Below are 56,899 nucleotides of genomic sequence, written 5' to 3' on the forward strand. Positions count from 1 at the left end.
CCGCACCCGGACAGGCCGTTCATGACGCCCGCCGGAAGCTTGTGGACTCCATCAGGAACGCGGCCAGGTGACCGTTCGGCTGAGACTCGGTGGTCGGCGACGGACCCCGGTGAACGGAACGGATCGTGGGCTCGTCCAGGCACGCGCTGACCAGCGACGTGTCACCGGTCAGGAGGGTGACCACGAGCGAGTCGTTCAGTGAGCCCGGCGTCCACGGAGCGACCCACGCGCAGGGGAACGGCATCTCGGGCCGGGGTCCGTCGCCGACCTCGCGGACGAGCGGGCGCAGGACGGCGCTTCCGTCCCCCAGGTCGGTGCAGGTCCCGCCGACCGCCTCGGTGATCCGTCTCGCCTCCTTGACCGGCTGGACGGGCAGCGCGGCTGCGTGGTCGCACGGCGGCAGGTCTGGCAGCGCGCGCAGCCGTTCGTCCAGGGCCGCCGCGACCGGGCCGGTGTCGCCGTCGACGAGGACGGTCGTGGTGTTGAGGCACTGCACGCCGCCGTCGGCGGCGACGGCCTCGACGAGCAGGTCGAGGTGGTCCCGCCACGCGACGTCGCGGCCGATGAACGTCTTGGCGCGGCCGGGACCCCGCACGGCGACGCGCGGATCACCGGCGTGGGCGCGTACGACCTCGTCGCCGCCGTAGACCAGCGCCAGATCGGCCTCCGCCGCCAGCACGCCCGCTCCGGCGTGGTCGGCCGGGAGCAGGGCGAGGTGACCGGGGTCGATACCGGCCGCGCGCAGGGCGCGGACCAGCCGCCGGGGCGTGAACGGGTCGCGGCGCGAGGGCCGCACCGCCACCCGGTAGCCCAGCGCGACGGCGACGAGCCACTCGTAGTGCGGCAGCGGATGGTTGCCCGGCGCGAGCACGGCCAGCAGCCGCCCGCGCCGCGTCCAGATCGCCGACACCCCCGGCGGCGCCTCCGCCATGGTCGTCTTGACGCCCCGCGGCACCTGCGCCCGCAGGATCGAGGGCATGGCGGCCGCCGCCGACGCGATGAACCCCAGACCGCGATGGGCCGCCCGGATCGGGACGCCGCTGACCCGGGACTGAGCCGTGCAGTAGGCCTCGGGCGTCTCGCCGTCCAGCGTGGCGGTGGCGAACAGCCGCCCGCCCTCGGCCAGCGCCGCCAGCCGTTCGGCGAGCGGCTGGTCGGGCGACTCGCGCATCTCCTGCAGAACGCGCCGGATCAGCAGGGGAGGGGCCAGTCCGAGCGCGCCGACCAGGGACCCGGTGACGTCGGTCAGAGGCTCGCGTTCCAGCGACCGGTAGTCGCCCGCGGGCCGGATCACTTCGACGCTCGGGACCTGGGCGTCACCCACGTCAGTACACCCCTTCGACGACCTGGCGGCCCGCGACGGCCGCGGGGCGAACGTCGGCCAGCCCATCGCCGCGGAATGCGGGCGGCGGGGCGACGCGGACCGCCAGGTCGCGCTCTGCGATGTTCGGCAGGAACAGATCCTTGGACAGGTGATGGAGCCGGACCTGCCCCCTGGCCCCGTACGGAACGGGCGAGCCGCTCCGCGGGTCCACCAGCTCGATCAGCGTGTGCGGATGGAACGGCTGGAAAACACAGGCGTGCTCGTCCCCGGGGACCGGCGGACGCTGCGGCGCGACGCCCATCAGCGTGTTGCCGTAGACACCGATCAGGGCGATGTCCGGGAAGATCTCCTCGCGCAGCAGCCGCAGTGTTTCCGGGGACGCTGCGACGCCCGACCAGATGATGGTCTGGACTCGCATCCGCACCAGATCGGCGAGCCTGGGACGGGCCGCGATCGCCTCCAGAACGGGAGGCGTCGCCCACAAGACCGCGACCTGCTGGGTCGCCAGCGTCCATCCGGCCTGGTCGAGGACATGGTGGATATAGGTCGTCAGGGCCCTGGAGCCGCCGTCCAGCTCGCATAGGCGCGCCCAGCGCGGATCGAAGTCGACGGTGAAGCAGGTCCCGCCGCGATGCGCGGCCGTCGTGGTGAACAGGTAGCCCGCCACGTGCGGGCCCGTCGGCCCCAGGTAGAGCCAGTTGCCCGCGCCCGGGACGCCGTGGTCGTCCAGCCGGTCCGACAGCCAGCGCATCGACCGCTCCCAGAAGCCGAGTTCGACGATGCGCTTGGGCGGACCGGTCGTGCCGCCGCTCTCGAAGACCAGCGGGGGCGGCGCGTCCTTGGCGCGGCCGGCCGGGACCAGGTCCTCGACCGGCACCGTCCGCCACTCGGCGCTGACGTCGGGGAAGCGAACGAGGTCGGCCGCCGTACGGACGTCGTGGCGCGGATCGAACGGCAGACCACCGGCCCGCCGCAGCCAGAACGGCGAGCCGGTGGCCGGGTCGAAATGCCATTCGACCGCGGCGCGGACGAGGTCGTCGGCGGCCGGGAGGTCGGCGAACGGCGCTTCGAGGAGCGGCTGAGGCGCGGCCATCAGACGCGCCATGGGTTCTACTCCTCACGCGAAGGCACCCCGAAAGAAGTGCGTGGAATTCTTCTTACGTGGCCTTGACTGGCCCTGCAAGAATCTGTCGGGGTCCGTATGCGGACGCCGGATTCACCCGCGGCGGGTGAGGCGCGCGAGAGCGGCCAGGTAGGCCGCGGCGGCGGCGACGGGCGCGATCACCAGGAGCCACAGGGCCCAGTCGCCGAGCGAGCCGCCGTCCGCGTACGTCATGAGGGCGACCGCGACGGTCGCCGGCACCGCGCACAGGACGAGCGGCGCCTGCAGCCGGAACCAACCGCGCCGCGTCCCGGTGGATCGCGCGTCCAGGTAGTCGATGGCCGGCAGTCCGGCGGTGATGGCCAGCGCGATGATGACGATCATGAGTGCCTCGGCAGCAGGGCTCGGCGGTCCAGGGCGGTGAGGGCGGAGTCCAGCGGCGCCTGCCCGTCCCAGGCGATGACGAAGCGGCTCTTGTCCCTGACCGCATCCGGTACCACTGCGGCGACAACCCGCCCGACCGGGAAGAGCGTGTGTTATCCGGGGGTTCCTACGTGCGCCGACCCCCGCCAAAACTAAGATCAATGGCGGGGGCAACGAAGGTCCGGGAGGCGCCGGCGCGTGCCGATCGGTATATGCGGGGAGAAGATGTGGTCATGACTGATATCACCGAGTCGCCCGAGTGGTCCGCCCTGGCGGAGCACCACACGGCGCTGGCCGGACGGCACCTGCGCGAGCTGTTCGCCGAGGACCCGGAGCGCGCCGAGCGGATGGCGGTGAGCGCCGCCGACCTCTACCTGGACTACTCCAAGCATCGGGCGACCGGCGAGACGCTGCGGCTGCTGCTCGCCCTCGCCGAGCGCGCCGGGCTGCGCGAGCGGATCGACGCGATGTTCCGCGGTGACCACATCAACGTCAGCGAGGACCGCGCCGTCCTGCACGAGGCGCTGCGCCTGCCGCGCGACGCCCGCCTGACCGTGGACGGTCAGGACGTCGTCTCCGACGTGCACGCCGTGCTGGACAAGATGAGCGGCTTCTCCGACCGGGTGCGGTCGGGGGAGTGGACCGGCTTCACCGGCAAGCCCATCACGACCGTCGTCAACATCGGCATCGGCGGCTCCGACCTCGGGCCCGCGATGGCCTACGAGGCGCTCGCCGACTACGCCGACGCCGGGATCACCGCGCGGTTCGTGTCCAACATCGACCCGGCCGACATCTCCGGCAAGCTGAAGGGGCTCGACCCCGAGCAGACGCTGTTCATCGTGGCGTCCAAGACGTTCGGCACCCTGGAGACGCTGACCAACGCCAAGGTCGCGCGCCAGTGGCTGGTGGACGCGCTCGGTGACGAGAAGGCCGTGTCCCGGCACTTCGTGGCGGTCTCCACCAACGCCCAGCGGGTCGCCGACTTCGGCATCGACACCGACAACATGTTCGGCTTCTGGGACTGGGTCGGCGGGCGCTACTCCTACGACGGCGCGATCGGCCTGTCGCTGATGCTGGCCGTCGGGCCCGAGCGCTTCCGCGAGATGCTGTCGGGGTTCCACGCCATGGACGAGCACTTCAGGACCGCCCCGTTCGAGCAGAACATGCCGGTCCTCATGGGCCTGCTCGGGATCTGGTACAACGACTTCTTCGGCGCCCAGACCCGCGCCGTGCTCCCGTACAGCCAGCGCCTGCACCGCTTCCCCGCCTACCTCCAGCAGCTGACGATGGAGTCCAACGGCAAGTCGGTACGGGCCGACGGCGCCCCCGTCGTCGCGCAGACCGGCGAGATCTTCTGGGGCGAGCCGGGCACCAACGGGCAGCACGCCTTCTACCAGCTGCTCCACCAGGGCACCCGGCTGGTCCCCGCCGACTTCATCGGCTTCGCCCAGCCCTTCGAGGACCACGACTCCGACGAGGGCGGCATGCATGACCTGCTGACCGCCAACCTGCTCGCGCAGACCTCGGCGCTGGCGTTCGGCAAGACCGCCGAGGAGATCGCCGCCGAGGGCACGCCCGCCGAGGTCGTCTCCCACAAGGTCATGCCGGGCAACCGCCCGACCAACACGATCCTGGTGCCCAAGCTCACGCCCGCGACCCTGGGCGCCCTCGTCGCGCTCTACGAGCACATCGTGTTCGTCGAGGGCACGATCTGGGGGATCGACTCCTTCGACCAGTGGGGCGTCGAGCTGGGCAAGGTCATGGCCAAGGACCTGGCGCCCGCCCTCACCTCGGCCGAGCCGCCGGCCGACGCCCCGGACGCCTCCACCAAGGAGCTCGTCCGCCGCTACCGGGAGCTGCGCGGCCGCTCGGTCTGAACGTGAAAGGCCCGCCGGAGCGATCCGGCGGGCCTCGACGCAAGGTCAGAGACGCTCGAGCAGTCCCTGCAACTCCTCGTAGGAGATGAAACCGTCCCGGTTGGTGTCGGCCTGCTCGAACCGGTCCTGGGTGTCGGCCCGGTTCCACGAGAGCCCCAGGCTCTCCAGGACCAGCGTGAACTCCATCAGATCGAGCCGGTCGTCCCCGCCGAGGTCCGCCCGCCGGAAGACGGTGAGCAGATCATCCTCGGGTTTGGTCGTCATCGCGCCCCTCATTTCGAATCAAACTTCTCGCATCATGACATAGTCGAGCAGCCTGACCGACGCGGAAACGCCGCCATGCCCGGACATGGACTCCGGGCATGCGGCGCGCGAACGGGGCTTCCGGCTAGCCGTTGGTGGTCAGCTCGGGGATGCGGGCCGCGTAGCGGGTGAGGAGGCGGGCGTTCACCTCGTCGCCGCCGGGGACGTTGGCGCTGGTCCAGCGGGGGAGCTCGATGCCCTGGGTCCTGGCCTGCTCGTCCAGCTCGGACAGCAGGAGCGACCAGACATAGGCGGCCAGGATCGTGGAGACCGCGGCCGTACGGGGGTGCTCGGTCGGCTGGACGACGTCGCCAGGGGGGACGCAGGTGTCCAGGACGATCGTGCCGTGGTCGGCCAGCACCGAGTCGGTGCGGGAGGCGGCTCCGCGGGAGGCGCGTTCTGAGGTCACGGCGATGACGGGGACGCCGCGGGACTCGCACTCCTGGGCCGCCTCGACCGGGTAGGGGTTGCTGCCGCTGGTGGAGAAGACCACGGCGATGTCCGGCGGGGTGGGGTCGGCGGCCGCCATGACGGAACGGCCGATCCCCTCGCGGCGTTCCACGCGGGTGCTCTGGAGCGCCCCGGACAGCGGCATGATGTCGGGCTCCCAGATGGGGCGGACGGGGGCCAGGCCGCCCGCCCGGTAGAACGTCTCCAGGACCATCGCCAGGGAGTGCCCGGCGCCGGCCACGAACACGATGCCGTCGTCCTTGAGAGCGGTCAGGAGCAGTGCGGCGGCATCGGCTACCCGGGTGGCGTTCTGGCGGTCGATGTCGTCGAGCAGGGCCCGGACCCGGCGGGGCTGGTCAGGCATCCGGAAGGGCCTCCTTGAGGGCTGCGCGCAGCGCTTCGGTGTCCGGCGCCGCCCTGAGGCGGTCGGCCAGGCCGGCCATGAGCGCGCGGGCGAGGGTGGACAGGGTCCCGACGTGCGCGTCGGGGTCGGGAGTGCAGAACGCGAGGAGAAGGTCGACAGGGTCGTTGTCAGGATGCCCGAACTCCACCGGGGTGGACAGGCGGACCGCCGCGACGCCCACCGCGAGGCCTCCCTCCTCGGGGCGGGCGTGGACGAGGGCCAGGCCCTTGGACAGGACGATGTACGGCCCGTTCTCCTCCACGACCTTGACGCAGGCCTCGGGGTAGCCGGCGGCGGCCGCGCCCGCGTCGACCAGGACGGCGGCCGTGTTCAGCACGGCCTCCCTCCAGTCGGCGGCGGGCACGGCGTCGCGGGCGGCGATCACGGTCACCGGAGCCAGCCCTTGGCGGTCAGGCGCTCGCGGAGCTGCGCCTGGAGGCCGTCCTTGTCGAGGAAGTCGCTGACCGTGATCACGACCGGGGCCAGGTCCTCGATCTCACTGGTGTGCATGCCCTGGCCGATGATGACGTCCGGGGTCATCCCGCGTGCGCTGGAGATGTCGGTGTTCTCCACGCGGGCCTCCACGCCGAGGTCGCGCAGCGCGTCCTCGGCCGTCATCTTCAGCATCAGGCTGGACCCCATGCCCACGCCGCAGACGGCGAGGATCTCCAGTGGCCTGTCCATGTGTCACTCCTCGTGGTTCAGGTGGTTCAGGCCCGCTCGGCGGCCGGCTCCTCCGCCGCGGGCTCTTCCGCTTCGATACGTGCCTTCTCCTTGCGGCCCAGGACGAGCAGGGCCGCGACGGTCGCGCCGAGCGCGACCACCGGGACGGCCCACACTCCCGCACCGCCGATGACCGGGTCGGTCGCCTTCATCAGCCAGGCGATCGCGTACCAGTCGGGGTCGGCGAGGGTGGCCAGCTCGGGCGCGGTCTTCTCGTACAGGCCCCAGGTCACGGCCTGGCCGATGGCCAGGATCAGGCCGCTCAGCACGCCGCCGAGCAGCGCTCCCCGCCAGCCCGCGACCGCGTTGCCGAACACGGCCGCCGCGCCGCCGACGAAGAACAGCATGATCATGGGCGGGGCCAGCGTGAACCAGCCCGCCGCCGCGAAGATCCCCAGGCAGGCCAGGAACACCACGGTGGAGGAGACGAAGCCGACCATGACGGCCGTCGGCGCCACCGGGAAGATGGTCGGCGCGTCCAGCGCGGGCCGGGTGCCCGGGATGACCCGGTCGCTGAAGCCCTTGAACGCCGGGACGATCTCGCCGAGGAACATCCGGACCCCGTACAGCAGGATCGCGATGCCGCCCGCGAAGCGGAGCCCGACCATCAGTCCCCACACCCACGGGGACAGCTTGTCGTCCATCTCGGCGGCGAGCTTGTTCACCACGCCGTCGTCGGCGAACGCGATGCCCAGCAGCATGATCACCGAGATGACCAGCGCGGTGCTGACGTTGACGTCCTTGAAGAACGACAGCTGCCGGGGGAGCTTCAGCTTCTCGGTGTCGTGCTGCTCGCGGTCGCCGAGCGGCCGGGCCAGCACGCCGGTCGCCAGGGCCGCCAGGGAGCTGGTGTGCGCGAAGCCGAACCGGTCGTCGGGCATCACCCGGCGCATCAGCGGCCGCATCCAGATCGGCTGCAGGGTCCAGTACGCGGCGACGAATCCCGCGCCGCACAGCACGAGCGTGAGCTGGTCGGCGTCGGGAGCCAGCAGGACCAGCGAGGCGACGGTGACCGTGCTGACCCAGAACATCAGGTGGCCGGTCAGGTAGAGGTAGTGCGCCGCCGGGAACAGCCGGACGATCAGGACGTGCACCAGGAACGCGACGGTGATCACCAGTGCGATCGTGCCGCCCTGCTCCTGGAAGAAGTCGGTCAGGGTGTGCTCGGCCTTCGGCGGGTCGGTCCCCATGGCGCTGGCCAGCACGGTCTGGAAGCTGGTCAGGCCGCCGGTGAAGATCTCGACGCCGATGAACAGGATCACGACGCCGATGGTGGCGCGCAGGGCGCCCGCGAGGACGTCCTCGAAGCGCTTGCGCTGCAGGAGCAGCCCGGCGAGCGTGATGAGGCCGATGAGGATGGGCACCTGGCCGAACACGTTGTTCGCCAGGAAGGTCAGGATGTCCTTGATGATGTCCAAGGCGTCCCCTCAGGTGGTTCTTGCGGGGTGTCAGAGCGTGGGGGGCCGCAGGTCCAGCTCAAGCCGGTAGCGGTCCCCGCGGTAGATGGATCGGACGTACTCCAGGGGACGCCCCTGCTCGTCCCGGGTGATCCGTTCGAACAGGAACACCGGGGTGTGCACGGGGACGCCGAGGTCGTCGGCCTCCTCCTGGGTGGTGACGGTCGGCTCGATCGTCTCGGTGCCCGAGGCGATCACGACGCCCTGGTCGCGCAGCAGGTCGTAGAACGACCCGCCCTCCAGGTCCTCCTTGTGCAGGCCCGGAATGAGCGCGACCGGAACGTAGAGGGTCTCCACCGCCATCGAGGCGCCGTCGGCGAGCCGGAGCCGCCGAATGGTAAATACCTCTTCGAGCGGTGAGACGGCCAGCCTGCGGCCGATCCGCGCCCCCGCCGATTCGGTGCGGAACGACAGCACGCGGCCGCCCGGCCGCATCCCGCGCCGCTTCATGTCCTCGGTGAACGAGGACATGGTGAGCGGCACCGCGACACGGGGTTCGGCCACGTAGGTGCCGCTCCCGTGCCGCCGGTCCAGCAGCCCGTCGGCGACCAGCCCGTCGATCGCGGCGCGCAGCGTCGGCCGGGAGACCCCGAGCTCCTCGGCCAGCCGCCGCTCCGACGGGAGGGCGTCGCCGACGCCCAGCTCGGCCAGCATCGCCAGGAGTTCCCGGCGTACGACCCGCCGTTTGGTGTTCGCAGCGCCGTCGTCACCAGTGGAATGCACGCCGGTCACCTCCTGTCATGCCGATCCGTTGGTGGCCAGGCTATGTGCCGTCAGGACGACTGGTCAATACCACTTTGTGAACTTCTGCCGAAGATCGCCGGGCGCCGGCCTGGGTACCGTCATGATCGACTCGTCCGGATCTTCGCAGCGCCCGTGAGGAGACGACGGAATGAAGGCCCTGATCGCAGGCATGGCGGCCCTGGCCGTCCCGCTCGCCCTGGTGGCGCCCCCGGCGCACGCCGCGCACATCTCGCACGTCCCGCGCGCCACGACCGGCCCGCCCGGCGGCGGGAGTGGGAGCGCGAGCGCGAGCGCGGCGGGGGACTGGCGGCTGGTGGCGGCCGAGCCGTTCAACCGCCGCCTGGACGACGGCAGGACCGCCTGGAGCCGGGACGACGACGGCCCCGGTAGCCCCTACAACGTGGACATCTACGACAACGACGGCGCGTTCTTCGACACGATGGGCGGCCCGGCGTTCCGCAAGCAGCTCGCCACCTTCGACACCTACCGCAAGTCGTTCCCGTTCGGCTCCAACGGCTGGCTGACCGCCGAGCTGGCCGCGCGCGACAACGACCGCGACGGCAGGCCGGACGCGCCGCCCACCCTCACCACGGGCGGCGGCGTCGCGCGGATGAACGAGCCCAGCCACAAGGGCGGCGTGATCGTCCGCTCGACCCGCCCGCTCCCGTCGGAGTACCGGGTCGAGGTGACGCTCCGAGGCCTGGACTTCGGCGGCAAGCGAAACGGAACCTGGGACTACCCGGACGGACGAATCAACGGCTACTCGCCGGAGGGCTGCAAGACCAACTTCCCGTGGGCGGGCGGCGGGGACTTCTCCCGGCCCGAGTGCTCATGGGTGGACGTCCGCAAGGACTCCAACGGGTTCTACTTCATGTCGATCATGGACTACGCCCGCCCGGCCCCGCACAACAACACCTTCGTCCACACCCACCGCAAGGTCGCGATGGACGGCTACAACCGCTACAACTACACCGGCTCGGGCCTGCGCATGTGCAACCCGGCGGCCAGGCAGTACGAGAACTACGGCCAGAGCAGCGGCAACGGCGTCAACGCGATCTTCATGACCGACGACGACCGCTACACCGACCAGCCCGGCACCGAGTACCTGATGCAGAGCGAGTGCGGCTTCGCCAAGGGCGGCGCCATCGTCTCCCAGGTGGACCTGCGCCCCGAGCTCCTGCCCAAGGAGAGTTACCGCTTCGCCATCGAGCGCAGGAACGGCGCCTACACGATGGAGATGTCCGGCGTCTTCGCCCACGTGGGCAAGGCCACCTACCGCTACACCCGCGACTTCGTCCAGGACGGGGAGCCCATCTGGCACTACAACCAGAAGGCCGCCGAGTACGACGGGCGCTTCAACAGCGACCGCACCTGGAAGGGCCCGGGCGGCACGCTGGTGGAGAAGGACCGGTGGCCGGCGGGCTCGGCCTACCCGGACAGCTTCATGATCGGCGACCCGCACATGAACTTCTACGAGGGCAAGGCGGAGATCGACGACCTCCGCCTCTACGTCCCGACCGGCAAATAGTCAGGCGAAGACGCCCTCGCGTTCGCGGAACTCCTGCGGGCTGACGCCGCGGACGCGCTTGAAGGCCGTGCTCAGCGCGAACGCGTTGCTGTAGCCGACCTTCCTGGCCACCGCCTCCAGCGTGGAGTCCGTCTCGCGCAGCAGATCCGCCGCCTGCGCGAGGCGGACGCCGGTGAGGTAGGCCATCGGCGGCTCGCCGACCAGCTTGCCGAACCGCTGCGACAGCGCCGCCCGCGAGACACCGGTCTCCTCGGCCAGCGACGCCACGGTCCACGCGCGCGCCACGTTGTTGTGCAGCAGCTTCAGCGCCGGGCCGATCACCGGGTCGCCGTGCGCCTTGAACCAGCCGGGAGCCCGCCCGCCGGGCCGGTTGAACCACACCCGCAGCGAGGAGATCAGGACCAGGTCCAGCAGCCGGTCCAGCACGACCTCCTGGCCCGGGTCGTCCTTGACGATCTCCAGGCTCAGCAGGTCCACCAGCGAGCCGTCCCAGGACTCGCGCGGGAGCACCAGCAGCGGCGGCAGCGCCGACAGCAGCCGCTGGGTGAGGTCGCCGTTCATCGCGTACGTGCCGATCAGCATGACCGTGTCGCCGTCGACGCTGTTGCCCCAGGTCCGCACGCCCAGCGACATCTTGTCCTCGAGCGGCTCCCCGTAGAGCGTGGTGCACCGGTTGCCCGGATGGATGATCGTCTGCGGCGGGGTGTCGCGAGAGTCGGCCACCGTGTAGCGATCGGTGCCGCGCACGATCGCCAGGTCCCCGGGCCCGAGCCGTACGGCGTCCCCGCCGTCGGGGATGATCCAGGCCTCGCCGCGCACGAGCGCCAGCACGCAGAGCGGCGCCTGGTCCTCGATCCGCAGCGAGTACGGCGAGTCCAGCATCGCGCGGAGCAGGAAGGCGCCCCGCGCGCGGGGGCCGTCGAGCAGGTCGGTGAGCGCGTCCATGACCACACCATAAACGCTGAAATCGATCTGGACGCCCGCGTATGCCGTCAAGCCTCTCAGCCATGTCGTCGCAGGTGGCACGCCGGTTGACTGAGGACATCACGAAGAACGGCACACCGCCGGAGACGGCGACACGGAAATGAGGACCAGATGACGAACGCCAATGAACTGACCCTGGTGCTGGGCGCGACGGGCAAGACCGGCGGCCGGGTCGCCGACCGCCTGACCTACCTGGGCCTGCCGGTCCGCAAGGGCTCGCGCTCCGCCGAGATCCCGTTCGACTGGGCCGATCGATCGACCTACGGCCCGGCGCTGGAGGGCGTGACCAAGGTCTACCTCAGCTACCAGCCGGACCTGTGCGTCCCCGGCGCCCCCGCCGACGTCAAGGCGTTCGCCGAGGCCGCCAAGGAGGCCGGGGTGCGGCACCTGGTGATGCTGTCGGGACGCGGTGAGCCCGAGGCCGAGGAGTGCGAGCAGGCGGTCCGCGCGTCCGGGCTCGCCTGGACGATCGTGCGGGCCAGCTGGTTCTTCCAGAACTTCAGCGACACCTTCGGCCAGGACCTGAAGGGCGGCGAGCTGGTCCTGCCGGTCGGCGACGTCCGGGAGCCCTTCGTGGACGCCGACGACATCGCCGAGGTCGCGGTCGCCGCGCTCACCGAGGACGGGCACGCGAGCCAGCTGTACGAGGTCACCGGGCCCCGGATGCTGACCTTCGCGCAGGCGGTCGCCGAGATCGCCGAGGCGACCGGGCGGGAGATCGCCTACGTCGAGGTCCCGGGCGACGCCTGGGCCGCGGCGGCGCTCGAGCAGGGCCTGCCGCAGGAGGTCGTGAGCCTGCTGATGTATCTGTTCACCAGCGTGCTGGACGGCCGCAACGCCTACCAGACCGACGGCGTCAAGCGGGCGCTCGGCCGCGAGCCCGCCGACTTCGCCGACTTCGCCCGCCGTACCGCCGCCACCGGCGTGTGGGGCTAGCCCCGGTAGTCGCAGCCCAGCGTGGCGGCGGTGGCCAGCAGGTCGGACACGATGGCCGGGTCGCCTTCGGAACGGTGCGCGAACTCCTCCACCGGAAGGCGGCCCGCCACCAGCCTGCAGAACTCCTCGGCGCCCGCCGTGATCGTCACCGCGGGGGCGGCGGCGGACCCCGGGATCCCGCTCGCGCCTTCGGGTGCGAGCGGGATCAGCCATTCGCCCGATCCCGGTCCGGTGAGGACCAGGCGGGCGGCCTGGCCGGGGCGCTGGCGGCCGAGCGAGTGCAGCGCCTGGGGCAGCGCGCCGGTGCCGAGCCCGACGATCTGGCGCAGCGAGTCGCCGGGCGGCGGAACGGGCGGACGCCCCGCCACCGCGCGGATGTCGTCGGCGTGGATCCAGGTCTCGAACGTGCGCTGGACGATGGCGCTGCGCGCGGGCGCCAGCACCGGGCGCGGCCCGGCGAGGGTGGCCTCGCGTTCGAGCAGCGCGGTGTTGCCCGACACGCCCTGCACGACGGCGTCGGCCTGGGTGCGCCAGGCCAGCCGGGTGTCCATGCCCGTGGTCGGGGAGGCCAGGCCGAGGTCGGCGGCGAACGTGGCGTCGTTGTGGCTGAGATGGACCATCAGCCCGCGCACCGAGTCGTAGTCCAGCAGCGGCGTCCCCCACAGCTCGGGGGTCAGCGAGGCGAGCAGCTCGTCGAGCACCTCGACCTCGGTGGCGTACGCACGGGCCAGGTCCGCGAACTCCTCGATCCGGATGCCGGCGGGCACGCCCGGCGCGCGGCGGCGCCGCGCCTCGGCCAGGACCGAGCCGCGCAGCGCGGGCGGCGGCGCGGTCTGCACGGCGACGGCCAGCAGCGTGGCGGTGGCGTGCAGCCTGTCGGCCTCAGCGGAACAGGTGGTGCACGAAGCGACGTGTTCGGCGATGCGCGAGGCCTCGTCCGGGGGGCACGCGTCCAGTGCCCAAGCCGCCAGAGACCCGTTCACGTCAGGATGTCCTTCCTCGTTCATCCCGACCTCCTGCCTCGACGGTACGCCTGCGGGGTCATGAGAAGAAACCCTCCTTCTCCAGTCCCTGGCCCAGCCGTGCGAGGGCGTTGCGGATGCGGGACTTGGCCGTTCCCTCGGGGATGCTCAGCGCGTCGGCTACCTCACGGTAGGTGAGACCGCGGTAATAGGCCAGTTCGATCGTGTGGCGCAGGGTGTCCGGAAGGCCGTCCATGGCGCGCTTCACACTGCGGGCCAGCTCGCCCGCCAGGACGTTCTCTTCTACACCGGGGCCGGCATCACCCTCCCGTTCGGTCACCGGGGGAGGCCTTCGGTGCCGGCTCTCCTTGCGGACCCAGTCGACGGCCCGGCGATGGGCGAGCGTCACCAGCCAGGTGCGCAGCGAGCCCCGGCCCGGGTCGAAGGCCAGCGGCCGCTCCCACAGTCCGACGAAGACCTCCTGGGTGACGTCCCAGGCCGCCTCGGCGTCGGCCGTCACCCGCTTGGCCACTCCGTACACCAGCGCCGAATGCAGGTTGTAGACCTCACCCAGCGCGTGCTCGTCACCGGCCGCGAGGCGGAGCCGCAGCTCCCCGTCGTCTCGCATGACCGCCGATCCACCAGCTGCGCTCACCGGTGTCACCACCCGTCCTGGCCGGCGCACTGGTGGCGTGCCGGCCCGCGCCCGCCCGTCCCCGTACCGGGCGGGTTGGGGGCCAGTGTCTCATCTGTCCGTGCGGTCTGCCATGAGTGGCCGCCCGTCCGGGACGCTGTCCAGGAGAAGTCGCGTGTAATCGTGTTCCGGTCGGGCGAAAAGGCGCTCTCGGGACGCGTTCTCAACGATCTCGCCGCGGTACAGGACCGCGACCTGATCGCAGACGTGCCGGACGACGGCCAGATCGTGCGAGATGAACAGCATCGTGAGGCTCAGCTCCGCGCGCAGCGCCCGCAGCACGTTGAGCACCTCGGCCTGCACCGAGGTGTCCAGGGCCGAGGTGACCTCGTCGGCGATGATCAGATCGGGCTCGACCGCGAGCGCTCTGGCGATCGCGACGCGCTGCCGCTGCCCGCCGGAGAACTCGCTCGGGTAGCGGCCGGCGGCCGAGGCGTCGAGCGCCACCGTGCCGAGGAGTTCCTCGATGCGGTGCCGGTGCTCGCGGACGCTGCCGCGCCGCGGGTCGATGGCCTCGGCGAGCGCCTGCCCGACCGTCATCCGTGGATTCAGCGAGGCGTACGGGTCCTGCGGGATCATCTGGACGCGGCGGCGAGCCTTGGGGGAGACGTCGTGGCCGTCCAGCAGGATCCGCCCCGACGCCGGGCGCACCAGCCCGACGACCGCCTTGGCCAGCGTCGACTTGCCCGAGCCGGACTCGCCGACCAGGCCCAGCGTCCGCCCGGCGGGCACGTCCACGCTGACGTCGCGGAGCACGTGCTGGCGGCCGAAGACGACGTTCAGCCCCTGGACGGACAGGATCGGACCGGTCATGGGGCCTCCTGGTCTGGACTGAGGAGCGGAGGGAGCGCAGCGACTGGAGTGACGAGGGAAGGGCAGGAGATGACGCCCCATGATCCGCCGCGCCGGAGGCGCGGCATTGAACAGGTCATGGGGCCTCCTGGTCTGGACTGAGGAGCGGAGGGAGCGCAGCGACTGGAGTGACGAGGGACGGGCAGGAGATGACGCCCCATGATCCGCCGTGCCGGAGGCGCGGCATTGAACAGGTCATGACGTGCTCCCTGCCGTCTCGGCGGACCACTCCAGCGCATGGCAGGCCGCGGCGCCTCCCGGACCGGCCTTCAGCAGTACGGGCCGTTCCTCCCGGCACTGCTCGCGGGCCAGCGGGCAGCGCGGCGCGTAGGCGCACCCGGCCGGACGTTCGGCGGGCAGCGGGGGACGGCCGTGGATGGCGGGCAGCGGCTCGTCCACCGGCCCGTGAAGAGTGGGCGTCGCCGCGAGCAGCGCGCGCGTGTACGGGTGACGCGCGTTCCCGGCCCGCAGATCGGCGACCGGCAGCTCCTCGACCAGGCGCCCCGCGTACATCACCAGCACCCGGTCGCACATCGAGGAGATGACCGCGACGTCGTGCGAGATCAGCAGGATCGCGGCGCCGTCGGCGCGGTTGGCGGCCTGCAGCGAGCGGAGCACCTCGGCCTGGACGGTCACGTCGAGCGCGGTGGTCGGCTCGTCGGCGATGATCAGGCGCGGCCCGGTGAGCAGCGCGGACGCGATCATGGCGCGCTGCCGCATGCCGCCCGACAGCTCATGCGGATGCTGGCGCATCCGGCGCTCGGGCAGCGACACGCGCGCGGCGGTGAGCCGTTCGATCGCGCGCCGGCTCGCCTCGCCGCGGCCGATGCCCTTGTGCACCCGCAGCGCCTCGGTGAGCTGGCCGCCCAGGCGCAGCGTCGGGTTGAACGACGCGGACGGGTCCTGGTAGACGATCCCGATCTCGGTGGCCAGTCGCGCCCGGTCGGGCGCGCCGGTCAGGTCGAGATCGTCCACGCGCAGCGTGGCGGCCTCCGGCTCCAGGCCTTCGGGGAGCAGCCGCGCGAGTGCCATCGCCGTGAGGCTCTTGCCCGATCCGGACTCGCCCACGAGCCCGACGATCTCGCCGGGCCGGATCTGGAACGAGACGTCCTCGACCAGGCGGGTGCCATCGCTGCGCCGCACGTTCAGGCCGCCGACCTCCACCAGCGCCTCCGGCTGCGAAGCCGGGGCGGACAGGGCGGCGTCGAGCGTGGCGCGGCGGCCGTGCGGATGCGGCGCGGCCGGGTTGGCGGCGGCCGCGAGCCCGTCGCCGATCAGGCCTCCGGCCAGACCGGCCAGGACGATCGCGGCGGCGGGGCCGAGCGCGGGCGCCGGGTTGGTGTAGAGCCCCTCCAGACCCGTCGACAGCAGCCGTCCCCAGTCGTACGACGGCGGCTGCGCGCCCAACCCCAGGAACGACAGTCCCGACAGCGCCTTGAGCGACACCGTGAACGCCACCGATACCAGGACCAGCAGCGGTTCGGCGATGTTGGGGAGGATGTGGCGCCGCAGCAGCCGCAGCGGCGAGACACCGAGCAGCCGCGCGGTGGAGACGAAGTCGCGGCCCGCGATCGAGGCGGCCAGGTTGGTGGTGAGACGCGCGAACGCCGGGCAGCTCGCCAGCCCGATGGCCGCCACCGACGTGCCCGGACCGGGGCCGAGCACCGCGACGACCACCAGCGCGAAGATGACGCTCGGGTAGGAGATCAGCACATCGATCAGCCGCTGCCCGAGCTCGCGGACGCGTGGCCCGCTCACCCAGATCACGGCGCCGAGCGCGATGCCGCCGATGGCGGCGACGGCGGTCGCGCCCAGCGAGGTCATCAGCGTCAGCCGCGTGGCGACCATCGTGCGGGCGAACACGTCCCGGCCCAGCGCGTCGGTGCCGAACCAGTGGTCACCGGACGCGGACCGGTGCACCTGCTGGGACAGCCGATCGGCCTCGTCGCCCCAGATCCAGGGCGCGGCCACGGCCAGAACGATCAGGACGGCCATCCCGGCCAGCCCGACGATCAGCGTCGGAGTCCAGAGGCGGCGTGCGGTCGGCCGTGTCATGCGGAACCGGCCTTTCCGTTGAGCGTCCTCGGGTCGAGCAGGCCCAGGACGACGTCGACGAGCAGGTTGAGGAGGGTCGCCAGCAGTCCGAGCACCAGCACGACGCCCTGGATGACCGGATAGTCGCGGCTGGTGATGGCGTTGACGACCGCGGTGCCCAGGCCCGGCCAGGCGAAGACGATCTCGACCACGACCGTGCCGCCGAGAAGCCCGGACAGGATCAGCCCGCCGAGCGTGAGCGTGCTGGTCATCAGGTTGGGCAGCGCGTGCCGCGCGTACAGGCGCACCGCCCGCAGCCGCCGCCCGCGCGCGGTGCGCAGGTAGTCCTGCTCCAGCACGGCGGCGGTCTCGCGCCGGACGATCCGCGCCATCGTGCAGATCGGCCCGACGCTGATCGCCAGCACCGGCAGCACCAGCGCGCCGACCGACGCGGCCCCGGCGGCGGGCAGCATCGTGAACGTGATGGCGAAGACCAGCACGAGCACCGTGCCGAGCACGTACTCCGGCACCGCGCCCGCCAGCGCGGTGACCGCGCTGAAGCCGGTGTCGAGCGGACGCCGCCGCCCGCCCCGGCACGCCACCGCGACCGCCATGCCGAACGGGACGCTGACCAGCAGCACCAGCACGATGGCGATGAGCGCGAGCTCGGCCGTGAACGGCAACCGGTCACCGATGATCTGCGTGACCGGCTGCCCGTTGGCGAACGAGGTGCCGAGGTCGCCGCGCAGCACGCCGCCCGCGTAGTCGGTGAACTGCGTCCAGAGCGGCTGGTCGAGGCCGAGCTGCGTGCGCAGCTGCTCGATCCGTTCGGGCGTGGCGTTGGACCCGGCGATGGTGCGCGCCGGATCGCCCGGGATCAGCTGGACGATCAGGAACGTTCCGACGACCAGCGTGACCAGCACCGCGACCAGGCCGACCAGGCGGCGCAGCAGGAACGGGACCCATGGGGACCGGGCCGCCGGCCGTGAGGCCGGCGGCTTCACGGTCTCCATGACGGGTGTCGGCGCCGTCACTTGATCCGCAGCATGTCGGGCTGGAACAGGCCGTCCGGCGAGATCCCCGAGACCCGCTTGGCGCTGATGTAGAAGACGTTGGCCGCGGCGAGCGGAACGACGTCGTTCGCCGACAGCAGGGCCTTCTGCGCGTCCGCCCACGCACCGCATTTGACGGCCTCGTCGGTGGTGGCCATCGCCTTGCCCATCCCCTTCACGAACCCGGGGTTGTTCACGCCGCCGAAGTTGCGGCCCTTGGGCGGCTCGGCGCCCGCGAGCTGGCTGGCGGGCGTCGTCAGCAGGTTGGTGAGGTTGAGGTTGGGCAGCACGGTCAGGTCCCAGTCGCCCTTGTTGCCGAGCACGTCGGTGCCCCATGTGGCGCTGTCGATGTTGCGGAGCTGAACGCTGGCCCCTGCCGCCTTGAGCGTGGCCTGCACGTACTCGTTACCGGCGCCCGCGGCGACGGCGTTGGTGCCGACGACCTTCACCTTCACGCCCTTGAGCACGCCCTTGGCGGCGGCCGGGTCGGACGTGGTCAGCAGGGACTCGTCGGTGCTGACGCAGGGCACCTTGGAGTCGGCGATGCTGGTCAGCAGCACGCCCGAGCCGCGCGTCACCGCCTGGTTGAACGCCTTGCGGTCCAGGGCCTGCGCGATGGCCTTGCGGACCTTGGGGTCGGCGCCCGGGTGTCCGGAACGCTCGTTGAACACGATCATCATGCGGACGATGGGGGAGGGGGTGAGGGTGAAGTCGGGCTTCCCGGCGAAGCGCGCCGAGTCGGCTCCGGTGATGCCCGCGTAGTCCAGTCCGCCGGTCTGCAGCTCGTTGGCCATCGTCGCCTCGGACTGCACCACCCGCATGTCCACGTTCTCGGGCGGCTTGCCCGCCGGCATCTTGGCGAACGTCGGCGCCCAGCCGTAGCCGTCGCGGGCGGCGAGCGCGTAGTTGCTGCCGGGCGTGGCCGTGGCGACGTAGTACGGGCCGGTGCCCGCGCCCTTGGCGCCCTTCTTCAGCAGGTCGGGGTTGTCGAGCGCCGTGCCGCAGACGATGCCGGCCTGCGGCAGCGTCAGGCCCATGAGCAGGTCCGACCACGGGTTGGCCAGGGACACCGTCACCGTGCGCCCGGCATCGTCGCCGGTCGCGGTCACCTTGTTGGCGGGTCCGAAGACCTGCGCGGCACTGACGGCGCCCGTCGCCGGGTCGGCGAAACGCGAGATCGACGTGGCCACCTGCGTGGCGGTGAGCGGCTTGCCGTCCGAGCAGGTCAGGCCGGACCGCAGTGTGAACTCGGCCTTGGTCGCCGTCGCCTTCCACGACGTCGCCAGGCCCGCGACGACCTTGCCGCCGTCGTCGCGCCGCACCAGCGAGTCGTACAGCATCCGCGCCATCAGGAAGTCGGCCGCGACGGTGCCCTTCTGCGGGTCGAGCGTCGTCGGGTCGGACGCCATCGCGATCGAGGCCTTGGCGCCGCCGCCCGAGCCGCCCGAGGACGAGCCGTTCGACTGGGTGGTGCACCCGCTGACGGCGAGGCCCGCGGTGAGGGCGGCCACGCCGAGCGTGAGAAGGGGACGGTTCATCGATTCTCCAGAAGGTGGTCAGAAGGAAGGTCGGCGGGACGCCCACGGACGGGCGGCCTCGAGCTGGGCGCAGAGGGCGAGGAGCGGGCCTTCGCCGTGCGGGCGGCCGGCGAGCATGACGCCGATCGGAAGGCCGTCCCCGGTCCAGTGCAGGGGGAGGCTCGCCGCCGGCTGGCCGGTGATGTTGCAGCCCGCGGAGTACGGGCTGAACCGGGTCTGGCGCTGGGTCTCCACTCGCAGGTCGCCGGTCTCGGTGAAGAACCGCGGCGGCTGTGGCGGCAACGCCAGCGTCGGCGTGAGGACGGCGTCGTAGGGGGCGGTCGCCTCGACGACGCGGCGCCCGAGCCGTTCGAGCGTGTTGAGCGCGCCGAGGAACTGCTCGGCCGTGGTCTGCCGCCCGCGCGCCCGCCACCAGCGGGTCACCGGGCGCAGCAGCTCCTCGCGTCCGGGCGGCACGGGCGCCTGGAGCGCCCTGGTCGCCCAGCAGATCTCGAACGGCTCGACGAACTCCTCGCCGTAGGGCGTCTCGATCTCCTCGACGTGGTGGCCGAGGTCCTCCAGCAGCCGGGTCGTCTCCTCGTAGGCGGCCAGGCAGCCGGGATCGACGGGGACGCCGAGCGTTCCGGTGTCGGCGAACCGCGCGATGCGCAGCGTGCCGGGCTCGCGCCGCGCCCAGTCGAGGAAGGTCTCGCCGTCCGGCAGCGGCGGCGCCCAGTACGGGTCGCCGGTCATCGGCCCGGCCATCGCGTCGAGCAGGGCGGCGGCGTCGGCGACGGTCCGGGCGAGCGGCCCGTGGCAGGCCAGGCCCACCGGGTCGTGCGCCATCGGGCCGTTGCTGATCCGGCCTCGCGACGGCTTGAGTCCGAAGATCCCGCAGACGCTCGCAGGCATCCTGACCGAGCCGCCGCCGTCGGTGCCGTGGGCGAACGGGACCAGCCCGCCCGCGACCGAGGCCGCCGCGCCGCCGCTCGATCCGCCCGCCGAACGGGTGAGGTCCCAGGGCGTGCGGGCCGACCCGCCGACGTCGGTGTCGGAGTAGGCCGAGTGGCCGAACTCGGCGGTGTTGGTCTTGCCCAGGCTGATCAGTCCCGCAGCCCGCATCTTGCTCACCACGTGCGCGTCCACCGGCGGCACGAAGTCGCGGAAGGCCAGCGACCCGAACGTGGTGGGCGCGTCCGCGGTCCCGGCCAGGTCCTTGATCGAGGTCGGCACTCCGAACAGCGGCGGCAGCCCGGCGGGCTCCGGCTCCTCGCGGAGCCGCTCGTCGGCGGCCCGCGCCTGCTCGCGCGCTGCGTCGCCGGTGACGGTGATGAACGCGCCGAGGCGCTCGTTCAGCTCGGCGATCCGTTCCAGGTGATGGTCGACGAGCTCGACCGCGCCGATCTCGCCGGACCGCAGCGCGGCGGCCTGGTCGAGGGCGCTGAGGCGATGCGGCTCGGTCATCGGCCCTCAAGGCGGTCGGCGGGGTAGTCCGGGTAGGACTCCTTGAACACACCCTGGTGCAGGAGCACTTCGGCGACCGGAGTGCCGGTGGCCTCGGCGGTGACCGTGGTGCGGATCCAGGCGGACTCGGTGCGGCGGCTTTCGCTCAGCGCGACGACCTCGCGTTCGAGCACGTACGGCTCGTCCACGAAGACCGGCCCGGCGAGCATCTTGATCTCCAGGTCGAGGAAGAGCCCGACCGACGGCTCGGCCTTGGTGAGCCCGGCCTCGCCGAACGTCGCCATCGCCAGCACGCTGATCATCTCGGTCGGCACGATCGGACGGCCCCAGGGCGTGTCCGCGCTCTCGTACCAGGGACTCGGCTCGGTGATCGCGGTGAGCTTCTGGGCGAGCGTGAACGGATACAGGTCGCCCATATGGGTGTCGGCGGCCATCCGGACCCGTTCGGGCGCCCTGCCCTTGCGGCCCGGCGCCCAGCCCGCGTAGATGACCGGGTCGGCGGCCGGTGGACGGGCCTTGGCCAGCCGTTCCTCCAGCGCGGTCGCGCCGCCCTCGGGGCCGAGCGTGGCCGTGCCCGACAGGACCACGGTGCCGTCGGGCTTCTCGGTGCGCAGATGGCCGCGCACCGGGGCGGGCCCGTCGGCATTGACGATCGCGCGGGTCTCCTCGCCCTCCACGCAGATCGCCTGGAAATGGGCGCTGAGACGGCCGGTCTCGAACCAGCGATGCCCCCACAGCGCCACGAGCAGGGGATCGAACTGGCTGAAGTGGGTCGGCCCCTCGATCGCCGCGCCGGCGACGCCGAGCCGCTGCGCGGTGGTCTCGTCGTGGATGCTCGCGTGGTCCCCGTAGGTCTGCGCACTGAGCATGTTGCGCGGTGCGCGCAGGGGCCCGGACAGCTCCAGCGGCGTCCTGAACATTGACACCTCCGTGTGATCGAGGTCATGCTAAGCGAGCGCTTAGTAACCAGACAAGAGCCGATTTTCCGAGGGGCGTCCGTGGGGCACTACCGCAGCAACCTGCGCGATCTTGAGTTCAACCTGTTCGAGGTGCTGGGAACGGGCCGCAGGCTCGGCCACGGGCGCTACGCCGACCTCGACCGCGAGACCGCGGCGGACCTGCTGGGCGAGGTCGGGCGGCTGGCCTCCGGACCGGTCGCCGAGTCCTACGCGGGCGTCGACCGCGACCCGCCCGTCTACGACCCCGCGACCTGCTCGGTGACGATGCCCGAGTCGTTCAAGCGGTCCTACCGGGCCTACGCCGACGCCGAGTGGTGGCGCCTGGACCTGCCGGTCGAGATGGGCGGGACCGCGGCGCCCCGGCCCCTGTGGTGGTCGGTGATCGAGCTGATCCAGGGCGCCCAGGCGCCGGTCTACATGTTCGGCAGCGGGCCCGGGTTCGCCGGGCTGCTGCACCGGATCGGCACCCCCGGGCAGCGCCGGATCGCCGAGATCATGCTGGAACGCCGGTGGGCCGCGTCGATGGTGCTGACCGAGCCGGACGCCGGGTCCGACGTCGGCGCGGGCACGACCAAGGCGACCCCGCAGCCCGACGGCACCTGGCACATCGAGGGCGTCAAGCGCTTCATCACCTCGGGCGAGCACGACCTGGAGGAGAACATCGTCCACTTCGTGCTGGCGCGGCCCGAGGGCGCGGGCCCGGGCACCAAGGGGCTGTCGATGTTCATCGTGCCCAAGTTCGCCTTCGACGCCGAGACCGGCGAGATCACCGGGCGCAACGGCGCCTACGCCACCAACGTCGAGAAGAAGATGGGCCTGAAGGTCTCCACCACGTGCGAAATGACCTTCGGCCAGCACGAGCCGGCCGTCGGCTGGCTGGTCGGCGGCGTTCACGACGGCATCGCGCAGATGTTCAACGTGATCGAGTCCGCGCGGATGCAGGTGGGCGTGAAGGCGATCGCCACGCTCTCGACGGGCTACCTCAACGCGCTGGAGTACGCCCGGACCCGCGTCCAGGGCGCCGACCTCGCCCGCGCCGCCGACAAGACCGCGCCCCGCGTGACCATCGACCGGCACCCCGACGTGCGCCGCATGCTGATGATGCAGAAGGCCTACGCCGAGGGGCTGCGCGCCACCTACCTCCACACCGCCGAATGGCTGGAGGAGGCCGCCGACGCCCGGGAGGCCGGGGACACCGAGGCGGCGGCGCTGGCCGAGAGCATCAACGACCTGCTGCTGCCGATCGTCAAGGGCGTCGGCTCGGAGCGCTCGTACGAGATGCTCACCCTCGCGCTGCAGACCTTCGGCGGCTCGGGCTATCTCCAGGACTACCCGCTGGAGCAGTACGTCCGCGACACCAAGATCGACTCGCTGTACGAGGGCACCACCGGGATCCAGGGCCAGGACTTCTTCTTCCGCAAGATCGCACGGGACCGCGGCACCGCGTTCGGCGTGCTGACCGGCCGGATCGAGGCGTTCCTCAGCGAGACCGAGGGCGTCGGGCGGCTCAAGACCGAACGCGCCGCGCTGGCAGCCGCGCTCGTCGACGTCCGCGCGATGGCCGACCACATGCTCGGCTGGCAGCGGGCGGCGGCGAACGACCCCGCCGAGATCTACAAGATCGGGCAGAACACGACCCGGCTGCTGCTCAGCGTCGGCGACCTGGTCGTCGGCTGGCTGCTGACCCGGCAGGCGGCGGTCGCGCTGAACGCCCTCGACGGCGGAACCGCGGGCACCGACATCGGCTTCTACGAGGGCAAGACGGCGGTCGCCCGCTTCTTCGCCGCCGTGGTGCTCCCCGAGATCGCCGCGCGCCGCGTCGTCCTGGAGAACACCGACAACGCGCTCATGACCATCACCGAGGGGGCGTTCTGATGAGCTTCAACCTCGCCACGATCCTGCGCGAGACCGCCACCGCGACCCCCGGCCACGCCGCCTGCCGCACGGCCGACGCCGACGTCACGTTCGCCGAGCTCGACGCGCTGTCGGACCGCTACGCGGCAGGGCTCGCCGCCGCCGGGCTGCGGCCGGGCGACAAGGTCGCGGTCCAGCTGCCGAATGGCGTGGAGTTCCTCACCGCCTACTTCGGGATCCTCAAGGCCGGGATGGTCATGGTCCCGATGAACCCGCTGCTCACCGAGCGGGAGGTCGAGCATCAGATGACCGACTCCGGCGCCCGGCTGATGGTGACGCCGGAGACGTTCGGCGACGCGGGCGGCGACGTCGACGGCGAGCCGACCGTTGAGATCGCGCCGGTGGACCCCGACGACACCGCCGTGCTCATCTACACCAGCGGCACGACCGGCAGGCCCAAGGGCGCCGAGCTCACCCACTTCCAGCTCTACATGAACTGCACGATCTCCGGCGACGCGTTCGGCGTGCGCGAGGGCGACGTCACGCTCATGGCGCTGCCGATGTTCCACGTCTTCGGCCTGTCGGGCGTCGTCAACGTCGCAGTCCGCTACGGCTCGACGATGTCGGTCGTGCCGCGCTTCGAGACCCAGGCCGTGCTGAACGCGATGCACGACCACCGCGTGAGCGTCTTCGTCGGCGTGCCCGCGATGTACCACGCCGTGGTCAACGCCGACCTGGGCGACCGTGACCTGTCGGCGCTGCGCATCGGCAGCTCGGGCGGCGCAGCGATGCCCGAGGCGCTCATGCGGCGCTTCGAGGAACGGTTCGGCGTGGTGATCCTGGAGGGGTACGGGATGACCGAGACCGCCAGCACCGCGACGCTGAACCACGGGCCCGAGGCCCGCCGCCCGCTGTCGATCGGCACGCCGGTCTGGGGCGTGGAGGCCAAGGTCGTGGGCCCGTCCGGCGCGTCGCTGCCGCCCGGCCCGGAGAACGTCGGCGAGCTGCTCATCAAGGGCCACAACGTGACCAAGGGCTACCACGGCGACCCGGCCGCGACCGCGACCGCCGAGGCCATCCGCGACGGATGGCTGCACACCGGGGATCTGGCCTACAAGGACGCCGACGGCTACCTCTACATCGTCGACCGCATCAAGGACCTCATCATCCGCGGCGGCTACAACGTCTACCCGCGCGAGGTCGAGGAGGTGCTGCACGCGCACCCGGCCGTCGCCGAGGCGGCGGTCGTCGGCCGTCCCGACGAGCGGCTGGGGGAGGAGGTCGTGGCGGCGGTGTCGCCGCGGCCGGGCACGACGGTCGAGCCCGACGAGATCATCGCGTTCTGCCGGGAACGGCTGGCCGCCTACAAGTACCCGCGCGAGGTCCGCGTCCTGCCCGAGCTGCCCAAGAACGCCTCCGGCAAGATCCTCAAGCGCGAGCTGCGAACCCCCTAGATCACCGGATCACGGGACCTTGCGGACCAGGCGCCAGGCGAGGTCGGCGTACAGGTCGCCGATCTCCTCCGGCGCGCGGCGCCCGGACGTGCGGTACCAGCGGGCGACGTCGACGGCGAGCGAGAGCACCGCGACCGTGGTGCCCTCGACGTCGGGGACGTCGAACACGCCCTGCCGCCGCCCGTCCTCCAGGATCTCCCGGACGATGGCGGCGATCTCCCGGCGCAGCGCCGCGACCTCGGCGCGGTGCCCCTCGTCCAGCGAGCCCAGCTCGTACTCGATCACCCGGCCGGTGGTGTGGTAGCGGGCGCCGCGCACGGCCAGCGACTCGATCACCGCGCGCAGCCGCGCCTGCGGCGTGTTGTCGGCGGCCATCGCGGCCTTGCGCACGTGCTCCAGGCTCTCCCGGGTGCCGGCCAGGCTGATCCGGTAGAGCAGTTCCTCCTTGGAGGCGAAGTGCACGTACAGGCCGCCGGGGCTGAGGCCGGCGCGCTCGGCGATGTCGCGGGTCGTCGTCGCGTGGTAGCCCTTGGCCGCGAACGCCATCACCCCCGCCACCAGGAGGCGGCGCGCGGTGGCGGGCTCGATCTCGCGCCAGCCGTCTTCGAGGGCGCGCATCTCGAGCTCTTCCTCCGGCGAGAGGCGGAGCACGGTGTTTCGGCGTGGCATGACGACCATTCTAAGTGAGCGCTTAGTAAGGCGCGAATTCTCCCCGGGACCCCTGACCCATTGTGGACGGTGACGGCTTGGTCACAGCGCATTGCCGTTTGCTGTGCAGTGCATTGAAATGTGTGCCGCCCATCCGTAATCCTCGCGGCGCTCCCCGTAGTCCCTGCCGGCGCCGCGGCCCCAGATCACAGTGAGCCCGCAGGGAGCACATATGAAGGTTATGAGAGTCGGCGTCACCTCGGCGGCGTTGCTCGCCATCGGCGCCTTCCCGGCGAACGCGGCCCCCGCGGACGGATACGTGCGGCTCGCGCACCTGTCCCCGGACACCCCGGCCGTCGACGTCTATCTCTACTCCGGGAAGGCGTCCCTGGACCAGAAGCATCAGAAACTGGTCCTGAAGCATGTGGGCTACGGGGCCCTCTCCCCGTACCAACGTCTCGGCGGCGGCACCTACACCGTCGCGATGCGCCCGGCGAACGCCGCGGCCACCAGCAAACCGGTTCTGTCGGCGGTCGTGCGCGTGCAGGGCGGCGCGGCCTACACCGTCGCCGGGATGGGCCCCTACAAGGGCATCAAGCTCCAGGTGGTCGACGACTCGGTCACGCTCCCGGCGGGTCGTGCCGCCGTACGGGTGATCGCGGCGTCGCTGAAGGAACCGACCGTGGACGTCGGGCTCGGCAAGCGCCAGATCGCGACCGACCAGGCGTTCGGCACGGTGTCCTCCTACCGTGTCGTGCCCGCCGAGTCGGCCAGCGTCAAGGTCGCGGGCAAGTCCGGGAAGAAGACCTCCGCCAAGGTCGCGCTGCCCGCCGGGACGGTGCACACCGTCGTCGTGCTGGACGGCTCGTCCGGGCTGAAGGTGCTGACGCTCAGCGACTCGGCTCAGGGCGGCCGGACGCCGAGCGGCGGGGTGAACGCCGGGTACGGCGGCCTCGCCGGACGCCTCCCCGGGCAGGCTCCGGCCGGTGCGCCTCGGGTCGGCTCGCCCGCCACCTCGGCGGACTCGGGCAACGACCAGGCCGTCTGGATCGCGGTCGGTCTCGGCCTGGGGCTCGTGCTTCTCACGGGGGCGGGCGGCGTGGTCGTGGTCCGGTCGCGCCGCCGTGCCTGATCCCGACGAAGTCGGCTCGGGAGGCGTGGGGGGCCGTCCCCCCTCGGGAAGGGCTGACCAACGTCGTGCCTGGGTGACCGTCATGTTCGTGCCAGTGTGCTTGGCCGGCGTCGCCGGGTGCGGGGGAGACGGGACCGGTCCGGTCACGTCCGGCCCCGTGCCCGGCTGGTCGGCGGCGCCCGGGCAGGTCGCCCAGGCGTCGCGGCAGCCGGTCTACGCGCGGCGCGGCGATCCGGTGAGGGTCGAGATCCCTTCGATCGGAGTCAGCAGCACGCTGGAACGGCTCCGGATGGGCCAGGGCGGAGTGCTGACGCCGCCGCGCCTTCCGGGCCGGGCGGGGTGGTTCGCCGACGGCGTGCGGCCGGGGCAACCCGGCCCGGCGGTCATCGTCGGGCACGTCGACTCCCGGACCGGCCCCGCCGTCTTCACCCGGCTGGGCGAGCTGCGGCCGGGCGCGGTGGTGACGGTGCGGGACTCCCATGGGGCGCGCGTCGCGTTCAAGGTCGAGTCGGTGCGCGCCTACCCGAAGGTGCGCTTCCCCACGAAGGAGGTCTACGGCGCCACACCCGACCCGCAGCTCCGTCTGATCACCTGCGGGGGCGGCTTCGACAGGGCAACGCGGCACTACACCACTAATGTCGTCGTTTATGCCGGTCTGGTTCATTGAGCCGGTCCACCCGATGAGTGATTCTTGATGCGCACGCACTCGGTGGGAGGCGGGGAGCCATGAGCGAGGCCCCTGGTCAGCTGGTCGCCGGGCAGTACCAGCTCATCGAAGAGATCGGCCGCGGCGGCTTCGGCGTGGTCTGGCGTGCCCGGCACGAGCGGCTCGGCCGCGACGTGGCGGCCAAGAAGCTGTTCCTACCTGCGGAGTCGGCCGCGCTGGCCGCCGACCAGTGGCGCGAACGCAGCCACCGGACGTTCCGCGAGGCGCGCTCGGCCGCGCGGATCGACCACCCCGCCGCGGTCAAGATCTACGACGTCGTCGAGCACCGCGGCGACCCGTGGATCATCATGGAGCTGATCGAGGGCCGTTCGCTGAACGCCGTCGTGCGGAGCGAGGGACCGCTGCCGCCCAGCCGCGTGGCCGAGATCGGCCTGGAGATCGTCGGCGCGCTGACGGCCGCGCACGCCGCGGGCGTGGTGCACCGGGACGTCAACCCGGCCAACGTCCTCATCAGCGACCGGCGGGCCGTGCTCACCGACTTCGGCATCGCGGTCATCCAGGGCGACCCGTCGCTCACCCACACCGGCGTCATCATGGGCGCGCCCGCCTACACCGCGCCCGAACGCGCGCGAGGCGAGGACGCGGTCCCCGCGTCGGACCTGTGGTCGCTCGGCGCAACGCTCTTCTACGCCGTGGAGGGCCGCCGTCCCTTCCCGGGCGCCAACCCGAACGCCGTGCTCTACTCCATCCTGACCGAGGATCCGCCGCCCGCCGAGCGGGCCGGGCCGCTCACCCCGGTCATCCAGGGCCTCCTGCACAGAGAGGTCGCCGGCAGGCTCACCGCCGCCCAGACGGCCGGGATGCTCAAGCTGCTCCTCAAGGACGACGCGGGCTGGCTGGACCCCGCACCGGTCACGACCGTGACGCCCACCTCGACCGAGGACGACAAGGAGACCGATCCGCTGGCCGCGGACCGCCGCAACTCCTCGTCCACCAAGTGGCGGCTCGCCAGCGCCGTCCGCGAGCTGCCACGCCGCCGGGCGCTCATCGCGGCGGCGGCGCCGGTCGCCGCGCTCGCCCTCGTCGGCGTGCTGCTGCGCAACGGAGACCCGCCCCCGAAGAACAACAGCGCCGTGGTGACGCCCTCGGCCCCACCCGCCGCAGTCCGCCTCATCACCTCGTTCCCCGGCGAACGTGCCTTCACGCTGGCCTTCAGCCACGACGGGCGCACGCTCGCGGTCGGCGGAGACGACAGGGTCGTGCACCTGTGGGACGTGGCGCGGCGCAAGAGCGCGGGCGCGCTGCGCGGCCACAAGTACACGATCTTCAGCCTGGCGTTCAGCCCCGACGACCGCACGATCGCCTCCGGCAGCTACGACGGCCGGGTCATCCTCTGGAACGCCGCCGACCACAAGAGCAAGGGCGAGTTCGAGACCGACGGCAACGGCGTCGGCAGCATGGCGTTCAGCCCCGACGGCACGCTGCTGGCGTGCGCGGGCAGCGACGCGGTCCGGCTCTGGAACACCGCCGCCAAGACCTGGAAGACGACCCTGCGCGCACCCTCGGAGAGCACGTTCACGACCGCCTACAGCAGGCAGGGACGGCTGGCCGTCGGCGGCAGCGCGACCATCCGGCTGTGGGACACCAAGGCGACGCCCGCCACGTCGGTCACGCTGACCAAGGTGTCGTCGGTGGTGTCGAGCCTGGCGTTCAGCACCGACGGCAGGACGCTCGCCGCGGGCGGCTACGACGGCCGGGTGCGGCTCTGGAACACCGCCACGCGCGCGTCCGAGGGCACCCTGACCGGCCACGACAAGAGCATCAGCGCCGTCGCGTTCGACCCGCGCGGGCGCGTGCTGGCCTCGGCGGGCGGCTCGTCGGTGCTGCTGTGGAACGCCGCCACCGGCAAGCGCCTCCCGGCGAGCATCAAGGCGGGTGACTCGGTGGTCAACGCGATCGCCTTCAGCCCGGACGGCCGCGTCCTGGCGACCGGCGGCGACGACGGAACGGTCAGGCTGTGGTCGATCCCCGCCCCGTGAGCGGCTCCAGGCCGGATGCGGCCACGCCGGAGGGACCGCACCGGGCCCCGGCCGGAGCCGGGGCCCGGCGCCGGATCAGGCGTCGGTGGGGGTGACCGGGAGGTAGACGCGGTTGCCGGAGGCCTGGAACTCGGCGGCCTTCTCCCGCATTCCGGCGGTGAGGGCCTGGTCGTCGTTCAGGTGGTTGGCTTCCGCGTACCGGCGCACATCCTGCGTGATCTTCATGGAGCAGAAGTGCGGACCGCACATCGAACAGAAATGCGCGGTCTTGGCGGGCGCGGCCGGGAGCGTCTCGTCATGGAAAGAACGCGCTGTGTCAGGGTCGAGGGAGAGATTGAACTGGTCCTCCCAGCGGAACTCGAACCGCGCGTCGGACAGGGCGTCGTCCCAGGCCTGGGCGCCGGGGTGGCCCTTGGCGAGATCGGCCGCGTGCGCGGCGATCTTGTAGGCGATGACGCCGGCCTTCACGTCGTCCTTGTCCGGCAGGCCGAGATGCTCCTTCGGCGTGACGTAGCAGAGCATCGCGGTGCCGAACCAGCCGATCATCGCAGCGCCGATGGCCGAGGTGATGTGGTCGTAGCCGGGCGCGATGTCGGTGGTCAGCGGGCCGAGGGTGTAGAACGGCGCCTCGTCGCACCACTCCTGCTGGAGCTCGACGTTCTCCTTGATCTTGTGCATCGGGATGTGGCCCGGGCCCTCGTTCATCACCTGGTTGTCGTACTCCGCCGCGATCTTGGTGAGCTCGCCCTGCGTGCGCAGCTCGGCGAACTGGGCCTCGTCGTTGGCGTCGGCGATCGAACCGGGGCGCAGGCCGTCGCCGAGCGACCAGGTGATGTCGTAGGCGGCGAAGATCTCGCACAGCTCGCGGAAGCGGGTGTAGAGGAAGTTCTCCTGGTGGTGCGCCAGGCACCAGGCCGCCATGATCGAGCCGCCCCGGGAGACGATGCCGGTCTTGCGGCGGGCGGTGAGCGGCACGTACGGCAGCAGCACGCCCGCGTGGATCGTCATGTAGTCGACGCCCTGCTCGGCCTGCTCGATCACGGTGTCGCGGAAGATCTCGAACGTGAGCTCGGCCGGGTCGCCGCCGACCTTCTCGACCGCCTGGTAGAGCGGGACCGTGCCGACCGGGACGGGGGAGTTGCGCAGGATCCACTCGCGCGTGGTGTGGATGTCGCGGCCCGTCGACAGGTCCATGATGGTGTCGGCGCCCCACCGGGTCGCCCAGGTCATCTTCTCCACCTCGTCCTCGATCGAGGAGGCCACGGCCGAGTTGCCGATGTTGGCGTTGACCTTCACCAGGAAGTTCTTACCGATGATCATCGGCTCGATCTCCGGGTGGTTGACGTTGGCGGGCAGCACGGCCCGGCCGGCCGCGAGCTCGGCCCGCACGAACTCCGGCTCCACGCCCTCGCGCAGCGCCACGTACTCCATCTCGGGGGTGATCTCCCCGCGCCGCGCGTAGGCGCGCTGGGTCACCGCGCGGCCGGTCGCCCTCAGCGGCAGCCGGGCCGGGAACGAGGCCCGATCGCGCAACGGGTCGGTGGACTTCCTTCCGTCGTCCTCGGGGCGGGTGGCTCGACCCTCGTACCCCGCGGTGTCGCCGCGTTCGGCGATCCACCCGGCGCGCAGCGCGGGCAGGCCGCGGCGCACGTCCGGCTCGTACGTGGGATCGGTGTACGGCCCGCTCGTGTCGTACAGCACCACGGCGCCGCCATCGGTCAGCGGCACCTCGCGCATCGGCACCCGGAGGTCGGCACGCGAGCCGTGGAGGTAGGTCTTGCGGGCATGTGAAACGGCAGTGTCGTTCATGACGACTCGATCTCTCCCTACGCCGGCATTACCCGGTCAGGTTCCAGCGGTCAGCGGCCGTCTCAGCCGCTATCTCAGCCCGGTTCGCCGGGCCCCCGCGATCTGTCCCATCGACCGTAACGCCCTTCACCCCCGTTGCCGCAACTCGGGCTCCTGATGTATGGAACGCCCTCACCTGCGGGTATGAGCACCGGACCCCCCAAAACGCCGGAGACCGAGGCGGGGGGACATGACGAAGAACGACCGGCTCTTCGCCGGTGCGTGCCTCGGCGTCTGCACGTACTGGGTCTCCGGTGGAGCCCTTCTGGCGGCGGCCCCGGGGACGATAGAGGACCTCGGGCTGAGGGAATGGGCGGGGAACATCGCGGTGAGCGTACTGCCGCTGGCGTTCGGGATCGCCTACCTGCTCCGCGACCGGATCGCCGGACGGCTCGGACGGCCGACGATGACCCGGGTCGGCCTCGTGCTCACGGTCGTCGGGGCGCTGCTGTGCGCGGGCGCGACGGGCGCGCTGCTGATGACGGTCGGGCGGATCGTCTTGGGCGCCGCGGGCGCCATGGTCGTGTCCGGAACGGCCGCGCTCACCCGGACGACGCGCCTGGTCGCATGGGTCGGCGGGAGCCTTTCGATCGTCGCCGGGGGAGCGGTGTCGTCGCTGCTCGGCTGGCGATGGGTCTTCTGGCTGACGATTCCGGCAGCCCTCGCCGCGCTGGTCCTGATGAACGAGGCGAACGACGTACCGCAGAAGCGTGGGCCGCAGCCGATCCTGGACCGTTCGCTCTTCGCACGGCATGCGTTCAGCGGTGCTGTTATGTCCGTCTTCCTGCTGGCCTTCACCGCCGTGGGAAGTCTCTATGTCGTGATCCTGTATTTGCAGCAGGGCCGGGGCATGCCCGCGTTCGGCGCCGCCCTGCTGACGCTCCCCATGGCCGCCGGGCTGCTGGCGCATCTCCGCGTGAACGGGCTGACCGACAGGTGGGACGGGGCGCGGTTGCCGATGGTGGCGTGCTGCGCACTCGCCATCGCGGGAGTGCTCGCCGTGTCGTTCACCGGACTCGGCAAGGTCGCCTACTGCTTCGCCGTGGCGATCGGCCTCGGCGCCGTCGGCCTGGGAGCCGGAACGCTGGCCGCCCTGTCCCGCGACGCGGCGATCGACGCCGTCCCCGGCGGCCGGGCGGCCGACGCCTCGGCGTACCACCTGGTGGCGGGCTCGCTCGGCGCCGCGTTCGGCCTGGCCGTCGCGTCCTCCGTCTTCGCCGCCATCGTCACCTCGTCCACCTGGACCGACACGATCGCCGCCGCCTCGTACGGCGTCCTGGCCGCTGGTGTCGCGGCGGTCCTCGCCCTGCTCGCGGTGCTGGCACTGGTTCCGGCACCCGGCTTCGAAACCGAGAAGGAGACCCGTCGATGACCGACGACCTGACCGCCCGCCTGGAGCACATCCGGCCGGGGCTGACCGAGCTCTACAAGGACCTGCACGCCAACCCCGAGCTGTCCTTCCAGGAGCATCGGACCGCCGGGGAGATCGCGCGGCGCCTGAAGGCGCTCGGCCTCGACGTGGCGACCGGCGTCGGCCGGACCGGGGTGGTCGGGACGCTGCGCAACGGCGACGGCCCGACCGTTCTCCTGCGCGCGGACTTCGACGGGCTGCCGGTCGCCGAGGGCACCGGCCTCCCGTACGCCAGCACCGTCAAGGGCACCGACCCCGACGGCCGCGAGGTCCCGGTCATGCACGCCTGCGGCCACGACATGCACGTGACCTGCCTGCTCGGTGCCCTCGACCTGCTGAACGCCGCGCGCGCCGAGTGGAGCGGGACCGTGCTGGCGGTATTCCAGCCCGCCGAGGAGATCGGCGCCGGCGCCAGGGCGATGGTCGAGGACGGGATCTTCGACCGGTTCGGCAAGCCCGACGTCGTGCTCGGCCAGCACGTGATGCCGCTGCCCGCCGGGATGCTCGGCGTCCACGCGGGCCCCGCGTTCGCCGCCACCGACGCGATCGACGTCAGGCTGTTCGGCAAGGGCGGACACGGCTCCATGCCGGAGGCGGCGATCGACCCGGTGGTGATGGCCGCCTCGACCGTCATGCGGCTCCAGACGGTGGTGTCCCGGGAGATCGCGGGCGGCGACACCGCCGTGGTCACGGTCGGCTCGATGCGCGCGGGGACCAAGGACAACATCATCCCGGACGACGCGGAGCTGAAGCTCAACATCCGCACGTTCACCGAGCCGGTCCGCAAGAAGGTGCTGAACGCGGTCGAACGCATCATCAAGGCCGAGGCGGTCGCGTCCGGGGCTCTTCGCGAGCCCGAGATCACCCCGATCGGCACCTTCCCGCTCCTGTTCAACGACCCGGACGCGACCGCGCGCACCGCCCAGGCCCTGCGCGCGCGGTTCGGGAACGAGACGGTCGTCGACCCCGGCGCCGTGCCCGGCAGCGAGGACGTGGGCATCTTCGCGACCGCCGCGGGGGTGCCGATCTGCTACTGGCTGTTCGGCGGCACCGACCCGGAGAAGTTCGCGGCGGCGGCGAAGGCGGGCACGGTCGAACGCGAGATCCCGTTCAACCACTCGCCGCAGTTCGCGCCGGTCATCGAGCCGACCCTCACCACGGGCGTCACCGCGATGTACACCGCCGCCCGCGCCTGGCTCGGCGGCTGACCGGCCGACCGATCGCGCTCCCGGCCCGGACCGCCCCGGGAGCGCGGTCGCGGGAGGGTGCGGCAGGATGGATCCGTGTTGGTGATGGGGTCGCGGATCAACGGCACCGCGCTGGACGGGATGCTCGCGGCGGTGATCGCCGCCGGGGCGCTCGCGGCGGCGGTGGCCTGGCCCGGCGTGCGCCCGCTGGACACGGGCGGCGCGCTGCTGCTGGCCGCGGCGTGCCTGGTACTGACCTGGCGACGGCGCTGGCCTGGCCCGATCATGGTCGCGATGGTCGCGCTCGTGCTGCCGTACCACCTGCTGCAGTACCAGCACCACGCGGCCGTCCCGGCCGAGGTCCTGGGCCTGTTCACCTTCGCCGCGATGGGCCGCCGGGTCCGGGTGGTCCTGCTCGGGGCCGTGGGCGTGCTCGCCGTCTGCGCGATCGTCTTCGGGATGCGCGCGAACGGCCGCAGCGGTTTCGAGACCATCGGGACGCTGGAGGGCGTCGCGGCCGTCATCGTCGCCGTGCAGACCTGGCGGATCTACCGCGCCCGCATGGCCGCCGCCAACGAACGGGCCGAGCGCGCCGAACGCACCCGCGACCAGGAGGCCCGGCGCCGGGTCGCCGAGGAACGGCTCCGCATCGCCCGCGACCTGCACGACCTGCTCGCGCACAGCATCACCGTGATCGGCGTCCAGGCCGGGGCCGCCGCGCATCTGGTGGCGGGGGAACGGCCGCTGGACCGCACCGAGCTCGCCGAGGCGCTCGGCTCGATCGCCGCCACCTGCCGCGAGGCGCGAACGGAGCTGCGCGGCACGCTCCAGGTGCTCAGGGGCACCGACGTCGGCCAGCCGCCCGAGGAACTGCCGGGCGTGGCGGGAATCCCCGACCTGCTGCGGGCGGCCCGGATGACCGGGCTCACCGTGTCCCTGACCGAGGAGGGCGACGGGCCGGTCGATCCCGAGGTGGGCGTGGCGGCGTACCGGATCGTCCAGGAGGCGCTGACCAACGTCGTCAAGCACGCCGAGGCGACCGCCGTCCAGGTGCGGCTGGAGCGGGCCGAGGACGCGCTGACGGTGTCGGTCGTCGACGACGGTCAAGGACCCGTCGGCCACGACCCCCACGACCGCCAGGGCTTCGGGATCCTCGGCATGATCGAACGGGCCCGCAGCATCGGCGGCACGCTCGACGCGGGCCCGGGAGCGGGCTCAGGCGCGGGCGAGGTCGGCTTCGCTGTGACTGCCGTGCTTCCGTCGCTCAGCCGAACCGGTACGACTCGACCTCTTTGAGATGGGCGTCGCGTTCGGCCGGGGACAGGAACGACGCGCGGAACGAGTTGGCCGCCAGCCGCCGCAGCTGCTCGTCGGTCAGGCCCGTCTCGGCGCGCAGCCCCTGGAAGTTGTCCTCGGCGTAGCCGCCGAAGTAGGACGGGTCGTCGGAGTTGACCGTCACCAGCAGCCCCGCCTCCAGCATGCGCGGTAGCGGGTGGTCGGCGAGCCGGTCCACGCAGCGCAGCCGCACGTTCGAGAGTGGGCAGACGGTCAGCGGGATCTGATCCCGGACGAGCCGCTCCACCAGGCGCTCGTCCTCCAAGGACCGGATGCCATGGTCGATCCGCTCGACCTTGAGGACGTCCAGGGCCTCCCAGACGTACTCCGGCGGCCCCTCCTCGCCCGCGTGCGCGACCAGCCGGAGCCCCGCCTCCCGGGCGCGGTCGTAGACCTCGCGGAACTTCGACGGCGGGTGGCCGACCTCCGCCGAGTCCAGTCCGACCGCCGTGATCAGGCTCCCGAACCAGGGCCGGGCGGCCTCCAGCGTCTCCATCGCCGACTCGGCGGACTGGTCGCGCAGGAAGCACATGATCAGCCGCGTGCTGATCCCGTGGCGCTCGGGCGCGGCCTCCAGGGCGCGGCCGAGTCCGGCCAGAACGGTCTCCAGCGGCACGCCTCGGGCGGTGTGCGCCTGCGGGTCAAAGAAGATCTCCGCGTGCCGGACGCCCTGAGCGGCGGCCCGCTCCAGGTAGGCGTCGGCGAGATCGGCGAAGTCCTCGGCCGTCCGCAGCACCGACATCAGCTCGTAGTAGAGGTTCAGGAAGGACTGCAGATCCTCGAAGGCATAGGCCTTCCGGAGCTCCTCGGCCGAGGCGTGCGGCAGCGTGACCGCGTTCCGCTCGGCGAGGGCGAACGCGAGCTCTGGCTCGAGCGTTCCCTCAATGTGCAGATGCAGTTCCGCTTTGGGAAGCGGAGCGGTCATCGTGGCCCTCCGGAGGCGAGATACAACAGTGCGGCCATGGTAGAACCGGAACCGATGTGCCCCTGCGCGGCCAGCTCGGCCGCCGACGACAGCGGCACCCACTCGATCCGCTCGGCCTCCACGTCGGTCGGCTCGCCGATCAGCTCGGCGCCGTCGGCCCGGAAGATGTGATGAACGCCATCGTGGACGCCGGGGGAGGCGCGGACGTCCAGCAGGTGGGTGAGCGGTCCGGCACGCCAGCCGGTCTCCTCGACGAGCTCGCGCGCGGCGGCCTCGGCGGGCTCCTCGCCCTCCTCGACCCGGCCGCCCGGAATCTCCCAGCCCCACCGGTCGGTGATGAACCGGTGGCGCCAGATCAGCAGGACACGGGCCTGATCGTCGACCGCCGCGATTCCGGCGGCGGGCCGGAGCCTGAGCAGATGATGATCTATGCGGCGGCCGTCGGGAAGCTCGACGTCGGCCAGCCTTACCCTCATCCAGGGGCTCTCGTAAAGGGATCTCTCGCCGTGCACCGTCCATCGCATGCCAGGACGCTATCGGGGGGCTTTCAAAGCCTTACCGATAGGGTCAGGATCATTGGGGACGGAAGGATGGCGAGCTTTGAGCGCTGAGGTTGACAGGGCGCCGGAGGCCGGGCAAGAGGCGTTGCCGGACCGGATCTGGACGGTGCCCAACATCCTGAGCTTCGCGCGGCTGCTCGGAGTGCCCCTCTTCCTCTGGCTCGTCCTGATCAAGGCGGACTGGTGGGCCCTCGGCCTCCTGGTCTTCGCGGGGCTGTCGGACTGGCTCGACGGCAAGCTCGCCCGCGCCCTCAACCAGACCAGCAGGCTCGGCGCGGTGCTGGACCCCGCCGCCGACCGGCTCTACATCCTGGCCACGCTGATCGGGCTGACGGTGCGCGACATCATCCCGGTCTGGCTGGTGGTCCTGCTCGTCGCGCGGGAGGTCGCGATCACCCCGATCGTGCCGATCATGCGGCGGCTCGGGTACGGCGGGACGCTTCCGGTCCACTTCGTGGGCAAGGCGGGCACGATGTGCCTGCTCTACGCGTTCCCGCTGCTGCTTCTGGGCGACCACGACGGGGGCGTGGCGACCACGGCGAAGGTCATCGGTTGGTCCTTCGCCATCTGGGGCACGGCGCTCTACTGGTGGGCGGCCATTCTTTACTGGGAGCAGACGCGGCAACTGGTGCTGGCCGACCGCGGCTCCCCGCCCGCCGCCGGTCCCGGCGCACAGGCCGGCGATCAGAGAGGGAGCTGAGACCCCCCGATGAAGGCCGTCGTGATGGCGGGCGGAGAGGGCACGCGACTGCGGCCCATGACCGCCAATCAGCCCAAGCCCCTGCTTCCCGTCATCAACCGGCCGATCATGGAGCATGTGCTGCGGCTGCTCAAGCGGCACGGCTTCGACGAGACGGTCGTCACCGTCCAGTTCCTGGCGGCCCTGATCCGTAACTACTTCGGCGACGGCGAGGAGCTCGGCATGTCGCTGAGCTACGCCACCGAGGAGATGCCGCTCGGCACGGCGGGCAGCGTCAAGAACGCCGAGGAGGCGCTCCGCGACGACCGCTTCCTGGTGATCTCCGGGGACGCGCTCACCGACATCGACCTGACCGAGATGGTCCGCTTCCACGAGAGCAACGACGCCCTGGTCACGATCGGGCTGAAGCGCGTACCGAACCCGCTGGAGTTCGGGATCATCATCGTGGACGAGGAATACCGCATCCAGCGCTTCCTGGAGAAGCCCACCTGGGGCCAGGTGTTCTCCGACACCGTCAACACCGGCATCTACGTGATGGAGCCCGAGGTCCTGGACTACGTCGAGGCGGGCGAGTCCGTCGACTGGTCCGGGGACGTGTTCCCCAAGCTGCTGGCCGAGGGCGCCCGGCTGTTCGGCTACGTCGCCGACTGCTACTGGGAGGACGTCGGCACCCACGAGAGCTACCTGAAGGCCCAGGCCGACATGCTGTCCGGCAAGGTCGACATCGACCTGGACGGCTTCGAGGTCATGCCGGGCGTTTGGATCGCCGAGGGCGCCGAGGTCGACCCCGAGGCGGTGCTGAAGGGCCCGCTCTACATCGGCGACTACGCCAAGGTCGAGGCGGGCGTCGAGCTGCGCGAGTTCACGGTGCTCGGCAGCAACGTGGTGGTGAAGGAGGGCGCGTTCCTGCACCGCGCCGTGGTGCACGACAACGTCTTCGTCGCCCCCTCCACCAACCTGCGCGGCTGCGTCATCGGCAAGAACACCGACATCATGTCCGGCGCCCGGGTCGAGGAGGGCGCGATCGTCGGCGACGAGTGCGTCATCGAGTCCGAGGCCTACGTCTCCAGCGGGGTGAAGGTCTACCCGTTCAAGACGATCGAGGCCGGGGCCGTCGTCAACACCAGCGTGATCTGGGAATCGCGCGGGCAGCGCAACCTGTTCGGGCCGCGCGGCGTGTCCGGCCTGATCAACGTGGAGATCACCCCTGAGCTGGCGGTCCGGCTGGCCAGCGCGTACGCGACTACGCTGCGCAAGGGCACTACGGTCATCACCGGCCGCGACGCATCCCGTGCCGCCCGTACCCTCAAGCGCGCGGTGATCAGCGCGCTCACCTCCAGCGCGATCAACGTGGAGGACCTGGAGGCCTGCCCGCTGCCGGTGGCGCGGTTCGAGACCGGCCGCGAGGATTGTGCCGGCGGCATCTACATCCGCACCACGCTCGGCGACCCGCAGGGCGTCGACATCCTCTTCCTGGACGCCGACGGCGCCGACCTGTCGCTGAACGCCCAGCGCAAGCTGGAGCGCGTCTTCGGCCGCCAGGAGTACCGCCGGGCCTTCCCCGGCGAGATCGCCGAGCTCAACTACCCGGCCCGCGTGGTCGAGACCTACACCCGCGATCTGCTGCGGCGCGTCGACATGAGCGGCGTCCGCGAGGCCGAGCTCAAGATCGTGCTGGACGTGGCCGGCGGCACCGCCTCGCTGGTGCTGCCCGCCCTGCTCGGCAAGGTCGGCGTCGAGGTCCTCACCCGCAACAACGGGCTGGACGAGGTCAACCCGACCGAGACCCTCGCCGAGCGGATGCGCGACCTGCAGCGCCTGGGCGAGCTGGTCTCCTCCTCGCGCGCGGCGTTCGGCGTCCGGTTCGACCCGGTCGGCGAGCGGATCTCGCTGGTCGACGAGAACGGCGAGCTGATCAGCGACGACCGGGCGCTGCTGGTGATGCTCGACCTGGTCGCCGCCGAACGGCGCGCCGGGCGGGTCGCGCTGCCGGTCACGACGACCCGGGTCGCAGAGAAGGTCTGCCGCTACCACGGCGTGCAGGTCGAGTGGACCTCCACCTCGCAGGACGTGCTCACCCGCGCGGTCGCCGACCCCGACATCGTCTTCGCCGGCGACGGCCGCGGCGGGTTCCTGATGCCCGAGTTCAGCACGACGGTCGACGGGATCGCCGCGTTCATCAAGCTGGTCGGCCTGATCGCCCGCACTCGGCTCACCCTCTCCCAGATCGACGCCCGCATTCCCGAGGCGCACCTGCTGCGCCGGTCGGTGCCGACGCCGTGGGCCGCCAAGGGCAGCGTGATGCGGACCGTCGTCGAGGCGGGCGGCGACCGGCAGATCGACACCACCGACGGCGTCCGCGTCGTCGAGGACGACGGCCGCTGGGTCCTGGTCCTCCCCGACCCCTCCGAGGCCGTCACCCATCTGTGGGCCGAGGGCCCCGACGAGGACGCCGCCCAGGCCCTCCTGGAGGAATGGGCCGCAGTAGTGGAACGCGCAGGCTCCTGACAACCACGCCGATCTTGCTCTCAGCGCCCTCTCGCACCCCCGGAAAGGGCGCTCAGAGCAAGATCGGCGTGTTCAGTCGATGGGGGTGTCGTCGGGGGTGCCCTTGGCGATCTGCGCGAGCGTGCCAAGGGCTTGGTCCAGGACGTCCGGCGGGGGAGAGGCCAGGCCGAAGCGGACGGCGCTGGGCGCGCCCGCGTTCCCGACCACGAAGGCCGCCGCCGGGGTCACCGCGATGCCCCGGCGCGCGGCCGCGGCGACGAACGTCTCCGCACGCCAGCGCGGCGGGAGGTCCCACCAGCAGAAGTAGGAGCGGGGTGCCGTCCGCAGCCGGAACCCGTCGAGCCGGTCGCGCAGAATCCGCTGCCGGGCGACGACGTCGGCGCGCTTGGCGCCGGTGATCGTGGCGACCGTTCCACCGGTCATCCAGCCGGTCGCGGCCTCCATGGCGTACCCGGTCGGCATCCAGGCGCCCGAACGCAGCGCCGCCGTCATCGGGGCCGCCAGCGCGGGAGGCGTCACGGCGAACCCGAGGGTGAGGCCCGGGGCGAGACGCTTGGAAAGACTGTCGACCAGGATCGTACGTTCCGGCGCGAAGGCCGCGAGCGGTGCGGGGCCGTCGTCGAGCAGGAACGCCCAGATGGCGTCCTCGATCGCGTGGACGTCCGCGCGCCGGAGCACCTTCGCCAGCTCGGCCCGCCGCTCCTCCGGCATCGTCGTGCTGAACGGGTTCTGCAGCGTGGGCTGGAGGTAGACGGCCCGTACACCCGCCCGCGCGAGGGCGTCGGGGCGCAGGCCGTGCTCGTCGGTCGCGAGCGGCACCAGCGTGATGCCGAGCCGGTTCGCCAGGCCCTTGACCACCGGGTAGGTGAGCGCCTCGACGCCGAGCCGCTCCCCGGCGGGCACCAGCGCCGACATCGCCGCCGCGATCGCCTGCCTCCCGTTGCCCGCGAACAGCAGCCCGGACGGGTCGGGCGACCAGCCGGGCCGGGCCAGCAGCGCGGCGGTCGCCTCGCGGGCGGCGGGCGTCCCGGTCACGCCGACCGGCCGCAGCGCCGCGTCGAGGGCGCCGGGGCCCGCGAGCCGTTCGAGGGAACGGGTGAGCAGGGCGGACTGGCCGGGCACGACGGGGTAGTTGAGCTCCAGATCGACCCGGGCGCCCGCGGGCTCGGCCAGGGCGGGCTCGTCGCGGATCCCGGCCGCGCGCACGAACGTGCCCCGGCCGACCTCGCCGACCACCAGGCCGCGCCGTGCCAGCTCCTTGTAGACCCGGCCCGCCGTGGAGCCGGCGATGCCGCGCTCGCGGGCGAACGCGCGCTGGGTGGCGAGCCGTTCGCCCGGCCGGAGCCGTCCGGCGGCGATGTCGGCGGCCACCGCGTCGGCCACCAGCCGATAGTCCTCCATCAACCCTGGCCCTCCATTGCACCGAGGGCAATGAGCCTATTGCACCGAGACAATCCGGGGCAATAGGCTCGGGGCAATCGTTCGGTAAGGGGTGTTAATGATCACGTTCGCCGCCCTCGGTGGAATCGCGGCCGTCGCGCTCGGCATGGTGCTGAGCCCGGGGCCGAACATGATCTATCTCGTGTCGCGGTCGATCACACAGGGCCGGCGGGCGGGGCTGATCTCGCTCGGCGGCGTCGCGGCCGGGTTCCTGATCTATGTGACCGCCGCGACCGCGGGGCTGACCGCCGTCTTCACGATCGTGCCCGCCGTCTACACGGTGATCAAACTGGCCGGTGCCGCCTACCTGCTGTGGCTGGCCTGGCAGGCGGTGCGGCCCGGGGGAGCCTCCCCGTTCGCGCCCAGGGAACTGCCGGTCGACCCGCCGCGAAGGCTCTTCACGATGGGCCTGATGACCAACCTGCTCAACCCCAAGATCGCCATCGTGTACGTGTCGATCCTGCCCCAGTTCATCGACACCGGCCGTGGCCACGTCGCGCTCCAGAGCCTGCTGCTCGGGCTCACCCAGACCGCCGTCGCCCTCACGGTCAACTGCCTGTGGGTGCTGGGCGCCGGGTCGGTCGCCGCGTTCCTGGCGCGCCGCCCGCTGTGGCAGCGGGTCCAGCGGTACGCGATGGGCACCGTCCTCGGCGGCCTCGCCCTGCACATCGGACTGGACCGCTCGCGTGCCGTCGTGGCGTCACCCTGATTTGGCGACGCTTGCCATGATTGGCCGGTGAGCGATCGACGGTGGGACGGCGGCGCGGCCGATGACGGCGTGCCGGACGAGGGCGCGCGCGACGACGTGCGGGGATGGCGGCGGCCCGACGCCTCCATGTCGCTGCTCTCTGACCTGTTCGCCGGAAAGCTCCTCGACCCCGGCTACGCCGAGGCCGCCGCGCGCCGCAAGGCCGCCGGGGAGCCGCCCCGGCACGGCGGGTTCCGGCGTGTCGGCGTCCTGGCCGTCCTCGTGCTGGTCGGGCTGCTGGCGGCCGTCGCGGTGCACGAGGTCCGGCGCAGCGAGCCGCTCGCGCAGAAGCAGCGCAGCAGGCTGATCGGCGAGATCCGCCAGCGCACCGCCGACTCCGACGAACTGCAGCGGCGCCTCGACCGGCTGCGCGACGAGACCGAGAAGCAGCGCACCGCCGCGCTGGCCCGCAGCGACGACGGGCGCCGCGTCAAGGCCGACCTCACCCGGCAGACCGCCGCCGCGGCCGCAGCCCCGGTGTCGGGCGACGCCGTCGTGGTCACCCTCGACGACGCGGGCGACGGCGGCGACGGGCGCGGCGGGCCCGACGACGGCCGGGTCTATGATCAGGACCTTCAGGTGCTGGTGAACGGCCTGTGGGCGGCCGGCGCCACCGCCATCGGGATCAACGGCCAGCGGCTGACCCCGACGACGGCGATCCGTACCGCGGGCGAGGCCGTCCTGGTCGACTACCGGCCGCTGAGCGGCCCGTACGAGGTCACCGCGATCGGTGACCGGGACCGGATCCATGACGCCTTCCGCGGCTCGGCGGCCGACAAGCGGTTGCGCCTGCTGCACGAACGCTTCCGGATCCGCTACGACGTCCGCGGGAAGGACGACGCGCGGCTGCCCGCCGCGGGAACGCTGCAACTGCGCTACGCGCGCCCGGAGGGCGAGGGGGCTCGCCGTCCATGAGCGGGCACGGAACGGGGGAGACGATGAGCGAGCGATGGGAGTGCCGGGCGTGATCGCACTGATCGGCCTGGTCGCGGGGGTGGCGCTGGGCCTGTTCTTCGAGCCCACCGTGCCGTTGTGGCTCCAGCCCTACCTGCCGATCGCGATCGTGGCGGCGCTGGACGCGATGTTCGGCGGCGTCCGGGCGCGGCTGGAGGGGATCTTCGACGAGAAGGTCTTCGTCGTCTCGTTCGTCAGCAACACCATCGTCGCCGCGCTCATCGTCTTCCTCGGCGACAAGCTCGGCGTCGGCTCCCAGCTGTCGACCGGCGTGGTCGTGGTCCTGGGCATCCGGATCTTCTCCAACGCCGCGGCCATCCGGCGGAAGCTCTTCGGCGCATGAGCGAGGACCAGGCCGGCGACCGGCCGGACGTGGACAGGGACGCGCCCGCACGCCCTCCGGGGCTGCTGGAGCTGCTGCGGCCGCGCACGAACCTCGGGCAGCTCATCGGCGGGCTGCTCTGCCTCGTCCTCGGCTTCGCCATGGTCGCCCAGGTGCAGTCGACGCGGCGCGACACCACGTTCGCCACCGCCCGCCAGGACGAGCTCGTCGGCATCCTCTCCGACCTCTCGCAACGTTCCGAACGGCTGCGCGGCGACCTGCGCGACCTGGAGAACACCAAGGCCGGGCTGGAACGTGACGGGCAGGGCGAGACCGCGCTGGAGGAGGCGCGGCGGCGAGCCACCACCTACGGGCTGCTGGCGGGCACGCTGCCCGCCGAGGGCCCCGGCATCGAGCTGCTGATCGCCGACCCGCGCCGGTCCGTCCACGCCGTCAACCTGCTGGACGCCCTCCAGGAGCTGCGCGACGCCGGCGCCGAGGTCATCCAGGTCAACGACGTGCGGGCCGGGGTCGACACCTACTTCCTGGACACGCCCGGCGGCATCACCGCCGACGGGCGCCGGCTGCAACCGCCGTACACGTTCCTGGCCATCGGAGACGCCCACACCCTGACTACGGCACTGGGCATTCCGGGCGGTGTGGTCAAGACGCTCCAGAACGCCGGGGCCGCGCCCACGATCACCCAGCGCGCGCAGATCACCGTTCGCGCGATACGGTCTCGGTGAGGGGTCTGACATGGTGGTCGGACGGTGTCCGCGCGGCGGCGTAGACCTGCGATCATCATCGAAGGTAGCTTGGGGGAGTCTTGCTCCCCGCTACGGTTGACCCCTCGGGCACTACCCGCGTAAGTTGCGGCAACCGTCGCGATGGTGGGCGGGGGAAGTGGACCGTGGTCGGGGGCGGGTCCCCGGCGTGGGTTGGTACAGGATGCGCGTGACGCGGGGGTGCTCGTGAGGAACGAGGTGCCCGCTGCACGCCGATGGTAGGAGGCCGAGCCGATCGATGCCGAGCGTCTACTGCACGCAGTGCGGTCACGCCAACCCGGATGATGCCCGCTTCTGCTCGAACTGCGGCTCACCGCTGACGCGGACGGCCGCCCCCTCGCCTCCTCCACAGCCGTACAAGGAGTCCCCTGGCGAGTCGACCTCGACGATCTCCATCGGAGGTTTCGAGGCCCTCGAGGCCGCCGACCAGGGCGCCGAGCCCCAGGTCGGCCCGGAGCAGGTCGCGGTCGAGGCGCTGCCGCCCGGCACGGCCCTGCTGGTGGTCCAGCGCGGCCCGAACGCCGGGAGCCGGTTCCTGCTCGACAAGGACCGCACCTCGGCGGGGCGCCACCCCGAGAGCGACATCTTCCTGGACGACGTGACGGTGTCCCGCAGGCACGCCGAGTTCGCCCGGCAGGGCGGCACGTTCTCCGTCCGCGACGTGGGCAGCCTGAACGGCACCTACGTGAACCGGCAGCGGATCGACCAGGCCGGCCTCTCCGGCGGTGACGAGGTCCAGATCGGCAAGTTCCGCCTGGTGTTCCTGACCAACCCACAGCACGGCTGACCACATGCGGCGGCCCGGGCCTGACGGGGGGACCGGGCGGCGCGGGGTCGCGCATCGGCGAGGGGAGGGGCCATGAGCGCACAGCCAGCCCGGGCCCTCATGACGATCGGGGACGTGCTCGGACGGCTCCGGGCCGAGTTCCCGGACGTCACGATCTCCAAGATCAGGTTCCTGGAGGCGGAGGGGCTGATCGAGCCCCAGCGCAGCCCGTCGGGCTACCGCAAGTTCGCCGACACCGACGTGGAACGGCTGAGCTTCATCCTCACCGTCCAGCGCGACCACTACCTGCCGCTGCGCGTCATCAAGCAGCATCTGGAGGCCCTGGACCGGGGCGAGCCGCTCCCGCCGCTCGGCGAGCGGCGCGGCGGCACCGAGCGGCAGCGCCGCCCGCGCACCCTGGTCGCGGCCGACACGACGGCCGCCGAGCCCGCCGTACGGCTGACCAGGCGGCAGCTGCTGGACGGCGCCGGGATCGACGAGGACCTGCTCGCGCAGCTGGAGGACTACGGCCTGGTGCGCCGCTCCGGCAAGCACTACGAGGGCGAGGCGCTGACGATCGCGCGGGCCGCGGCGGCGCTCGGCTCGTACGGGTTCGAGGCCCGCAACCTGCGCGCGATCAAGGCGGCGGCCGAACGGCAGGTCGGCCTCATCGAGCAGGCGGTGGCGCCACAGTTGCGTCGCCGCAGCCCTGGGGCTCATGAGGAGGCGGCCGAGACCGCCCGCGAGATCGCGGCGCTGTCGGTCCGGTTGCACGAGGCCCTGGTCTCCACCGGCCTCCGCGAAAGCCTGGACCCTTGATCATGAATCCGCCGGAGGATTTTCCCGCGCCGTCGGCTCGCCCCCATGTCGGGGGTCGGGTGTACGTTGGCTACAGGGTTGCGTCAGAAGTCGATCTGCTCAACCGGTGATCGAGACACCGAGGACCAGCAGGGAGCCGCAGTGAAGCAGATGGAGGTCGTCGGCGTCCGGGTCGAGATGCCCTCCAATCAGCCGATCGTCCTGTTGAAGGAGACGGACGGCGATCGCTACCTGCCCATCTGGATCGGGGCGGTCGAGGCCACCGCGATCGCCTTCGCCCAGCAGGGCGTGCTGCCGGCGCGCCCGCTCACCCACGACCTGTTCCGGGACGTCCTGGACTCCCTGGGCGTCCAGCTTCGGACGGTCAACATCGTGGCGCTGCGCGAGGGCATCTTCTTCGCCGATCTGGTCTTCTCCAACGGCGTCGAGGTGAGCGCACGCCCCTCCGACTCCATCGCCCTCGCCCTGCGCACCGGGGCCACCATCTTCGCCAGCGAGGACGTGCTGGAGGAGGCGGGGGTGGCCATCCCCGACGAGCAGGAGGACGAGGTGGAGAAGTTCAGGGAGTTCCTGGACACCATCTCGCCGGAGGACTTCGGGCGGGCCGGCTGACCGTCGCTCGCCGTAGCCGTACGCCGGTTCCGGGGAGTCCTGCGGGGCCGGCGTGAATGCGGGGTCATACGATCGTGTGCGTGGGTTCGCGGTCCGTTGTTTCCGCAGGGTAACCGGCGGGGTAGGAGTGCGGTGAGAGCGTAGGTGCGCAGTTTGCCCACGTGAAGCCGGTTCATCCGGGCATGCGACGCGCCGACGACGAACGTTGACCACACCCTGACCGGCACCTACCGTGCTGGTGGAACACCCGTGGTGTAATTCGTCAAACCCCCTTGACGGAGCGTCGCGGGCTGATAGAAGCCGGAGGTCCGCGTGGCGGTGAGCAGCGGCGAGGGCAAGGCGACCCCCGACAGGCGCGTGGCATCACAGCGCGCCGGCGAGCAGGGCCTGCTGTTCGACACCGAGGTGTCGGCGCCGCCCGAGGACGTCGGCTACCGCGGTCCAACGGCCTGCTCCGCGGCGGGGATCACCTACCGGCAGCTCGACTACTGGGCGCGCACGGAACTGGTCGAGCCCAGCGTGCGGGCCGCCCACGGGTCGGGGAGCCAGCGGCTCTACAGCTTCCGCGACATCCTGGTGCTCAAGGTCGTCAAGCGGCTGCTGGACACGGGCGTGTCCCTCCAGCAGATCCGCACGGCGGTGACGCACCTGCGCGACCGCGGGGTGAACGACCTGGCACAGATCACGCTGATGAGCGACGGTGTGAGCGTCTACGAGTGCACCTCGCCCGACGAGGTCGTGGATCTGCTCCAGGGCGGCCAGGGCGTCTTCGGGATCGCGCTCGGGCGGGTCTGGCAGGAGGTCGAGGGCAGCCTCGCCGAGCTGCCCGCCGAACGGGCCGCCGTCGACGACGAGCCCGACGAGCACCCGCACGACGAGCTCGCCCACCGCAGGCGTCGCAGGATCGGCTAGACGGCCACTCCGGCCGGCCCACCACTCTGGGCCGGCCTGTTTTGTGGGCGTGGCCGACTTCTGTGGACATGGACGGCCTCGGGCCGGACAGCCTGGGGCCGGACGGCTCCCCGGCCGCTAGATCGCTTCTTTTCGCTGTAGGTAGGCGAAGGAGGCCCATCCGGGCAGCACCGGCAGCCAGAACGTCAGCAGGCGGTACAGCAGCACCGCCGAGGCCGCGGTCTCGGCGGGCAGTCCGGAGATGGTCAGCGCCACCGTGAGGGACGCCTCGACGGCGCCCAGGCCGCCCGGGGTGGGCGCGGCCGACCCGACGGCGTTGGCGGTCAGGTAGACGACCACGACCGAGGTCCAGTGCAGCGAGCCGCCGAACGCGCGGATCGAGACGTCCAGGCAGACCACGAAGCTCGCGCTGAGCAGCAGGATGCCGCCCATGCCCGTGATCATCTTGCGGGGGGACTGCAGGACGTCCACCAGGCGGGGCACGACGCCGGAGAACATGCTCTTCAGCCGGGCCGTCACGGTCCGGCGGGCCTTGGGGATGGTCATCGCCAGGCCCGCGAGGATCGCGGCGGTCAGCAGGACGATCACGATCAGCCGGGACGGCGCCAGGTCCTTGGTGGCGTTGGTGGTGGAGCCGGTGATGAAGCCGAACGAGATCAGCAGCAGGATGTGGGTGACCATGCCCATGAGCTGGGAGGCGCCCACGCTGGCCACGGCGGGTCCGGGCCGTACGCCGCTGCGCTGCAGGTAGCGGGTGTTCAGCGCCACGCCCGCGACGGCGGCGGGTGCGACCAGCTTCACGAAGGACCCCGCCAGCTGGACCAGGACCGTGCGCCACAGGGGGAGCCGTTCGGGCACGAAGCCGATCAGCATCCACGCCGCGGCGACGTAACTGACGCCCGCCGCGGCCACGCCGACCGCCGCCCACCACCACTTGGCCGTGGCGGCCAGATGGGTCAGGTCCACGCTGGAGACCTGCGGGATGACGATGTAGGCCGCGAACGTGAGGGCGACCATGCTGATGATCGTCCGGGGGCGGAACCGTTCCAGCTGGACGGGCGCGATCGTCGTCTCGGGCTCCAGCCGGACGATCTGCTCGCGGATCTGGGGGAGGAGCTCCTTGTCGTGCCGTACCGCCGCGCGGCTCTCGCGGCTCAGCGCCACCCGCTGCAGCAGCGGGACGGCGCCCGCCAGGGTCGCCTCGCCGACGACCTTGACGGCGGTGGCGACGGTCCGCTCGGCCCCGACCCGCAGGGCCAGGGTGGTGAGCAGCTGGGTCAGGTCCAGGCGGAGCGCCAGGTCACCGGCGGCGATCTCGCCGGAACGCATGTCGATGATGTGCGCGCGGCCGTCGGCGGCGATCAGGATGGCCTCGCCGTCCAGCCGCCGGTGCGCCAGCCGGCTCGCCTGGAGGCGCTTCAGCTGCCGCCAGACGTCCACCAGGAGCTCGTCGGTGATCTCCTCGTCGGCGAGCGAGCTGAGGCGGCGGCCCTGGACGTGCTCGTAGGCCAGCAGGGCGGCCTCGGTGCCGACCTCGCTGGTGCCGACCAGGCGGGGGGTGCGGACGCCGGCCGCGGTGGCGGCGTAGGACATCAGCGACTCCTGCTCCAGTGAGCGGCGCAGGGAGCGCAGGGCCCGGCGGGGCGGGTTCGCGCGGAGCCTGAGCAGCCGCCAGACCCGGTAGAACAGACCGGCGGTCTGCTGGTCGCGGTCCAGCACGTTCAGCCGCAGCTGCCACTCGCCGCTCGGCAGCGCCCGGCCGCCGCGCTCGACGGCGACGAAGTAGACCCGGGGGCCGTCGGGCAGGGCGGCGGCCTGACGGGCTCTGAGCGGCTTGAAGCCGAGCCGGGACAGCGCCGCCATCACCGAGGTGCCCGGCGGGCGCGGATTGGGCGTTCCGACGGCGTAGAGCGTGCCGTGGCCGAACGCGCGGCCCAGGAAGTAGGTGGCGGCGAGCGCCGACACCGAGGCGTAGGAGGCGGTGAGGCCGGTCAGCGCGGCCAGGCCGATCATCGCCCAGGTGGCGGCCTGCCAGCGGGTGCGCCCGGCCATGCCGACGGCCGTGACGAACGCGATGACCGGCGCGATGTCGGTGTGCACCGGGGCGGTGTCGTGGCCGCCCCAGATCAGCGAGTCCAGCACGCCGCCGGGCGCCGACGGCGCGACCCAGTCGTCCAGGATGATCGTCAGCGCGAACGCCAGGACCGCCGCGAGCAGCGCGATCGCCACCCGCATGCCGTCCTTGTGGAACATCCGTTCGATCGCGAACGCGACCGGGACGGCCAGCACGCCGAAGCTGGAGGCCAGCGTCGCCAGGGACAGCAGGATGCGCGGCGCGTGCGCGGTGCCCTCGACGATGTCGCTCTGCAGGCCGTGCGTGGTCTGCTTAGCGATCGACACCAGCACCATGACCGCGACCAGGCCGAGGACCGAGGCCGCGAAACGGATCGCGTCGGTCGGGCGGCGGATGCGGTCGGGGGCCTCGGGCTCGTCCACGGGCACGCCGACGGTCGGGGCGCCGAGCTCCTCTGGCTGCGGCGCCTCGTCATGGGTCTGCGTCACGCCCTGAGTCACGCACCACCTGCCGGACCGTTCACTGAGATCAGCGTCTCAGACCCCTCGGCAGGTAGTCGAGCGCGGCCCGCGAACGGGTTCCGCTTGGGTACACCGGTGCCTTGTATTCTTCTCGCCCCCTGCCTCACGGCCGCCCCTCCGTGAGTCTCACGTATCGTAACGCGGTGGATCCAGGCGGTTGATCATGCCCCGTCCGCCACGCCCGGGGCGATACCGGCGGCGATCGTTCGCCCGCTCGTTGGATAGAGTTCCCATATACACATGCCGTCGACCCTGTGCGGGAGAGATTCCACGCAGCCAGCGTGGGACGCCGAAGGGGCAACCTCCCCGGAACCTCTCAGGCAAAAGGACCGCTCGGGCGAGGCACCTCTGGAAAGCAGGCGGTCTTCGCCTCACCGAAGGGGAAACCCCGCGACGCGGCGGGTGAAGCTCTCAGGTGCCCATGACAGAGGGGGAGACCGGCCATCGGCCCACAGGGGCCGTTGGTGGCCCTGAGCGACCGCAGCAGCCCAGGAGGCTTCCCCAATGACCGCCCAGTACTTCGCCCCCGTGGCTTCGCCGCAGCATCCCCGGACGACGTTCGCCGACCGGCACATCGGGCCTTCCCCCGACGACCTGTCCCGCATGCTGACGGCCATCGGCTACTCCGGGGCCGACGCGCTGATCGACGACGCGGTCCCGGCGGCCATCCGCGGTGACCGGCCGCTGAACCTGCCTCCCGCCTTGAGCGAGCCGCAGGCGCTGGCCCGGCTGCGCGAGCTGGCCGACAAGAACACCGTCCTGCGCTCCATGATCGGGCTGGGCTACCACGGCACGTTCACGCCGGGGGTCATCCTGCGGAACGTGCTGGAGAACCCGGGCTGGTACACCGCCTACACCCCGTACCAGCCGGAGATCTCGCAGGGCCGCCTCGAGGCGCTGCTGAACTTCCAGACCGTGGTGAGCGATCTCACCGGGCTGCCGGTCGCCAACGCCTCCCTGCTGGACGAGGGCACCGCCGCCGCCGAGGGCATGGCGCTGGCCCACCGCGTCTCCAAGCGCAAGGACCCCGGCGCGTTCCTGATCGACGCCGACGCCCTGCCGCAGACAGTCGAGGTCATCCGGACCCGCGCGGTCCCGCTGGGCATCGACGTCGTGGTCGCCGACCTGTCCGGCGGGCTGCCCGAGGGCGACTTCTTCGGCGTCCTGGTGCAGTACCCGGGCGCCTCCGGCGCGGTCCGCGACCTGGCGCCGCTCGCCGAGCAGGCCCACGAGCGCGGCGCCCAGGTGGTCGCCGCCGCCGACCTGCTCGCGCTGACCCTGCTGAAGCCGCCCGGCGAGTCCGGCGCCGACATCGTGATCGGCTCGGCGCAGCGGTTCGGCGTCCCGTTCGGCTTCGGCGGCCCGCACGCCGGCTACATGGCCGTGGGCGAGGGCATCCAGCGGCAGCTGCCGGGCCGCCTGGTGGGCGTGTCACTCGACGCCGACGGCGCCCCCGCCTACCGCCTCGCGCTCCAGACCCGCGAGCAGCACATCCGCCGCGAGAAGGCCACCAGCAACATCTGCACCGCCCAGGTCCTGCTCGCCGTGATGGCCAGCATGTACGCGGTCTACCACGGCCCCGAGGGCCTGGCCGCGATCGCCGAGCGCGCCCACGGGCACGCCGTCCGGATCGCCTCCGGACTGCGCGAGGGCGGCGTCGAGGTCGTGCACGACTCGTTCTTCGACACCGTCCTGGCCCGCGTCCCGGGCCGCGCGTCCGAGGTCGTGCGCGCCGCGCGCGACGCCGGGCGCAACCTGCGCATGGTGGACGACGACCACGTCGGCATCGCCTGCGACGAGGTCACCGACGACGGCGACGTGACCGCCGTGCTGGGCGCGTTCGGCGTCTCCACCGACCTGCCGGAGACCACCGGCCAGGCGATCCCGGACGCGCTGCGGCGCGAGAGCCCCTACCTCACCCACCCGGTCTTCCACGCGCACCGCTCCGAGACCGCGATGCTGCGCTACCTGCGCAAGCTCCAGGACAAGGACATCGCGCTCGACCGGTCGATGATCCCGCTCGGCTCCTGCACGATGAAGCTGAACGCCACCTCCGAGATGGAGGCGATCACCTGGCCGGAGTTCGCGAACATCCACCCGTTCGCGCCGATCGGCCAGGTCGCCGGCTACGTCGAGCTGATCGGCGAGCTGGAGGACTGGCTCGCCGAGATCACCGGCTACGCCAAGGTCTCGGTGCAGCCGAACGCCGGCTCCCAGGGCGAGCTCGCCGGGCTGCTGGCCATCCGCGGCTACCACGCCTCGCGCGGCGACCAGGCCCGCCAGGTCTGCCTCATCCCGTCCTCGGCGCACGGCACCAACGCCGCCAGTGCCGTCATGGCAGGCATGAAGGTCGTCGTCGTCAAGTGCGACGACCAGGGCAACATCGACCTCGACGACCTGCACGCCAAGATCGGCAAGCACCGCGAGCAGCTCGCCGCGATCATGGTCACCTACCCGTCCACGCACGGGGTGTTCGAGGAGACCATCGCCGACGTCTGCAAGGCCGTGCACGACGCCGGCGGCCAGGTCTACGTGGACGGCGCCAACCTGAACGCGCTGGTCGGCCTCGCCCGGCCCGGCGAGTTCGGCTCCGACGTCTCCCACCTCAACCTGCACAAGACGTTCTGCATCCCGCACGGCGGCGGCGGTCCGGGCGTCGGCCCGGTCGGCGTCCGCGAGCACCTGGTGCCGTTCCTGCCCAGCCACCCGCTGCGCGCGGAGGCCGGCCCGCAGGACACCGGCGTCGGCCCGATCTCGGCGGCGCCGTGGGGCTCGGCGGGCATCCTGCCGATCTCCTGGGCCTACATCGCGATGATGGGCCCGGACGGCCTGCGCGAGGCCACCGAGGGCGCCATCATCGGCGCCAACTACCTCGCCGCCCGGCTCGCGCCGCACTACCCGATCCTCTACACCGGCCGGAACGGCCTGGTCGCGCACGAGTGCATCGCCGACCTCCGCAAGATCACCAAGGACACCGGGATCACCGCCGAGGACGTCGCCAAGCGGCTGATCGACTACGGCTTCCACGCGCCCACGCTGTCGTTCCCGGTGGCCGGCACGCTGATGATCGAGCCGACCGAGAGCGAGGACCTGGCCGAGCTCGACCGGTTCGTGGACGCGCTGATCGGGATCCGCCGCGAGATCGAGCGGGTCGCCGAGGGCGGCTACGACCGCGATGACAACCCGCTGAAGAACGCCCCGCACACCGCGGCCAGCCTCATCACCGAGGACTGGAAGCACGCCTACGGCCGCGAGGAGGCCGCCTACCCGGTGCCCGCGCTGCGCGAGAACAAATACTGGTCGCCGGTCCGCCGCATCGACCAGGCCTACGGCGACCGCAACCTGGTGTGCTCCTGCCCGCCGCCGGAGGCCTTCGAGGACTGATCGCCCGAACCGACGCCGTTCCGGATCGCCCCCGGCAGGTGCCCTCTGCGGTACCGGCCGGGGGCGATGCCGTACTCGCGCTTGAACGCGTTGGCGAACGCGAACTCCGACCCGTACCCGACCTTCGCCGCGACCGTGCCGAGCGGCGCGTCGGACTCGGTGAGCAGCCGCGCCGCCATCGTCATCCGCCACCAGGTCAGGTAGGCCAGCGGCGGCCGTCCCACCAGGGCGGTGAAGCGGCGGGCGAACGAGGCCCGTGACATGCGCGCCCGCGCGCCCAGCTCCTCGACCGTCCAGGCGCGCTCCGGCTCGTTGTGGATCGCGTGGATCGCGCCGCCGATGCCCGGATCATTGAGCGCTCCCGCCCATCCCGTGGTCTCGCCCCGTCCGGGCTGCTCGTCGAGCCAGGCCCGCAGAATGTAGAGCAGGAGCATGTCCAGGAGCGCGGGAACGATCGCGTCCGCGCCCAGCCGGGGGCTCTGCAGCTCGGCGCCGAGCAGCTCCACGGCGGAACGGATCTCCGGGCGGTGGCCGAGGCGCGCGGGCAGGTGCACGATCTCGGGCAGGTCGGTGAGCAGTGGGTGGACCCGCGCCGGATCCATCTCGTACGCGCCGCAGAGCGTGACGGTCGAGGCCTGATCGCCGTCGCCCGACGCCAGGCCCACAGGCGGCGACGCGTAGCGCTGCTCGAAGCGGCCGCCGTCCTGCGGGTCGCAGATGTACGGGGCGATCGGCGTCGTGGGGGAGTCGGCCAGCGCGTGCTCCCCGCCGTGCGGCAGGAACACGACGTCGCCCACGGCCAGCTGCAGCGGCGGCGTGCCTCCGTCGGCCGGGATCAGCCAGCACGAGCCGCGCAGGATCACCTGGAACCCGGCCGCTCCCGGTACCGACCGGAACTGCTGCCCCCAGGGCGCCCGCCACTCGACCAGAGCCGAACGCGGCTCGCCCCGCCGCATCACCGCGATCACGTCGCTCAGCACGTCCATTGGGCGAGCATAGCGATGAGACGCTGGCGCATGAATCAGAGATCTGAGCTTATAGCTCGTCTCATCTGTGTCGCTCTACGGTCGTTCCATTGAACGATCGACCACGGAGGACACCATGCGAGCTGCGTTGATTCAGGAGTTCGGCGGACCGGACGTCATCGGCTACGAGGAAGTGCCGAGGCCGGTGCCCGGGCCGGGCGAGGTGCTGGTGAAGGTCGCGGGGGCGGCGTTCAACCCGTCCGATATCGGGGCGCGGTCGGGGCTGCTGCGTGAGGTGCTCGGCCACGAGGTGCCGATGGTCCTCGGCGTCGACGTGTCGGGCACGGTCGCCGGTGAACCGGTGATCGGGCGCCTGGATCGCGGTGGCGCCATGGCCGAGTACACGGTCGCGGCGGCGGACCTGCTGGTACGGGCCCCGGCGAGCATCCCGCTCGCGGAAGCCGCCGCCATTCCGGTCGCCGGGCTCACGGCCTGGCAGGCGGTCCACGAGCACGCCGAGCCGGTGGCGGGGGAGCGGGTGCTTATCAACGGTGCCGGAGGCGGAGTGGGTATGTTCGCTGTCCAGCTCGCCAAGCACGCGGGCGCGCATGTCGTCGCGACCGCTTCGCCTCGCAGTGCGGACGCCGCGCGACGGTATGGCGCCGACCAGGTCGTTCACTACACCGAGCCGTCGTGGGCGGACGAGATCGACGGTCCGGTGGACGCGGTGCTCAACCTGGCTCCGATCGCCCCGGCGGCCGCGGCCCGGTTGCTCGCCCTCCTACGGCCCGGGGGACGCCTGGTCTCGATCACCGGGCCGGTCGAGCCGCCGGAGGACGCCAAGGTGACCGCGACCCACTTCGTGGCGCGCAACGACACGGCTCAGCTCGCCGCACTCGCCGGCCTCGTCGACACCGGGAAGGTGCGGGTCGAGGTCGCCGGCACACGGGCGTTCAGCGAGCTCGCCGACGTTCACCGCGCGGCAGCTGCGGGTGACCTTCAAGGCAAGATCGTTCTCACTCCATGACGCGTGTGTTTCCGGGTGTTGTAGCGCGACGGGAGACCCGTGTCTCGGTAGGCTTCGGGAGACTATTCGATCCCCAGAAGGCTGCGCATGAGCGAGACGCCCGACGATCCGGCCCGTCTGTGCGAGGAGGCCCGGCGGCTCGCCGAGGACGGCGAACTGGGCCTGGCCGCCCAGCTGTTCGAGCAGGTCGTGGACCTCGGTGACACCCCGCTCCGGGCGCAGGCCGCGCTCGGGCTCGCGGTGGTCCTGGACGACGCGGGGAACGTGACGGCGGCGCGTGCGGCCGACCGGACCGCGATCGCGACGCGGGATCCCGAGTACGGGCCGCGCGCGGCCTACCATCTCGCGCTGACCCACGAGCGGGCCGGGGAGCACGGCGAGGCCGGGCCCGCCTGGCAGATGGTGGTCGACTTCGGCAACCCGGCCTACATGCCGCCCGCGCTGCTGGCGCTCGCGCGGCTCGCCGACGACGGGGGCGACTTCGACGCCGCGCGCGGGCACTGGGAAGAGGCGATCGCGACCGGCGACCCCGAGTACGGGCCGGTGGCGGCGCACGACCTGGCGCAGCGGCTGCTGGAACGCGGCGACCCCGCACGCGCCCAGCGGATCCTCACCGCGGGCCTGAAGCTGATCGACCGGGAGACCGCGCCCTACGCCTACTCCCGGCTGGCCGTCGCGGTCGGCATCTCCTACCTCGACCAGGCCATCGGCGCGTTCGGCGCGGCGCTCGGCGACGGCGACGAGCCGGCCGACCCCGAGATCGGCCCGCTGGCCACCGAACTGCTGGCGCGCACCCTGCCGCTGCGCGGGCGCGGCGGCGAGGCGCGCGACATCTGGCGCCGCGGCCTCGCCGACACCGGCGTTGCCGGCCAGGTCCGCGCCCGGCTGCGCCGCGACTTCGGCGCCGAGGACGACGAGGTCGATCCCGCCGACGTGTGGTGGGAGCCGGTCATGGAGTCGGCGGTGTCGGACGGCAGCCTGCCCGCGCTGGCCGGCGAGGCGTTCGGCGCCCTCGACCACATGTACGCGCTGCTGGCCGTCCGTTACGCCGAGGGCGGCGGCGAGGCCCACGAACTGCTCGGCCGCGCGATCCGCGTGCCGAGCGACTACGCCTGGGGCCCGCTGCTGCACGAGAGCTTCGCCGAACGGCTGCGGCTGGCCATGGGCACACCCGCGCCGCCCGGCTGGCCAGACGCGTAGCCAGTTCCGCTAGTCGGCCACGTCGCGTTCGGCGATCACCTTGGTGATGCGGACGCGGACGAGGTACTCGCCTGGGACGGCGTTGCGCTCGCCGAACTCCGCGCCCCGGTCCTCGCCCATGTAGCGGCCGCCGATCGTGGTGGCCCACTTGAGCTTGTCGTCGACGTCGTCCTCGAGGGTCGCCTCGCCGTGGATGATGACGAACGAGTAGGGCGGCCGCTGGTCGTCCACGCAGAGCACCACCCGCGGGTCGCGTCGCAGGATGCGGCCCTTGAGGCTGTCCTTGCCGGTGTTGAAGAGCAGGTCGTCGCCGT

General features: G+C 72.0%; 50 protein-coding genes and 3 riboswitches (1 of these 53 cut by a window edge). Of the genes, 24 read left to right on the forward strand and 26 right to left on the reverse strand.

Annotated elements, in window-relative coordinates; all coding sequences use genetic code 11:
* Window positions 1-19: 19 nt before the first annotated feature.
* The 3 genes from J4573_RS43465 to J4573_RS43475 form a co-directional block, all read right to left on the reverse strand.
* On the reverse strand, window positions 20-1,324 hold the full coding sequence (locus J4573_RS43465; protein ID WP_208262107.1) for an aldehyde dehydrogenase family protein: 1,305 nt from the start codon (window positions 1,322-1,324) through the stop codon (window positions 20-22).
* A gap of 1 nt (window position 1,325) precedes the next feature.
* On the reverse strand, window positions 1,326-2,429 hold the full coding sequence (locus J4573_RS43470; protein WP_208262108.1) for an acyl-CoA synthetase family protein: 1,104 nt from the start codon (window positions 2,427-2,429) through the stop codon (window positions 1,326-1,328).
* Between the two features lie 111 nt (window positions 2,430-2,540).
* Window positions 2,541-2,810, reverse strand: a complete 270-nt coding sequence (locus J4573_RS43475) for a hypothetical protein (RefSeq protein WP_208262109.1) — start codon at window positions 2,808-2,810, stop codon at window positions 2,541-2,543.
* A gap of 272 nt (window positions 2,811-3,082) precedes the next feature.
* Between J4573_RS43475 and pgi the strand changes: the two genes are divergently transcribed.
* Window positions 3,083-4,726, forward strand: a complete 1,644-nt coding sequence (pgi, locus tag J4573_RS43480; RefSeq protein ID WP_208262110.1) for a glucose-6-phosphate isomerase — start codon at window positions 3,083-3,085, stop codon at window positions 4,724-4,726.
* A 45-nt stretch (window positions 4,727-4,771) separates the two neighbouring features.
* Here the strand turns inward: pgi and J4573_RS43485 are convergent, their stop codons facing one another.
* From J4573_RS43485 to J4573_RS43510, 6 genes are all read right to left on the reverse strand, one after another.
* Entirely contained in the window at window positions 4,772-4,990 is a 219-nt protein-coding gene (locus J4573_RS43485; protein ID WP_208262111.1) for an EF-hand domain-containing protein, read from the reverse strand.
* A gap of 124 nt (window positions 4,991-5,114) precedes the next feature.
* Window positions 5,115-5,843 (reverse strand): sugar isomerase domain-containing protein, encoded by a 729-nt coding sequence (locus J4573_RS43490; protein ID WP_208262112.1) that lies wholly within the window; start codon window positions 5,841-5,843, stop codon window positions 5,115-5,117.
* Window positions 5,836-6,273: a PTS sugar transporter subunit IIA gene (locus J4573_RS43495; protein WP_208262114.1), complete on the reverse strand. Its 438-nt coding sequence runs from the start codon at window positions 6,271-6,273 to the stop codon at window positions 5,836-5,838. The genes J4573_RS43490 and J4573_RS43495 overlap by 8 nt, the downstream gene beginning before the upstream one ends.
* The gene (locus J4573_RS43500; protein ID WP_208262116.1) at window positions 6,270-6,566 is read right to left on the reverse strand and encodes a PTS sugar transporter subunit IIB; all 297 of its coding nucleotides are present in this window, start codon (window positions 6,564-6,566) and stop codon (window positions 6,270-6,272) included. The genes J4573_RS43495 and J4573_RS43500 overlap by 4 nt, the downstream gene beginning before the upstream one ends.
* Window positions 6,567-6,592: 26 nt before the next feature.
* Window positions 6,593-8,023, reverse strand: coding sequence for a PTS ascorbate transporter subunit IIC (gene ulaA / locus J4573_RS43505; RefSeq protein WP_208262117.1), 1,431 nt, complete (start codon window positions 8,021-8,023; stop codon window positions 6,593-6,595).
* Between the two features lie 30 nt (window positions 8,024-8,053).
* Window positions 8,054-8,785 (reverse strand): GntR family transcriptional regulator, encoded by a 732-nt coding sequence (locus tag J4573_RS43510; RefSeq protein WP_307797388.1) that lies wholly within the window; start codon window positions 8,783-8,785, stop codon window positions 8,054-8,056.
* Window positions 8,786-8,954: 169 nt separating this feature from the next.
* On the opposite strand from J4573_RS43510, the gene J4573_RS43515 reads away from it, so the two are divergent.
* Window positions 8,955-10,334 (forward strand): hypothetical protein, encoded by a 1,380-nt coding sequence (locus tag J4573_RS43515; protein ID WP_208262118.1) that lies wholly within the window; start codon window positions 8,955-8,957, stop codon window positions 10,332-10,334.
* Here J4573_RS43515 and J4573_RS43520 read toward each other — a convergent pair whose 3' ends face one another.
* Window positions 10,335-11,279 (reverse strand): AraC family transcriptional regulator, encoded by a 945-nt coding sequence (locus J4573_RS43520; protein ID WP_208262119.1) that lies wholly within the window; start codon window positions 11,277-11,279, stop codon window positions 10,335-10,337.
* 150 nt (window positions 11,280-11,429) lie between these two features.
* On the opposite strand from J4573_RS43520, the gene J4573_RS43525 reads away from it, so the two are divergent.
* Window positions 11,430-12,254: an NmrA family NAD(P)-binding protein gene (locus tag J4573_RS43525; protein WP_208262120.1), complete on the forward strand. Its 825-nt coding sequence runs from the start codon at window positions 11,430-11,432 to the stop codon at window positions 12,252-12,254.
* Here the strand turns inward: J4573_RS43525 and J4573_RS43530 are convergent.
* The 8 genes from J4573_RS43530 to J4573_RS43565 form a co-directional block, all read right to left on the reverse strand.
* On the reverse strand, window positions 12,251-13,261 hold the full coding sequence (locus tag J4573_RS43530) for a maleylpyruvate isomerase family mycothiol-dependent enzyme (protein ID WP_208262121.1): 1,011 nt from the start codon (window positions 13,259-13,261) through the stop codon (window positions 12,251-12,253). The two genes, J4573_RS43525 and J4573_RS43530, sit on opposite strands and share 4 nt — an antisense overlap.
* Window positions 13,262-13,295: 34 nt before the next feature.
* Window positions 13,296-13,844 (reverse strand): RNA polymerase sigma factor, encoded by a 549-nt coding sequence (locus J4573_RS43535; protein WP_208262122.1) that lies wholly within the window; start codon window positions 13,842-13,844, stop codon window positions 13,296-13,298.
* A gap of 117 nt (window positions 13,845-13,961) precedes the next feature.
* A complete protein-coding gene (locus J4573_RS43540) occupies window positions 13,962-14,723 on the reverse strand; it encodes an ATP-binding cassette domain-containing protein (RefSeq protein WP_208262123.1) in 762 nt (253 codons plus the stop codon).
* A 234-nt stretch (window positions 14,724-14,957) separates the two neighbouring features.
* Window positions 14,958-16,817 (reverse strand): dipeptide/oligopeptide/nickel ABC transporter permease/ATP-binding protein, encoded by a 1,860-nt coding sequence (locus tag J4573_RS43545; RefSeq protein ID WP_243774551.1) that lies wholly within the window; start codon window positions 16,815-16,817, stop codon window positions 14,958-14,960.
* Window positions 16,814-17,830, reverse strand: a complete 1,017-nt coding sequence (locus J4573_RS43550; protein WP_307797389.1) for an ABC transporter permease — start codon at window positions 17,828-17,830, stop codon at window positions 16,814-16,816. Before J4573_RS43550 ends, J4573_RS43545 begins: the two co-directional genes overlap by 4 nt.
* On the reverse strand, window positions 17,827-19,386 hold the full coding sequence (locus J4573_RS43555) for an ABC transporter substrate-binding protein (protein WP_208262124.1): 1,560 nt from the start codon (window positions 19,384-19,386) through the stop codon (window positions 17,827-17,829). The genes J4573_RS43550 and J4573_RS43555 overlap by 4 nt, the downstream gene beginning before the upstream one ends.
* A gap of 18 nt (window positions 19,387-19,404) precedes the next feature.
* Window positions 19,405-20,829: an amidase gene (locus tag J4573_RS43560; protein WP_208262125.1), complete on the reverse strand. Its 1,425-nt coding sequence runs from the start codon at window positions 20,827-20,829 to the stop codon at window positions 19,405-19,407.
* On the reverse strand, window positions 20,826-21,749 hold the full coding sequence (locus J4573_RS43565; protein WP_208262127.1) for a hypothetical protein: 924 nt from the start codon (window positions 21,747-21,749) through the stop codon (window positions 20,826-20,828). The genes J4573_RS43560 and J4573_RS43565 overlap by 4 nt, the downstream gene beginning before the upstream one ends.
* Window positions 21,750-21,827: 78 nt before the next feature.
* Here J4573_RS43565 and J4573_RS43570 point away from each other — a divergent pair, with 78 nt between their 5' ends.
* A complete protein-coding gene (locus J4573_RS43570) occupies window positions 21,828-23,663 on the forward strand; it encodes an acyl-CoA dehydrogenase (protein WP_208262129.1) in 1,836 nt (611 codons plus the stop codon).
* On the forward strand, window positions 23,663-25,096 hold the full coding sequence (locus tag J4573_RS43575) for a long-chain-fatty-acid--CoA ligase (RefSeq protein WP_208262131.1): 1,434 nt from the start codon (window positions 23,663-23,665) through the stop codon (window positions 25,094-25,096). The genes J4573_RS43570 and J4573_RS43575 overlap by 1 nt, the downstream gene beginning before the upstream one ends.
* A 9-nt stretch (window positions 25,097-25,105) precedes the next feature.
* Here J4573_RS43575 and J4573_RS43580 read toward each other — a convergent pair whose 3' ends face one another.
* Window positions 25,106-25,765: a TetR/AcrR family transcriptional regulator gene (locus tag J4573_RS43580; RefSeq protein ID WP_208262133.1), complete on the reverse strand. Its 660-nt coding sequence runs from the start codon at window positions 25,763-25,765 to the stop codon at window positions 25,106-25,108.
* Between the two features lie 211 nt (window positions 25,766-25,976).
* On the opposite strand from J4573_RS43580, the gene J4573_RS43585 reads away from it, so the two are divergent.
* The 3 genes from J4573_RS43585 to J4573_RS43595 all read left to right on the forward strand — a co-directional run bounded on the left by J4573_RS43585 (window position 25,977) and on the right by J4573_RS43595 (window position 29,582).
* Entirely contained in the window at window positions 25,977-26,876 is a 900-nt protein-coding gene (locus tag J4573_RS43585) for a DUF4397 domain-containing protein (RefSeq protein ID WP_208262135.1), read from the forward strand.
* 82 nt (window positions 26,877-26,958) lie between these two features.
* Window positions 26,959-27,543, forward strand: coding sequence for a class F sortase (locus J4573_RS43590; RefSeq protein WP_208262137.1), 585 nt, complete (start codon window positions 26,959-26,961; stop codon window positions 27,541-27,543).
* 59 nt (window positions 27,544-27,602) lie between these two features.
* The gene (locus J4573_RS43595) at window positions 27,603-29,582 is read left to right on the forward strand and encodes a WD40 repeat domain-containing serine/threonine protein kinase (RefSeq protein ID WP_208262139.1); all 1,980 of its coding nucleotides are present in this window, start codon (window positions 27,603-27,605) and stop codon (window positions 29,580-29,582) included.
* 75 nt (window positions 29,583-29,657) lie between these two features.
* Here the strand turns inward: J4573_RS43595 and thiC are convergent, their stop codons facing one another.
* Window positions 29,658-31,391 carry a phosphomethylpyrimidine synthase ThiC gene (gene thiC / locus J4573_RS43600; RefSeq protein ID WP_208262140.1) on the reverse strand — a complete coding sequence of 578 codons (1,734 nt, stop codon included), beginning with the start codon at window positions 31,389-31,391 and terminating at the stop codon, window positions 29,658-29,660.
* Window positions 31,387-31,500: riboswitch (TPP riboswitch) on the reverse strand. It overlaps the preceding gene by 5 nt.
* Window positions 31,501-31,620: 120 nt before the next feature.
* Between thiC and J4573_RS43605 the strand changes: the two genes are divergently transcribed.
* From J4573_RS43605 to J4573_RS43615, 3 genes are all read left to right on the forward strand, one after another.
* Window positions 31,621-32,802: an MFS transporter gene (locus J4573_RS43605; RefSeq protein WP_208262141.1), complete on the forward strand. Its 1,182-nt coding sequence runs from the start codon at window positions 31,621-31,623 to the stop codon at window positions 32,800-32,802.
* Window positions 32,799-34,049: a M20 family metallopeptidase gene (locus J4573_RS43610; protein ID WP_208262142.1), complete on the forward strand. Its 1,251-nt coding sequence runs from the start codon at window positions 32,799-32,801 to the stop codon at window positions 34,047-34,049. Before J4573_RS43605 ends, J4573_RS43610 begins: the two co-directional genes overlap by 4 nt.
* A gap of 84 nt (window positions 34,050-34,133) precedes the next feature.
* Entirely contained in the window at window positions 34,134-35,324 is a 1,191-nt protein-coding gene (locus tag J4573_RS43615; RefSeq protein ID WP_243774570.1) for a sensor histidine kinase, read from the forward strand.
* Here J4573_RS43615 and J4573_RS43620 read toward each other — a convergent pair.
* A complete protein-coding gene (locus J4573_RS43620; RefSeq protein WP_208262144.1) occupies window positions 35,293-36,288 on the reverse strand; it encodes an adenosine deaminase in 996 nt (331 codons plus the stop codon). The genes J4573_RS43615 and J4573_RS43620 overlap by 32 nt on opposite strands.
* Window positions 36,285-36,812 (reverse strand): NUDIX domain-containing protein, encoded by a 528-nt coding sequence (locus tag J4573_RS43625; protein ID WP_208262145.1) that lies wholly within the window; start codon window positions 36,810-36,812, stop codon window positions 36,285-36,287. The genes J4573_RS43620 and J4573_RS43625 overlap by 4 nt, the downstream gene beginning before the upstream one ends.
* A 76-nt stretch (window positions 36,813-36,888) precedes the next feature.
* Here J4573_RS43625 and clsA point away from each other — a divergent pair, with 76 nt between their 5' ends.
* Together clsA and J4573_RS43635 are read left to right on the forward strand one after the other, a co-directional pair.
* Window positions 36,889-37,548 carry a cardiolipin synthase ClsA gene (gene clsA, locus J4573_RS43630; RefSeq protein WP_243774552.1) on the forward strand — a complete coding sequence of 220 codons (660 nt, stop codon included), beginning with the start codon at window positions 36,889-36,891 and terminating at the stop codon, window positions 37,546-37,548.
* A gap of 9 nt (window positions 37,549-37,557) precedes the next feature.
* Window positions 37,558-40,056, forward strand: a complete 2,499-nt coding sequence (locus J4573_RS43635) for a mannose-1-phosphate guanyltransferase (RefSeq protein ID WP_208262147.1) — start codon at window positions 37,558-37,560, stop codon at window positions 40,054-40,056.
* A gap of 72 nt (window positions 40,057-40,128) precedes the next feature.
* On the opposite strand, the gene J4573_RS43640 is transcribed toward J4573_RS43635, so the two are convergent.
* The gene (locus J4573_RS43640; RefSeq protein ID WP_208262148.1) at window positions 40,129-41,457 is read right to left on the reverse strand and encodes an aminotransferase-like domain-containing protein; all 1,329 of its coding nucleotides are present in this window, start codon (window positions 41,455-41,457) and stop codon (window positions 40,129-40,131) included.
* 97 nt (window positions 41,458-41,554) lie between these two features.
* Here J4573_RS43640 and J4573_RS43645 point away from each other — a divergent pair, with 97 nt between their 5' ends.
* From J4573_RS43645 to J4573_RS43680, 8 genes are all read left to right on the forward strand, one after another.
* The gene (locus tag J4573_RS43645) at window positions 41,555-42,205 is read left to right on the forward strand and encodes a LysE family translocator (protein ID WP_208262150.1); all 651 of its coding nucleotides are present in this window, start codon (window positions 41,555-41,557) and stop codon (window positions 42,203-42,205) included.
* Between the two features lie 27 nt (window positions 42,206-42,232).
* Complete coding sequence (locus J4573_RS43650; RefSeq protein ID WP_208262152.1) at window positions 42,233-43,159, forward strand: DUF881 domain-containing protein; 927 nt, start codon at window positions 42,233-42,235, stop codon at window positions 43,157-43,159.
* 49 nt (window positions 43,160-43,208) lie between these two features.
* Window positions 43,209-43,541, forward strand: coding sequence for a small basic family protein (locus J4573_RS43655; protein ID WP_208262154.1), 333 nt, complete (start codon window positions 43,209-43,211; stop codon window positions 43,539-43,541).
* On the forward strand, window positions 43,538-44,266 hold the full coding sequence (locus J4573_RS43660) for a DUF881 domain-containing protein (RefSeq protein ID WP_208262155.1): 729 nt from the start codon (window positions 43,538-43,540) through the stop codon (window positions 44,264-44,266). The genes J4573_RS43655 and J4573_RS43660 overlap by 4 nt, the downstream gene beginning before the upstream one ends.
* A 277-nt stretch (window positions 44,267-44,543) precedes the next feature.
* A complete protein-coding gene (locus J4573_RS43665; RefSeq protein ID WP_208262157.1) occupies window positions 44,544-45,092 on the forward strand; it encodes an FHA domain-containing protein in 549 nt (182 codons plus the stop codon).
* 72 nt (window positions 45,093-45,164) lie between these two features.
* Window positions 45,165-45,890 carry a transcriptional regulator FtsR gene (gene ftsR / locus J4573_RS43670; RefSeq protein ID WP_208262159.1) on the forward strand — a complete coding sequence of 242 codons (726 nt, stop codon included), beginning with the start codon at window positions 45,165-45,167 and terminating at the stop codon, window positions 45,888-45,890.
* Window positions 45,891-46,031: 141 nt separating this feature from the next.
* Entirely contained in the window at window positions 46,032-46,502 is a 471-nt protein-coding gene (locus J4573_RS43675) for a bifunctional nuclease family protein (protein ID WP_208262161.1), read from the forward strand.
* A gap of 312 nt (window positions 46,503-46,814) precedes the next feature.
* Window positions 46,815-47,414: a MerR family transcriptional regulator gene (locus tag J4573_RS43680; RefSeq protein ID WP_208262162.1), complete on the forward strand. Its 600-nt coding sequence runs from the start codon at window positions 46,815-46,817 to the stop codon at window positions 47,412-47,414.
* 117 nt (window positions 47,415-47,531) lie between these two features.
* On the opposite strand, the gene J4573_RS43685 is transcribed toward J4573_RS43680, so the two are convergent.
* The gene (locus tag J4573_RS43685; RefSeq protein WP_208262164.1) at window positions 47,532-49,976 is read right to left on the reverse strand and encodes a lysylphosphatidylglycerol synthase transmembrane domain-containing protein; all 2,445 of its coding nucleotides are present in this window, start codon (window positions 49,974-49,976) and stop codon (window positions 47,532-47,534) included.
* A 280-nt stretch (window positions 49,977-50,256) separates the two neighbouring features.
* A riboswitch (glycine riboswitch) is annotated at window positions 50,257-50,351 on the forward strand.
* A riboswitch (glycine riboswitch) is annotated at window positions 50,352-50,447 on the forward strand.
* A gap of 66 nt (window positions 50,448-50,513) precedes the next feature.
* Between J4573_RS43685 and gcvP the strand changes: the two genes are divergently transcribed.
* Entirely contained in the window at window positions 50,514-53,393 is a 2,880-nt protein-coding gene (gene gcvP / locus J4573_RS43690) for an aminomethyl-transferring glycine dehydrogenase (RefSeq protein ID WP_208262166.1), read from the forward strand.
* Here gcvP and J4573_RS43695 read toward each other — a convergent pair.
* A complete protein-coding gene (locus J4573_RS43695; protein WP_208262168.1) occupies window positions 53,336-54,379 on the reverse strand; it encodes an AraC family transcriptional regulator in 1,044 nt (347 codons plus the stop codon). The two genes, gcvP and J4573_RS43695, sit on opposite strands and share 58 nt — an antisense overlap.
* 115 nt (window positions 54,380-54,494) lie before the next feature.
* Here J4573_RS43695 and J4573_RS43700 point away from each other — a divergent pair, with 115 nt between their 5' ends.
* The gene (locus tag J4573_RS43700; protein ID WP_208262170.1) at window positions 54,495-55,385 is read left to right on the forward strand and encodes an NADP-dependent oxidoreductase; all 891 of its coding nucleotides are present in this window, start codon (window positions 54,495-54,497) and stop codon (window positions 55,383-55,385) included.
* 87 nt (window positions 55,386-55,472) lie between these two features.
* Complete coding sequence (locus J4573_RS43705; RefSeq protein ID WP_208262172.1) at window positions 55,473-56,585, forward strand: tetratricopeptide repeat protein; 1,113 nt, start codon at window positions 55,473-55,475, stop codon at window positions 56,583-56,585.
* A 9-nt stretch (window positions 56,586-56,594) separates the two neighbouring features.
* Here J4573_RS43705 and J4573_RS43710 read toward each other — a convergent pair whose 3' ends face one another.
* Window positions 56,595-56,899: the 3' portion of a PPOX class F420-dependent oxidoreductase gene (locus J4573_RS43710; protein ID WP_208262173.1), read on the reverse strand. Its footprint extends 121 nt past the window's final position; only the last 305 of its 426 coding nucleotides appear in the window; the start codon falls outside the window, past its right edge; it ends in the stop codon at window positions 56,595-56,597.

The sequence above is a fragment of the Actinomadura barringtoniae genome (assembly GCF_017573505.1).
GTDB classification, from domain to species: domain Bacteria; phylum Actinomycetota; class Actinomycetes; order Streptosporangiales; family Streptosporangiaceae; genus Spirillospora; species Spirillospora barringtoniae.

Bases quoted from the DNA above. Each gene is read 5' to 3' on its own strand.
- J4573_RS43640 (WP_208262148.1), bottom strand. From the start codon at position 41,457: ATGGAGGACTATCGGCTGGTGGCCGACGCGGTGGCCGCCGACATCGCC.
- J4573_RS43610 (WP_208262142.1), top strand. From the start codon at position 32,799: ATGACCGACGACCTGACCGCCCGCCTGGAGCACATCCGGCCGGGGCTG.
- J4573_RS43665 (WP_208262157.1), top strand. From the start codon at position 44,544: ATGCCGAGCGTCTACTGCACGCAGTGCGGTCACGCCAACCCGGATGAT.
- J4573_RS43485 (WP_208262111.1), bottom strand. From the start codon at position 4,990: ATGACGACCAAACCCGAGGATGATCTGCTCACCGTCTTCCGGCGGGCG.
- J4573_RS43525 (WP_208262120.1), top strand. From the start codon at position 11,430: ATGACGAACGCCAATGAACTGACCCTGGTGCTGGGCGCGACGGGCAAG.
- J4573_RS43475 (WP_208262109.1), bottom strand. From the start codon at position 2,810: ATGATCGTCATCATCGCGCTGGCCATCACCGCCGGACTGCCGGCCATC.
- J4573_RS43470 (WP_208262108.1), bottom strand. From the start codon at position 2,429: ATGGCGCGTCTGATGGCCGCGCCTCAGCCGCTCCTCGAAGCGCCGTTC.
- J4573_RS43580 (WP_208262133.1), bottom strand. From the start codon at position 25,765: ATGCCACGCCGAAACACCGTGCTCCGCCTCTCGCCGGAGGAAGAGCTC.
- gcvP (WP_208262166.1), top strand. From the start codon at position 50,514: ATGACCGCCCAGTACTTCGCCCCCGTGGCTTCGCCGCAGCATCCCCGG.
- J4573_RS43620 (WP_208262144.1), bottom strand. From the start codon at position 36,288: ATGACCGCTCCGCTTCCCAAAGCGGAACTGCATCTGCACATTGAGGGA.
- J4573_RS43535 (WP_208262122.1), bottom strand. From the start codon at position 13,844: ATGCGAGACGACGGGGAGCTGCGGCTCCGCCTCGCGGCCGGTGACGAG.
- J4573_RS43695 (WP_208262168.1), bottom strand. From the start codon at position 54,379: ATGGACGTGCTGAGCGACGTGATCGCGGTGATGCGGCGGGGCGAGCCG.
- J4573_RS43645 (WP_208262150.1), top strand. From the start codon at position 41,555: ATGATCACGTTCGCCGCCCTCGGTGGAATCGCGGCCGTCGCGCTCGGC.
- J4573_RS43500 (WP_208262116.1), bottom strand. From the start codon at position 6,566: ATGGACAGGCCACTGGAGATCCTCGCCGTCTGCGGCGTGGGCATGGGG.
- J4573_RS43565 (WP_208262127.1), bottom strand. From the start codon at position 21,749: ATGTTCAGGACGCCGCTGGAGCTGTCCGGGCCCCTGCGCGCACCGCGC.
- J4573_RS43615 (WP_243774570.1), top strand. From the start codon at position 34,134: ATGGGGTCGCGGATCAACGGCACCGCGCTGGACGGGATGCTCGCGGCG.
- J4573_RS43585 (WP_208262135.1), top strand. From the start codon at position 25,977: ATGAAGGTTATGAGAGTCGGCGTCACCTCGGCGGCGTTGCTCGCCATC.
- J4573_RS43530 (WP_208262121.1), bottom strand. From the start codon at position 13,261: ATGAACGAGGAAGGACATCCTGACGTGAACGGGTCTCTGGCGGCTTGG.
- J4573_RS43515 (WP_208262118.1), top strand. From the start codon at position 8,955: ATGAAGGCCCTGATCGCAGGCATGGCGGCCCTGGCCGTCCCGCTCGCC.
- J4573_RS43555 (WP_208262124.1), bottom strand. From the start codon at position 19,386: ATGAACCGTCCCCTTCTCACGCTCGGCGTGGCCGCCCTCACCGCGGGC.
- J4573_RS43560 (WP_208262125.1), bottom strand. From the start codon at position 20,829: ATGACCGAGCCGCATCGCCTCAGCGCCCTCGACCAGGCCGCCGCGCTG.
- pgi (WP_208262110.1), top strand. From the start codon at position 3,083: ATGACTGATATCACCGAGTCGCCCGAGTGGTCCGCCCTGGCGGAGCAC.
- J4573_RS43660 (WP_208262155.1), top strand. From the start codon at position 43,538: ATGAGCGAGGACCAGGCCGGCGACCGGCCGGACGTGGACAGGGACGCG.
- J4573_RS43490 (WP_208262112.1), bottom strand. From the start codon at position 5,843: ATGCCTGACCAGCCCCGCCGGGTCCGGGCCCTGCTCGACGACATCGAC.
- J4573_RS43575 (WP_208262131.1), top strand. From the start codon at position 23,663: ATGAGCTTCAACCTCGCCACGATCCTGCGCGAGACCGCCACCGCGACC.
- J4573_RS43545 (WP_243774551.1), bottom strand. From the start codon at position 16,817: ATGACACGGCCGACCGCACGCCGCCTCTGGACTCCGACGCTGATCGTC.
- J4573_RS43520 (WP_208262119.1), bottom strand. From the start codon at position 11,279: ATGGACGCGCTCACCGACCTGCTCGACGGCCCCCGCGCGCGGGGCGCC.
- J4573_RS43590 (WP_208262137.1), top strand. From the start codon at position 26,959: ATGTTCGTGCCAGTGTGCTTGGCCGGCGTCGCCGGGTGCGGGGGAGAC.
- J4573_RS43605 (WP_208262141.1), top strand. From the start codon at position 31,621: ATGACGAAGAACGACCGGCTCTTCGCCGGTGCGTGCCTCGGCGTCTGC.
- thiC (WP_208262140.1), bottom strand. From the start codon at position 31,391: ATGAACGACACTGCCGTTTCACATGCCCGCAAGACCTACCTCCACGGC.
- J4573_RS43635 (WP_208262147.1), top strand. From the start codon at position 37,558: ATGAAGGCCGTCGTGATGGCGGGCGGAGAGGGCACGCGACTGCGGCCC.
- J4573_RS43540 (WP_208262123.1), bottom strand. From the start codon at position 14,723: ATGACCGGTCCGATCCTGTCCGTCCAGGGGCTGAACGTCGTCTTCGGC.
- J4573_RS43595 (WP_208262139.1), top strand. From the start codon at position 27,603: ATGAGCGAGGCCCCTGGTCAGCTGGTCGCCGGGCAGTACCAGCTCATC.
- J4573_RS43700 (WP_208262170.1), top strand. From the start codon at position 54,495: ATGCGAGCTGCGTTGATTCAGGAGTTCGGCGGACCGGACGTCATCGGC.
- J4573_RS43625 (WP_208262145.1), bottom strand. From the start codon at position 36,812: ATGCGATGGACGGTGCACGGCGAGAGATCCCTTTACGAGAGCCCCTGG.
- ftsR (WP_208262159.1), top strand. From the start codon at position 45,165: ATGAGCGCACAGCCAGCCCGGGCCCTCATGACGATCGGGGACGTGCTC.
- J4573_RS43705 (WP_208262172.1), top strand. From the start codon at position 55,473: ATGAGCGAGACGCCCGACGATCCGGCCCGTCTGTGCGAGGAGGCCCGG.